The 57,671-nt window shown below is 73.2% G+C and carries 47 protein-coding genes, 1 tRNA gene and 1 pseudogene (1 of these 49 running past the window's edge); 28 read left to right on the top strand and 21 right to left on the bottom strand.

Annotated features, from left to right (window positions below):
- The 3 genes in view from GA0115242_RS14950 to GA0115242_RS14940 are tightly spaced (at most 14 nt apart) and all read right to left on the bottom strand, a layout consistent with a single transcriptional unit that may run on beyond the window.
- On the bottom strand, positions 1-306 hold the beginning of the coding sequence (locus GA0115242_RS14950) for a CoA-transferase subunit beta (RefSeq protein WP_256089438.1). The gene continues 429 nt to the left of window position 1, outside the view; only the first 306 of its 735 coding nucleotides appear in the window; it begins with the start codon at positions 304-306; its stop codon lies off the left edge, out of view.
- 14 nt (positions 307-320) lie between these two features.
- A complete protein-coding gene (locus tag GA0115242_RS14945; RefSeq protein WP_093828534.1) occupies positions 321-1,166 on the bottom strand; it encodes a CoA transferase subunit A in 846 nt (281 codons plus the stop codon).
- On the bottom strand, positions 1,167-1,910 hold the full coding sequence (locus GA0115242_RS14940) for an enoyl-CoA hydratase family protein (RefSeq protein ID WP_093828532.1): 744 nt from the start codon (positions 1,908-1,910) through the stop codon (positions 1,167-1,169).
- A gap of 100 nt (positions 1,911-2,010) precedes the next feature.
- Here GA0115242_RS14940 and GA0115242_RS14935 point away from each other — a divergent pair, with 100 nt between their 5' ends.
- Positions 2,011-2,784, top strand: coding sequence for an SDR family oxidoreductase (locus tag GA0115242_RS14935; RefSeq protein WP_256089437.1), 774 nt, complete (start codon positions 2,011-2,013; stop codon positions 2,782-2,784).
- Positions 2,781-3,689, top strand: coding sequence for an SDR family oxidoreductase (locus GA0115242_RS14930; protein WP_093828530.1), 909 nt, complete (start codon positions 2,781-2,783; stop codon positions 3,687-3,689). Before GA0115242_RS14935 ends, GA0115242_RS14930 begins: the two co-directional genes overlap by 4 nt.
- Before the next feature lie 26 nt (positions 3,690-3,715).
- Here the strand turns inward: GA0115242_RS14930 and GA0115242_RS14925 are convergent, their stop codons facing one another.
- Positions 3,716-4,609, bottom strand: a complete 894-nt coding sequence (locus GA0115242_RS14925; protein WP_093828528.1) for a hypothetical protein — start codon at positions 4,607-4,609, stop codon at positions 3,716-3,718.
- Between the two features lie 36 nt (positions 4,610-4,645).
- Positions 4,646-6,451 (bottom strand): glycoside hydrolase family 35 protein, encoded by a 1,806-nt coding sequence (locus tag GA0115242_RS14920; protein ID WP_093828526.1) that lies wholly within the window; start codon positions 6,449-6,451, stop codon positions 4,646-4,648.
- 92 nt (positions 6,452-6,543) lie between these two features.
- On the opposite strand from GA0115242_RS14920, the gene GA0115242_RS14915 reads away from it, so the two are divergent.
- From GA0115242_RS14915 to GA0115242_RS14895, 5 genes are all read left to right on the top strand, one after another.
- Positions 6,544-7,440 (top strand): helix-turn-helix domain-containing protein, encoded by an 897-nt coding sequence (locus tag GA0115242_RS14915; protein ID WP_093828524.1) that lies wholly within the window; start codon positions 6,544-6,546, stop codon positions 7,438-7,440.
- A 43-nt stretch (positions 7,441-7,483) separates the two neighbouring features.
- Positions 7,484-7,852 (top strand): chorismate mutase, encoded by a 369-nt coding sequence (locus GA0115242_RS14910; protein ID WP_093828522.1) that lies wholly within the window; start codon positions 7,484-7,486, stop codon positions 7,850-7,852.
- Positions 7,853-7,992: 140 nt separating this feature from the next.
- Entirely contained in the window at positions 7,993-8,562 is a 570-nt protein-coding gene (locus GA0115242_RS14905; protein WP_093828520.1) for a response regulator, read from the top strand.
- A gap of 56 nt (positions 8,563-8,618) precedes the next feature.
- Positions 8,619-11,117, top strand: a complete 2,499-nt coding sequence (pepN, locus tag GA0115242_RS14900) for an aminopeptidase N (protein WP_093828518.1) — start codon at positions 8,619-8,621, stop codon at positions 11,115-11,117.
- Between the two features lie 424 nt (positions 11,118-11,541).
- Complete coding sequence (locus tag GA0115242_RS14895) at positions 11,542-12,960, top strand: lysine N(6)-hydroxylase/L-ornithine N(5)-oxygenase family protein (RefSeq protein ID WP_093828516.1); 1,419 nt, start codon at positions 11,542-11,544, stop codon at positions 12,958-12,960.
- Between the two features lie 70 nt (positions 12,961-13,030).
- On the opposite strand, the gene GA0115242_RS14890 is transcribed toward GA0115242_RS14895, so the two are convergent.
- Entirely contained in the window at positions 13,031-14,848 is a 1,818-nt protein-coding gene (locus GA0115242_RS14890) for a bifunctional metallophosphatase/5'-nucleotidase (RefSeq protein WP_093828514.1), read from the bottom strand.
- Between the two features lie 151 nt (positions 14,849-14,999).
- On the opposite strand from GA0115242_RS14890, the gene GA0115242_RS14885 reads away from it, so the two are divergent.
- Positions 15,000-15,698 carry an SIMPL domain-containing protein gene (locus GA0115242_RS14885; RefSeq protein WP_093828512.1) on the top strand — a complete coding sequence of 233 codons (699 nt, stop codon included), beginning with the start codon at positions 15,000-15,002 and terminating at the stop codon, positions 15,696-15,698.
- 133 nt (positions 15,699-15,831) lie between these two features.
- Positions 15,832-17,268: a pyruvate kinase gene (gene pyk, locus GA0115242_RS14880; protein ID WP_093828510.1), complete on the top strand. Its 1,437-nt coding sequence runs from the start codon at positions 15,832-15,834 to the stop codon at positions 17,266-17,268.
- A gap of 152 nt (positions 17,269-17,420) precedes the next feature.
- Here the strand turns inward: pyk and GA0115242_RS14875 are convergent.
- Positions 17,421-17,493 (bottom strand) — tRNA-Leu (locus GA0115242_RS14875).
- A gap of 99 nt (positions 17,494-17,592) precedes the next feature.
- On the opposite strand from GA0115242_RS14875, the gene GA0115242_RS14870 reads away from it, so the two are divergent.
- Positions 17,593-18,249 (top strand): ANTAR domain-containing response regulator, encoded by a 657-nt coding sequence (locus GA0115242_RS14870; protein WP_093828508.1) that lies wholly within the window; start codon positions 17,593-17,595, stop codon positions 18,247-18,249.
- Between the two features lie 69 nt (positions 18,250-18,318).
- Here the strand turns inward: GA0115242_RS14870 and GA0115242_RS14865 are convergent, their stop codons facing one another.
- The 7 genes from GA0115242_RS14865 to GA0115242_RS14835 all read right to left on the bottom strand — a co-directional run bounded on the left by GA0115242_RS14865 (position 18,319) and on the right by GA0115242_RS14835 (position 27,774).
- On the bottom strand, positions 18,319-19,035 hold the full coding sequence (locus GA0115242_RS14865; protein WP_093828506.1) for an ABC transporter ATP-binding protein: 717 nt from the start codon (positions 19,033-19,035) through the stop codon (positions 18,319-18,321).
- The gene (locus tag GA0115242_RS14860; RefSeq protein WP_093828504.1) at positions 19,032-19,832 is read right to left on the bottom strand and encodes an ABC transporter ATP-binding protein; all 801 of its coding nucleotides are present in this window, start codon (positions 19,830-19,832) and stop codon (positions 19,032-19,034) included. Before GA0115242_RS14860 ends, GA0115242_RS14865 begins: the two co-directional genes overlap by 4 nt.
- A 5-nt stretch (positions 19,833-19,837) precedes the next feature.
- Complete coding sequence (locus tag GA0115242_RS14855) at positions 19,838-21,643, bottom strand: branched-chain amino acid ABC transporter permease (protein ID WP_093828502.1); 1,806 nt, start codon at positions 21,641-21,643, stop codon at positions 19,838-19,840.
- A gap of 4 nt (positions 21,644-21,647) precedes the next feature.
- Complete coding sequence (locus tag GA0115242_RS14850) at positions 21,648-22,577, bottom strand: branched-chain amino acid ABC transporter permease (RefSeq protein ID WP_093828500.1); 930 nt, start codon at positions 22,575-22,577, stop codon at positions 21,648-21,650.
- Between the two features lie 125 nt (positions 22,578-22,702).
- A complete protein-coding gene (locus tag GA0115242_RS14845; RefSeq protein ID WP_093828498.1) occupies positions 22,703-23,926 on the bottom strand; it encodes a branched-chain amino acid ABC transporter substrate-binding protein in 1,224 nt (407 codons plus the stop codon).
- Between the two features lie 1,023 nt (positions 23,927-24,949).
- Positions 24,950-25,432, bottom strand: a complete 483-nt coding sequence (locus GA0115242_RS14840) for a PaaI family thioesterase (RefSeq protein ID WP_093828496.1) — start codon at positions 25,430-25,432, stop codon at positions 24,950-24,952.
- A gap of 62 nt (positions 25,433-25,494) precedes the next feature.
- Entirely contained in the window at positions 25,495-27,774 is a 2,280-nt protein-coding gene (locus tag GA0115242_RS14835; RefSeq protein ID WP_093828494.1) for an FdhF/YdeP family oxidoreductase, read from the bottom strand.
- A 186-nt stretch (positions 27,775-27,960) separates the two neighbouring features.
- Here GA0115242_RS14835 and polA point away from each other — a divergent pair, with 186 nt between their 5' ends.
- Positions 27,961-30,696, top strand: coding sequence for a DNA polymerase I (gene polA, locus GA0115242_RS14830; RefSeq protein WP_093828492.1), 2,736 nt, complete (start codon positions 27,961-27,963; stop codon positions 30,694-30,696).
- A gap of 413 nt (positions 30,697-31,109) precedes the next feature.
- Positions 31,110-31,475 (top strand): hypothetical protein, encoded by a 366-nt coding sequence (locus GA0115242_RS14825; protein ID WP_093828490.1) that lies wholly within the window; start codon positions 31,110-31,112, stop codon positions 31,473-31,475.
- A gap of 16 nt (positions 31,476-31,491) precedes the next feature.
- Here the strand turns inward: GA0115242_RS14825 and GA0115242_RS14820 are convergent, their stop codons facing one another.
- Entirely contained in the window at positions 31,492-32,310 is an 819-nt protein-coding gene (locus GA0115242_RS14820) for a DUF4184 family protein (RefSeq protein WP_093828488.1), read from the bottom strand.
- A 331-nt stretch (positions 32,311-32,641) separates the two neighbouring features.
- Here GA0115242_RS14820 and GA0115242_RS14815 point away from each other — a divergent pair, with 331 nt between their 5' ends.
- From GA0115242_RS14815 to GA0115242_RS14810, 3 genes are all read left to right on the top strand, one after another.
- Entirely contained in the window at positions 32,642-34,387 is a 1,746-nt protein-coding gene (locus tag GA0115242_RS14815) for a lytic transglycosylase domain-containing protein (RefSeq protein WP_093828486.1), read from the top strand.
- A gap of 137 nt (positions 34,388-34,524) precedes the next feature.
- Positions 34,525-34,659 carry an SPW_0924 family protein gene (locus GA0115242_RS39880; RefSeq protein WP_107461415.1) on the top strand — a complete coding sequence of 45 codons (135 nt, stop codon included), beginning with the start codon at positions 34,525-34,527 and terminating at the stop codon, positions 34,657-34,659.
- A gap of 18 nt (positions 34,660-34,677) precedes the next feature.
- Positions 34,678-35,670, top strand: coding sequence for a DUF3068 domain-containing protein (locus GA0115242_RS14810; protein WP_093828484.1), 993 nt, complete (start codon positions 34,678-34,680; stop codon positions 35,668-35,670).
- 5 nt (positions 35,671-35,675) lie between these two features.
- On the opposite strand, the pseudogene hrpB reads toward GA0115242_RS14810, so the two are convergent.
- Positions 35,676-38,232: pseudogene (hrpB, locus tag GA0115242_RS14805) on the bottom strand (ATP-dependent helicase HrpB).
- 4 nt (positions 38,233-38,236) lie between these two features.
- A complete protein-coding gene (locus GA0115242_RS14800) occupies positions 38,237-39,046 on the bottom strand; it encodes a class I SAM-dependent methyltransferase (protein ID WP_370672284.1) in 810 nt (269 codons plus the stop codon).
- A gap of 370 nt (positions 39,047-39,416) precedes the next feature.
- Between GA0115242_RS14800 and rpsA the strand changes: the two genes are divergently transcribed.
- The 4 genes from rpsA (at position 39,417) to GA0115242_RS14780 (ending at position 43,222) form a co-directional block, all read left to right on the top strand.
- Positions 39,417-40,922 carry a 30S ribosomal protein S1 gene (rpsA, locus tag GA0115242_RS14795; protein ID WP_093828480.1) on the top strand — a complete coding sequence of 502 codons (1,506 nt, stop codon included), beginning with the start codon at positions 39,417-39,419 and terminating at the stop codon, positions 40,920-40,922.
- 268 nt (positions 40,923-41,190) lie between these two features.
- Positions 41,191-42,129 (top strand): PAC2 family protein, encoded by a 939-nt coding sequence (locus GA0115242_RS14790; protein ID WP_093828478.1) that lies wholly within the window; start codon positions 41,191-41,193, stop codon positions 42,127-42,129.
- Positions 42,130-42,161: 32 nt separating this feature from the next.
- Entirely contained in the window at positions 42,162-42,791 is a 630-nt protein-coding gene (gene coaE / locus GA0115242_RS14785) for a dephospho-CoA kinase (protein WP_093828476.1), read from the top strand.
- 50 nt (positions 42,792-42,841) lie between these two features.
- Positions 42,842-43,222, top strand: a complete 381-nt coding sequence (locus tag GA0115242_RS14780; protein WP_093828474.1) for a tetratricopeptide repeat protein — start codon at positions 42,842-42,844, stop codon at positions 43,220-43,222.
- A gap of 78 nt (positions 43,223-43,300) precedes the next feature.
- On the opposite strand, the gene GA0115242_RS14775 is transcribed toward GA0115242_RS14780, so the two are convergent.
- On the bottom strand, positions 43,301-43,570 hold the full coding sequence (locus GA0115242_RS14775; protein WP_256089435.1) for a DUF6343 family protein: 270 nt from the start codon (positions 43,568-43,570) through the stop codon (positions 43,301-43,303).
- Positions 43,571-43,635: 65 nt separating this feature from the next.
- Here GA0115242_RS14775 and GA0115242_RS14770 point away from each other — a divergent pair, with 65 nt between their 5' ends.
- Positions 43,636-44,535 carry an acyltransferase domain-containing protein gene (locus GA0115242_RS14770; protein ID WP_093828472.1) on the top strand — a complete coding sequence of 300 codons (900 nt, stop codon included), beginning with the start codon at positions 43,636-43,638 and terminating at the stop codon, positions 44,533-44,535.
- 52 nt (positions 44,536-44,587) lie between these two features.
- Here GA0115242_RS14770 and GA0115242_RS14765 read toward each other — a convergent pair whose 3' ends face one another.
- The gene (locus GA0115242_RS14765) at positions 44,588-45,127 is read right to left on the bottom strand and encodes an RNA-binding S4 domain-containing protein (protein WP_093828470.1); all 540 of its coding nucleotides are present in this window, start codon (positions 45,125-45,127) and stop codon (positions 44,588-44,590) included.
- 187 nt (positions 45,128-45,314) lie between these two features.
- Between GA0115242_RS14765 and GA0115242_RS14760 the strand changes: the two genes are divergently transcribed.
- Complete coding sequence (locus GA0115242_RS14760) at positions 45,315-46,073, top strand: uracil-DNA glycosylase (RefSeq protein WP_093828468.1); 759 nt, start codon at positions 45,315-45,317, stop codon at positions 46,071-46,073.
- Positions 46,074-46,325: 252 nt separating this feature from the next.
- Here GA0115242_RS14760 and GA0115242_RS14755 read toward each other — a convergent pair whose 3' ends face one another.
- Positions 46,326-47,000 (bottom strand): GntR family transcriptional regulator, encoded by a 675-nt coding sequence (locus tag GA0115242_RS14755; protein ID WP_093828466.1) that lies wholly within the window; start codon positions 46,998-47,000, stop codon positions 46,326-46,328.
- 311 nt (positions 47,001-47,311) lie between these two features.
- Here GA0115242_RS14755 and GA0115242_RS14750 point away from each other — a divergent pair, with 311 nt between their 5' ends.
- The 7 genes from GA0115242_RS14750 to GA0115242_RS14720 all read left to right on the top strand — a co-directional run bounded on the left by GA0115242_RS14750 (position 47,312) and on the right by GA0115242_RS14720 (position 55,429).
- Entirely contained in the window at positions 47,312-48,760 is a 1,449-nt protein-coding gene (locus GA0115242_RS14750; protein WP_093828464.1) for an NCS1 family nucleobase:cation symporter-1, read from the top strand.
- A 5-nt stretch (positions 48,761-48,765) separates the two neighbouring features.
- Positions 48,766-49,524, top strand: coding sequence for an aspartate/glutamate racemase family protein (locus GA0115242_RS14745; protein WP_093828462.1), 759 nt, complete (start codon positions 48,766-48,768; stop codon positions 49,522-49,524).
- A 263-nt stretch (positions 49,525-49,787) separates the two neighbouring features.
- A complete protein-coding gene (locus tag GA0115242_RS14740; protein ID WP_161353151.1) occupies positions 49,788-50,753 on the top strand; it encodes an MBL fold metallo-hydrolase in 966 nt (321 codons plus the stop codon).
- Between the two features lie 153 nt (positions 50,754-50,906).
- Positions 50,907-52,067, top strand: a complete 1,161-nt coding sequence (locus GA0115242_RS14735) for a glycoside hydrolase family 6 protein (protein ID WP_256089434.1) — start codon at positions 50,907-50,909, stop codon at positions 52,065-52,067.
- Positions 52,068-52,373: 306 nt separating this feature from the next.
- Entirely contained in the window at positions 52,374-54,326 is a 1,953-nt protein-coding gene (locus GA0115242_RS14730; RefSeq protein WP_093828458.1) for an FUSC family protein, read from the top strand.
- A gap of 66 nt (positions 54,327-54,392) precedes the next feature.
- Positions 54,393-55,082, top strand: coding sequence for a DUF899 domain-containing protein (locus tag GA0115242_RS14725; RefSeq protein ID WP_093828456.1), 690 nt, complete (start codon positions 54,393-54,395; stop codon positions 55,080-55,082).
- A 155-nt stretch (positions 55,083-55,237) separates the two neighbouring features.
- Positions 55,238-55,429: a hypothetical protein gene (locus tag GA0115242_RS14720; protein WP_093828454.1), complete on the top strand. Its 192-nt coding sequence runs from the start codon at positions 55,238-55,240 to the stop codon at positions 55,427-55,429.
- Positions 55,430-55,518: 89 nt separating this feature from the next.
- On the opposite strand, the gene GA0115242_RS14715 is transcribed toward GA0115242_RS14720, so the two are convergent.
- Positions 55,519-57,393 carry an ABC transporter ATP-binding protein gene (locus GA0115242_RS14715; RefSeq protein ID WP_237549058.1) on the bottom strand — a complete coding sequence of 625 codons (1,875 nt, stop codon included), beginning with the start codon at positions 57,391-57,393 and terminating at the stop codon, positions 55,519-55,521.
- Between the last annotated feature and the right edge of the window lie 278 nt (positions 57,394-57,671).

Below are 57,671 nucleotides of genomic sequence, written 5' to 3'. Positions count from 1 at the left end.
CTGGTTGCCGAACCGGTCGATCTGGCTCGCCCCCATCATCACGTGCCGCCGTCCGCCCGCGACCAGCTCCAGATGCTGCCGGTAGGGCAGCCATCCCTCCACCGTGCCGTCGGCACCGACCAGCGTGGCCTCCCCGTCGGTCAGCAGCAGGTCGGGCGCGAAGGTCCGCCTGGCGAGCCGCGCCCCGATCGACGGGATCACCCCCATCGGGCTCGCCAGGATCTCCCCGGCGCCGCGCCACGCCTCCGCGCACGCGACCACGCAGTACTCGGCGCGGGTCACCCCGCCCAGGTCCGTCCCGTTCACCCGCTCCCCGCCCGTCACCGCTCCTCCGCCCAGGCGTCGACCGCCGCCCGGTACGCCGCCTCGTCCCCGGCGAGGAACCGGGCCGAGAACTCCGGCCACGGCGTCGTCGCGTACAGCGTCTGGAACGCCTCGTCCCGTCCGTGGTCCGGCGCGCACGAGGTGAAGTGCGCGCCGTTCGGGGCCTCCACCACCCCCGTCACCCGGTGCCGTTTGACCAGCAGGGACTGGGGCGGGCCCGCCTTCGCCAGCTCCGCCGTGTCCACCAGCCGCTCGCACGACAGGTACGCGGTCTCCGCCGCCGCGCAGAACAGGTCGTCGAAGTACGGATCGGGCCCCAGGTACTGCCCGTTGCCCAGCCGGTCGGCGCGGTTGACGTGGACCAGCGCCGCGTCCAGCCGCAGGGCGGGCATCGCCACGAACGTCTCGCCGTCCGGGTACGGGGACGTGACCGTCCGCAGCTCGGGGTTGACTCGCATCACGTCCGAACCGAGCCCCGCGCGCACCGGCAGGAACGGCAGCCGGTTCGCCGCCGCCCGCAGCCCCCACATGAACATCGCCTCGTCGACCTCGGTCAGTTCGAACGCGCCGCGCTCCCGGGCCGCCCGGTAGTGCGGCTCCAGCGGGATCGAGTCCAGGGTGACGAACGCCGTCACCAGCCGCCGCAGCCGGCCGGCCGCCGCCAGCATGCCCACGTCGGGGCCGCCGTACGAGACGACCGTGAGGTCGCGGACGTCCGACCGCAGCAGCGCCCGGACCAGGGCCATCGGCTTGCGCCGCGAGCCCCAGCCGCCGATGCCGAGGGTCATCCCGCTCTCCAGCCGGGAGACGGCCTCCTCGGCCGTCATCGTCTTGTCGCCCACCTACCCGCCCTCCGTCCCGAACGTGTCCCGGACCCGGTCGCCGACCCCGAGCGCGCTCGCCTCGAACGTGAAGCCCTGCTCGAAGCGGTATCCGCGCCGGACGTCGACCGGGTCGATGCCGTTGATCGCCGCCTTCGCCAGCCGCAGCAGCTCGCCGTCCTTCGCGGCGATCTCCCGCGCCAGCTCCAGCGCCCCCGCGCGCAGCTCCGCGCGGGCCGTCACCCGCCACACCGCGCCGTGCGCCCGCAGCTCGGCCGCCGTCACCGTGCGCGAGGTGTAGTAGAGGGTCCGCATCAGGTGCTGCGGGACCAGCCGGGCCAGGTGCGTCGCCGCGCCCAGCGCGCCGCGGTCCAGCTCCGGCAGGCCGAAGACGGCGTCCTCGCTCGCCACGATCGCGTCCGCGTTCCCCACCAGGCCGACGCCGCCGCCCAGGCAGAAGCCGTGCACCTCGGCCACCACCGGCACCTCGCAGTCGTACACCGCGGCGAACGCCTCGGAGCAGCCCCGGTTGGCGCCCACCAGCGTGCGCGCGCCGCCCGCCCGTATCTCCTTGATGTCCACGCCCGCGTTGAACCCCCGCCCCCCGGCCGCCAGCACCACGCACCGGGTCCTCGGGTCGCGGCCGGCCGCGCGCACGGCGTCGGCCAGCGCGAACCAGCCCGCCACCGGCAGCGCGTTCACCGGCGGGAAGTCGACCGTGACGACGGAAATCCCCTTTTCCGGGGACGAGGTGGAGACACCCATCAGCGCATCAGCTACCTTTCCGACCAAGACCTTTCCACCAAACATTTGTTAGGTGTCGAGGCTTCGAAGCTAGCAGCCACCGGATCGGAGCGGGAGCCCTGTGGATAACTCTCGTCACGCACCGCTGGACGGCCGGAGCGCCGTCGTCACCGGCGGCACCCGGGGCGTCGGCGCCGGGATCGCCCGCGCCCTCGCCGACGCCGGTGCCCGGGTCCTCGTCTGCGCCCGCAGACCTCCCGAAGCGCCGCTGCCCGGCACCGAGTTCGCCGCGCTCGACGTACGCGACCCGGACGCCGTGCGGGACTTCTTCGCCGCCCTGCCCCGCCTCGACGTCCTCGTCAACAACGCGGGCGGCGCGCCCCACCGGCGTCTCGACGAGGCGGACGCCGCCCGTCACGCCCGCGTCGTCGAACTGAACCTGCTCGCCCCGCTGACCGTCACCCTCGCCGCCCGCGCCCACCTGCGACGCGCCCGGGGCAGCGTCGTGATGATCGGCAGCGTCAGCGGCAGCCGCCCCTCGCCCGGCACCGCCGCGTACGGGGCGGCCAAGGCGGGCCTCGAACACCTCGCCCGCTCCATGGCCGTCGAGTGGGCGCCCGAGGTCCGGGTCAACACCCTGGTCGTCGGCATGGTCCGCACCGAGTCCGCCGCACCGCACTACGGCGGCGAGGAAGGCATCGCGGCGGTCTCCCGCACGGTGCCGCTCGGCCGCCTCGCCACCCCCGCCGACGTCGGCGCCGCCGCCGTCTTCCTCGCCTCCGACGCCGCCGCCTACATCAGCGGCGCCGCCCTCCTCGTCCACGGCGGCGGCGAACGGCCCGCCTTCCTGGCCGCCGTGCCCCCCGACCGCACCCCGCAAGGAGACGCCCGATGAGCGGAATCTGCCACGGCCGGGTCGTCGCCGTCACCGGCGCCGGACGCGGCCTCGGCCGCGCGCACGCCCTCGCCTTCGCCGCCGAGGGCGCCCGGGTCGTCGTCAACGACCTCGGCGTCGGACTCGACGGCACCCCCGACCCCGCGAGCCCGGCGGCCCAGGTCGCCGCCGAGATCCGCGCCGCGGGCGGCGACGCCGTCGCCCACGGCGCCGACATCGCCACCGGCGACGGCGCCGCCTCCCTCGTCACCACCGCGCTGGAGACCTACGGACGCCTGGACACCCTGGTCAACAACGCCGGATTCCTGCGCGACCGGATGCTCGTCAACCTCGACCAGGACGACTGGGACGCCGTCCTGCGCGTCCACCTCACCGGCCACTTCCTGCCCCTGCGGCACGCCGCCGCGCACTGGCGCGCGGAGACCCGCGCCGGACGCACCCCGCACGCCCGCGTGGTCAACACCAGCAGCGGCGCGGGCCTCCTCGGCTCGGTCGGACAGGGCAACTACAGCGCGGCCAAGGCCGGGATCGTCGCCCTCACCCTCGTCGCCGCCGCCGAACTCGCCCGCTACGGCGTCCAGGTCAACGCCGTCGCCCCGGCCGCCCGCACCCGGATGACCGAACGCGTCTTCGCCCGCGCCATGGCCGCGCCCGGCACCGGTTTCGACGCGATGGCGCCCGGGAACGTCTCCCCGCTCGTCGTCTGGCTCGGCTCCGCCGACAGCGCCGGGGTCACCGGCCGGGTCTTCGAGACGGAGGCCGGCCGGATCACCGTCATGGAGGGCTGGCGGCCCGGCCCGACCGAGGACAGCGGCGCCCGCCGCACCCCCGCCGAGGCCGGAGCCACGGTCCGCGCCCTCCTCACGGAGGCGCTCACCCCGGGAGCGGTCTACGGCGCCCGCTGACCGGCCCCGGCGGTGCCCCGCCCGTCCTACGTGTCGCACTCCAGGACCGTTCGGCACAGACCGCACCGGGCCCGCACCCGCCCCCGCACCGGCACCCTGATCCGCTGCCCGCACGTCGGACACGGGAACGACACCCGCAGCGGGCCCGCGCCCTCCCGGCTGAAGTCGTACCCGGCGCCCGGCGCGACCGGCGTCCCGCGCTCCAGGGCGTGCCGCCGGTCCCGCGCGTACCGGCGCCGCCCCGCCCACCCCGCGGCCGTCAGCGGCGGCCGCCGCTCGTCCTGCCTGGCCCGCTCCATCCCCACGCCGTACGCCGTGTACGCCTGCGGACTGGTGAACCACACCGACGGGTCCTCGCCGAAGACCAGCGCCCGCTTGGCGAGCACGTACCCGAACTCCTCCGGCGTCAGGTAGCCCAGCTTCTGCGACGACGCCGCGTCCTGCCGGAACGCGTCGAGCAGCAGCCACCCCGCGCCCAGGTACGCCGCCACCGTGTCCGTGAGGATCTCGTTGTCCCGGGTGCCGGGGAACGACAGGCCGAGCCGGTGCAGATAGACGTGCGCCACCTCGTGCGCCAGCGCCGCCCCGATGTCCCGCCGGTGCGTGCGGAACCGGTCGTTCAGCTCGACGAAGTACTCCGGCCCCGCCGCCAGCTCCACGTCCGCCGCGTGCGTCATCGCGCGGAACCCGACGACCATGCGCGCGTCCGGCAGCCGGTAGTGCCGCACCAGCTCACCGGCCACCCGCTGCGCCCCCAGGTGCAGATCGTCGGCGTCGGAGAACGCCACGTCCGCCGGGGCCACGCTCACCCCGAACGTCCGCACGGTGTCCCAGGACACCCTCCGGTACAGCGCCGTCACCGACGCGCGCACCGTCTCCAGATGCGGGAAGCCGTGCTCCACCGGTCCGTCGTCCGCCACGCCCTACCCCCAAGACGCCCCGAAGCCGCTTCCACTCTACGGCCGCGCGCCCGTCCGGGCGCGGTCCCCGGCCTCCGCGACCGGCCGCAGCACCCACGAACCCCGGACGTCCCGCGGCGCCTCCTCCAGCTCCAGCAGCCACACCTCGTTGCCGCCCTCCCGCAGCACGGGACCCGGCACGAACAGCGACCGCTGCGGGCCCACCGACCAGTACCGGCCCAGCGCGAAACCGTTCACCCACACGAACCCCCGCGTCCAGCCCGGCAGTTCCAGCCACGCGTCCCCCGCGCCCCGCACCCGCGCCGACCCCCGGTACAGCCCCCGCGCGCCGTCCCCCGGCAGCGCCCGCACCGCCACCGCGCGGACGTCCGCCGCCGACTCCAGCGCGTCCAGCCGCAGCCCGCGCGCGCTGACCCCGTGCAGGAACTGCCGCTCGTGCAGCAGCCCCCCGGTGATCCCCTTCGGCTCACCGGCGCGCGGACCGTAGTTGACCCGCCCCAGCGACTCCACCCACAGCTCCACGCGCGCGTCCCCCGCGACCGGCCGCTCAAGCGTCTCCGCGTCCTCCCGCAGGACACCCGCCCGCACCCCGTCCACGGACACCACGGCCAGGTCCCGCAGCCCCCTCGCCGTCAGCGGGTACGCCCCCCGCGGCCCCGGCACCCGCACCGCGTACCGCACCAGGCCGCGGTCGACGTCCAGCTCCTCGAACGTCGGCGGGACCGGCCGCGCGACCTCCGCGCCCCCGAACGCCTCCAGGACGGCGTCCGGCGGCGCCCAGCCCGCCACCACCGCCGCCACCCGCGCGGACAGCACCGGCGGCGCGGGCGGCACCTCGGGCGGCGGACCGTCCGCGAACCCGGCCAGCACCTCGCGGAACCGCCAGAACTTCTCCGTCGGCCGCCCGCACTCGTCGATCGGCGCGTCGTAGTCGTACGACGTCACGTCCGGCTCCAGCACCCCCTCGTGCCGCGCCCCGCCGCCCCGGTTGGCCCCCGCCCAGCCCCCGAAACTCGTCCCCCCGTGCGCCATGTACAGATTCACCGACGCCCCGCACTCCAGGATCTCCCGCAGCGCCTCCGCCGCGTCCCCCGCCTCCCGCACCGCGTGCGCCCCGCCCCAGTGGTCGAACCAGCCGCACCAGAACTCCATGCACATCAGCGGACCCGACGGACGGAACCGGCGCAGCGCATCGAACGCCTCCCGCGCCCCCGAACCGAAGTTCACCGTGGCGAGCACCCCCGGCACCGCGCCACCGCTCAGCATCTGGTCCTCCGGGCCGTCCGACGTGCACAGCGGCACCGTCACCCCGGCCTCCCGCAGCACACCCGCCAGCCGCTCCAGATAGACCCCGTCCGAGCCGTAACTGCCGTACTCGTTCTCCACCTGCACCAGGACCACCGGACCGCCCCGGTCGGCCTGCCGGGAGACCACCTCGGGCAGCAGCAGCCCGAACCACCGCTCCACCGCCGCGAGGAAGCCCGCGTCACGGGTACGCGCGCGTGCCCCCAGCTCCCCGGTCAGCCAGTGCGGCAGCCCGCCGTTCTCCCACTCGGCGCAGATGTACGGCCCGGGGCGCACGATCGCCCACAGCCCCGCCTCGCGCGCCGCGTCCAGGAACCGGCCCAGCGCCCCCACGTCCCGCAGCTCGCCAGGACGCGGCTCGTGCAGGTTCCACGGCACGTACGTCTCCACGCAGTTGAGGCCCATCGCCCGCAGCATCCGCAGCCGGTGCCCCCACTGCGCCTCGTGCACCCGGAAGTAGTGCAGCGCGCCCGACAGCAGCCGCACCGGGCGCCCGTCCAGCAGGAAATCCGCGTCCCCCACCCTGAACTCACTCATCCGCCCACCCTCACCCCCTGGCGGCGACCCCGTCCATGGACAAAGATCACGGCTACTTGGACCGAAGGACGGCCCGACCGAGGGACAGGCGGATGTACCACACCTGGATGCGGTTCTTCACCCCCGGACCGGCGCACCACCGGCTCGGTCTGGTCTGCCTCGGCGTCGGCCTCCAGCACGGCGCCCTGCCCCCGGTCGGCCCCCGCGTCCTCGACCACCACACCGCCGTCGTCATCAGCGCGGGCACCGGCCGCTACCTGCACCCCGACGGCCGCCCCACCCCCGTCACCGCGCCCGCCCTGCTCTGGCTCACCCCCGGCACCCCCCACCACTACGCGCCCGACCCCGCCACCGGCTGGGACGAGGGCTTCGTCGACTTCGCCGGACCCGCCACCGCCTCCTACACCGAACTCGGCTACATCGAGCCCGACCGGCCCGTGGTGCCCCTCTCCGACGCCACCGCGCCGCGCGCCGTCATCGCCCGCATGGCCCGCGCCGCCCGGCTCGGCAACCCCCTCCTCGAAGTGGAGACCGGCGCCGCCGTCCACGAACTCCTGGTCGCCCTGCGCCGCGCCCGCGCCGACCTCGCCCCCGACGGCGACCCCGTCCTGCGCTCCCTCGCCCGCGACGCGTTCAAGCCGATGTCCGTCGCCGACCACGCGGCCCGGCACGGGATGACCCCCGCCGAACTGCGCGCCGCCGTCCGCCGCGGCGCCGGATGCAGCCCCAAGGACTTCCTCCTCGGCATCCGCCTCGGCCGCGCCAAGGAACTCCTCGCCGCCACCGAACTCCCCGTCGCCGCCGTCGCCCGCCGGGTCGGCTACGACGACCCCGCCTACTTCTCCCGCCTCTTCACCCGCCGCGTCGGCACACCCCCCGTCCGCTTCCGCGCCCTCCAGGGCCGCGCCGTCCCCGGCGGCTGGAGCGACCGGGTGCCCGACCCCGCCGACCGGCCGGTCCTGCGCTCACCCGGCCGCCGGACCGGCTGACCCGGCCCGTGCCCCCGCGCCGGGACCCGTAGGGTGGTCGCCCATGACCACCAGCAACACCGGTACCGGTGACGTCGATCCCGCCGTCCGCGAGGAGCTCGGGCGGCTGCGCGACAGCATCGACAACATCGACGCGGCCGTCGTCCACATGCTCGCCGAACGCTTCAAGTGCACCCAGCAGGTCGGCCACCTCAAGGCCAGGCACCAGCTCCCGCCCGCCGACCCGGCCCGCGAGTCCCGCCAGATCGAACGGCTGCGCGCCCTCGCGGAGAGCGCCAAACTCGACCCCGCCTTCGCGGAGAAGTTCCTGACCTTCATCATCGCCGAGGTCATCAGGCACCACGAGTCCATCGCGTCCCACGCCGACGACGCCGAGGACACCGCGGACGGCCCCGCCCCGACGGCGCATTGACCTCGGAGGAAGCCACAGGGGCGTGACAGACGGCCCGGCGCGGGGCATGCTGCGCTGAGCACTCCTCGTCACCCGACGAGCACGCCCCGTCAGCGGACGTGGATCCACACCCGTGGACCACGCGGGAGGGACACCGGGACATGCCGCCGGACGCCGCCATCCTCATCGTCGACGACCACGAGGACACCCTCTACGCCCTGGAGAGCGCCCTCGCGCCGCTCGGCTACCGCCTGCTGCGCGCCACCAGCGGCGACGAGGCCCTCAAGCACGTCCTGCGCGGGCAGATCGGCCTGCTCCTGCTCGACGTCCGGATGCCCGGCGTCAGCGGCCTCGACGTGGTCCGCTACCTGCGCCGCCTGGAGCAGACCCAGCACATCCCGGTGATCCTGCTGACCGGCTTCGGCACCGACCAGGAACTCACCTCGGCCGCCTTCGGCCTCGGCGTCGCCGACCTCGTCATGAAACCCGTCGACCCCTGGACGCTGCGCACCAAGGTCCGCTACCTCTACGACGCCCACCAGCGCTCCGTCGCCCTCGAACGCGAGGTGCGCGCCCTGCGCGCCCGCACCGGCGGACACCATCCGCGCACCCCCGCGCCCACCGCCCCCGACCGGCGCCAGGCCCGCCCCCGCGCCGACACCGCCATCCCCGTCCAGCGCGACGGCGAGAACCGGACACCCGCCCAGGAGCCCGCTCCCGACCGGACATAACGCCTGTACCGGGCCGCCCCTGTGCCTCCTCCACGGCATCAGGCAGCATGTCCTGCATGTCCGTACTGACGCGCGACGAAGCGCAGACCCGTGCCAAGCTCCTCGACGTCCGCCGCTACACCATCGACCTGGACCTGACCAGCGGCGACGAGACCTTCGACGCCCTCACCGTCATCCAGTTCACCGCCCGCGCGGACGCGGACACCTTCGTCGAGCTGAAGCCCGCCGAACTGCGCTCCGCCACCCTCGACGGACACCCCCTCGACCCCGGCACCCTCACCGGCAACCGGCTGCCCCTCACCGGCCTCACCGCCGGCGACCACGAGCTGCGCGTCGACGCCGTCATGAGCTACTCCCGCACCGGCGAGGGCATGCACCGCTTCACCGACCCGACCGACGGCGAGACCTACCTCTACACCCAGCTCTTCCTGGACGACGTCCAGCGCGTCTTCGCCGCCTTCGACCAGCCCGACCTCAAGGCCGTCTTCGACCTCACCGTCACCGCCCCCGACGGCTGGACCGTCCTCGCCAACAGCGTCACCGAGCACCTCGGCGACGGCCGCTGGAAGGCCGCGCCCACCCCGCTCATCTCCACCTACCTCGTCGCCGTCGCCGCCGGACCCTGGCACTCCGTCCGCACCGAGCACCGCGGCCTGCCCTTCGGCCTCCACTGCCGCCGTTCCCTCGCCGCCCACCTCGACGCCGACGCCGACGAACTCCTCGACATCACCCGGCAGTGCTACGACCGCTACCACGAGAAGTTCGACGAGCCCTACCCCTTCGACTCCTACGACCAGGCGTTCGTCCCCGAGTTCAACGCCGGCGCCATGGAGAACCCCGGCCTCGTCACCTTCCGCGACGAGTTCGTCTACCGCTCCGCCGTCACCGACACCGAGCGCCAGACCCGCGCCATGGTCATCGCCCACGAGATGGCCCACATGTGGTTCGGCGACCTCGTCACCCTCCGCTGGTGGGACGACATCTGGCTGAACGAGTCCTTCGCCGAGTACATGGGCTACCAGACCCTCACCGAGGCCACCCGCTTCACCGACACCTGGACCGACTTCGGCGTCGTCCGCAAGCCCTGGGGCTACGACGCCGACCAGCGCCCCTCCACCCACCCCGTCGCCCCCGACGCCGTCGACGACACCGCCGCCGCGCTCCTCAACTTCGACGGCATCTCCTACGCCAAGGGCGCCTCCGCGCTGCGCCAACTCGTCACCTGGCTCGGCGAGAAGGACTTCCTCGCGGGCATCAACACCCACTTCGCCCGCCACCGCTTCGGCAACGCCGCCCTCGCCGACTTCCTCGACTCCCTCGCCTCGGCCACCGAACGGGACGTCCACGCCTGGGCCGACGCCTGGCTGCGCACCACCGGCGTCGACACCCTCACCCCCACCGTCGCCTCCGCGCCCGACGGCACCCGCACCCTCACCGTCACCCGCGCCGGACAGCGCCCCCACCGCGTCGCGGTCGGCGTCTACGACCAGGACCTCACCGACGACGACCGGCTCGTCCTGCGCGAACGCCTCCACCTCGACATCCCCCAGGACGACCCCCAGCCCCTCGGCAAGGCCCCCGCGCTCCTCGTCCTCAACGACGGCGACCTCACCTACGCCAAGGTCCGCTTCGACCCGCGCTCCGCCGACACCGTCCTCACCCGCCTGCGCGCCCTGCCCGAGCCCCTCACCCGGGCCGTCGCCTGGAACGCCCTGCGCGACGCCGTCCGCGACGGCGAACTCCCCGCCGCCCGCTACCTGGACACCGCCCGCGACCACCTCCCGCACGAGACGGACCTCGCCCTCGTCCAGGGCGTCCTCGCCTTCGCCATCGGCCAGATCACCGACCGCTACCTCGCCCCCGACCGGCGCCCCGCGGCCCTCGCCACCCTCACCGGGCTCTGCCGCGACCTCATCCGCCGCACCGAGGACGGCGACAACCCCGGCCTGCGCCTCATCGCCGTGCGCCACCTCGTCGACGTCTCCGCGCACCCCGACGCCATCGCCGCCTGGCTCGCCGACGGCACCGTGCCCGGCGGGCCCGAACTCGACCCCGAGCTGCGCTGGCGCGTCCTCGGCCGCCTCGCCGTCCTCGGCGCGACCGACGAGGACACCATCGCCGCCGAACTGCGCCGCGACCCCTCCGCCACCGGCCAGGAGGGCGCCGCCCGCTGCCGCGCCGCGCTTCCGGACCCGGACGCCAAACGGCGCGCCTGGGACGCCATGTTCAGCACCGACGACCTGTCGAACTACCTCTTCACCGCCACCGCCCGCGGCTTCTGGCAGCCCGAACAGGCCGACCTGGTCCGGGAGTACGTGCCCCGCTACTTCAAGGAGGCGCCCGCGCTGGCCGCCCGCCGCGGCCCCGCCATCGCCGCCGCCGCCGGGCGGTTCGCCTTCCCCGCCCACGCCGTCGACGGGGAGACCCTGCGCCTCGGCGAGAAGTGCCTGCGCAAGGCCGACCCCACCCCGGCCCTGCGCCGCAAACTCATCGACGAACTCGACGACCTCGCACGGGCCCTGAAGGTCCGCGGCCACGGCAGCGAGGGCGAGTGAAGCGGGGACCCGGCCGTATCACGCGGGGCGGGTGACCGGCGGGCCTGTACCTGTGTCGGCCGGGGGCGTGTGATCCCGGTCGGCGCCCGCTTCGGCCTGGGCCGTGTGTTCGTCGGCCCGCGCCCGCGCCCATGCCCGTGGCGTGCCTGTGCCCCTGCCCGCGCCCGCCCCCCCGGCAGCCGGAGTCGCGTGACGTGAGAAGTCACGCGGCTCCGCAGTCCCCCCACCGCTCCCGGGGCCGCGCCAGACGTACCCCTTTCGGGTCCACATCTCCGAACAGCCGGAGCGCCTCCCACCGGTGCGGCCAAGCTGGGACGGCGCCCGGGAGAACCGATCCACACCCACCCCGCGACAGGACCGACAGCCAGCCCCACGGCGCCCCGCACCCCCGCACCGCAGGCACCCGTGGAAGGACCACCCCCGCATGACCACCCCCCACCCCGAGCCCGACGCCTCCCGCGATCTCGTCGGCATCGGCATCGGCCCGAGCAACCTCTCCCTCGCCGCTCTCGCCGCCCCCCTCACCCGGCTCGACGCCGCCTTCTACGAGCAGCGCCCCCACTTCAGCTGGCACCCGGGCCTCCTCCTCGACGGCGCCCGCATCCAGGTCCCCTTCCTCGCCGACCTCGTCACCCTCGCCGACCCCGCGAGCCAGTGGACCTTCCTCAACTACCTGAAGACCCGCGACCGCCTCTTCCCGTTCTACTTCGCCGAGCACTTCCACATCGCGCGCGCCGAGTACGACGCCTACTGCCGCTGGGTCGCCGGCGAACTCCCCGCCCTGCACTTCGGCCACCAGGTCGACGCCGTGCGCTGGAACCCCGAACGCTCCCTGTTCGAGGTCGACTACACCCAGCTCGACGCCGACGGCGAGGCCGAGGCGCTCGGCCGCACCTTCACCCGCAACGTCGCCCTCGGCATCGGCACCGAGCCGTACGTCCCCGAGCCCCTCAAACCCCTCGTGGAGACCCCCGCCGTCCCCGTCGTCCACGCCGCCGACTACCTCACCCACCGCGACACCCTGCGCGCCGCGGGCCACGTCACCGTCATCGGCTCGGGGCAGTCGGGCGCCGAGATCTTCCTCGACCTCCTGCGCGACCGTCCCCCGGGCCGCGAACGGCTCCACTGGCTCGGCCGTACCGAGTCCTTCGCGCCCATGGAGTACTCCAAGCTCGGCCTGGAACACTTCACCCCCGACTACACGCGTTACTTCCACGCGCTCGGCGAGAGCACCCGCGACCGCCTCAACACCACCCAGTGGCAACTCCACAAGGGCATCGACGCCGACACCATCGCCGCCATCCACGCCGAGCTGTACCGGCGCACCCTGCACGGCGGCTGGCCCGACGCCGTCCTCACCCCCGGGGTCCGGGTCCGCACCGCGGGCCGCATCGCCACCACCCGGGTCGAACTCCACCTCGAACATGTGCAGCAGGCCACCCGCACCCGCCTCACCACCGACGCCGTCGTTCTCGCCACCGGCTACCGGGAACGGCCTCTCGACGGCGTCCTCGCCGGACTCGACCCCTACCTCCGCCGCGACAGCCGCGAACGCCCCCGCGTCGACGAGCGGTTCCGCCTGGTCCTCGACCCCTCCGTGACCACCACCGGCTGCCACGCCTACGTCCTGAACGCCGAACGCCACACCCACGGCGTCGGCGCCCCCGACCTCGGCCTCGCCGCCTGGCGCAGCGCCACCATCCTCAACTCCCTGACCGGCGAGGAGACTTACCGCCTCCCGGCCCGCACCGCCTTCACCACCTTCGGGCTCGACCAGCGCACCCCCCACATCCCCGCCGCCCGCCAGGCCACCGTCCTCACCCCCCTCGTCGAGGGCAGATGACGCCCGGCGCCCGACACGACGGCGCCCCGGCCGGCGACCTGCCGACCGGGGCGCACCGCGCGGGAAGCGGCTAGAACACGGGGGTCCCGTTCCGCGTCAGCCGCCAGTCCACCGACGCGAAGTCCTTCGGGTCCAGCACGCCCTTCGCCGTCACCCACTCGGCGATCCGGGTGCGGATCTCCGTCGACTCCGACCACACCTCCGTCGCCGACGCCACGTGCGGGAACGCGCCGCCGCCGTTGGCCCGGTAGTTGTTCACCGCCAGCACGAACTGCCGCGTGTCCGACAGCGCCGCGCCCTCGTACGTCAGGTTCTTGATCCGCGACCCGGCGGGCTGCGCGACGTCGATGTCGTAGGAGAGCCCCGACACGTAGTCGTAGTTGTAGTCGGGACGGTTGTTCGCGTTGGTCAGCTTCTCCACGTCGACCGGCGCACCGGCGGCCGTCTGCACGAAGTACTCCGCCGAGAACTCCAGGTACGCCCGCAGCTGCGCACCCGTCATCACCTTCGCGACCAGGGTGTTGTCGTACACGTACAGACCCGACAGGTCCCGGATCGTCACGCTCCCCGCCGGGATCTCCGAGGTCCGGGAGAAGGGCGACGCCTGCGCGAGCACCGGCAGCGACGCGTACTCCGTCCCCACCAGGGCCGCCTTGACGACGTCCTCCTGGACCTTGGTGATCAGGTCGATGATCGGCGCGTCCTTGTACCGGGCGTCGACCGTGGTCAGCGTCTCCGTCGCCGTACCGACGACCTGGTTCACGTACCGGACGACCTTGGCGTGCTGGTCCTTGATCAGCCGGGTGATCTTCGGGTCGTCCGCCACGGTGTTGGAGTTCAGCACCTTCGAGGCGACCGTCTCGACCGACCAGCGGCCCTTGGTGAACACCAGGCCGATGTCGAACACCGACAGCCGCTCCGCGAACGCCAGCGGCTCCGACAGCACGACCGTGCGGCCCGTCGCGGTGTTGGTGACCTTCAACTCCGGGATCTCCAGGTGCGCGTGGCCCACCAGGATCGCGTCGATCCCCGGCACCTGCTGCGCCACCAGGGCCGCGGAGTTCTCCACGTACGGGAGCTGGTCACCGTAGGACGACGTGCCCGAGGAGCCCGAGTGCGCCGAGACGATCACCACGTCCGCGCCCATCGAGCGCAGCTTCGGCACCCACTTCGCCGCCTGCTCCTCAAGGCCGGGGAACGTCAACTTGCCCTGCACGTACGCCTTGTCCCAGATCGCGATGCCCGGGTTCGTCAGGCCGAGCACCGCCACCTTCACCGGCGGGGCGCCCTTCACGTGGAACGTCTTCATGACGTAGGGCTGGAAGGCGGGCTTCAGCGTCTTCGCGTCGACCGCGTTCGCGCCCAGCAGCGGGAACCGGAGCTGGCTCTCGAACTTCCGCAGCGTCTCGATGCCGTAGTTGAACTCGTGGTTGCCCAGCGCGGCCGCGTCGTACCCGATCGCGTTCATCGCCTGCGCCATCGGGTGCACCGGGCCGCGCTTGGCGGTGATCGGGTCGACCTTCGCGTAGTAGTACGTCAGCGGCGTGCCCTGGATCGTGTCGCCCGCGTCGATGAGCAGCGTGTTCTCGCGGCCCTTCTCCTTGCGGATCGCGTTCACCAGCGTCGAGATCCGGGCCAGGCCCTGCGCGTTGCCCGCGCTGTCCGTGTACTCCGCGTCCTTGAAGTAGTCCCAGTTGAAGACATGCCCGTGAAGGTCGGTGGTGCCCAGCACGGTCAGCGCGTACCGCTTCGCGGGCTTCGGGTGCGGGTGTCCGTGTCCGTGGCCGGGTGCCGCCTCCGCCGCGGGAGCCGTCACGGCACCGGTCAGGGCCACCCCGGCCCCGGTCACGGCGGACTTCGTCAGAAACTTCCGGCGGTTCAACGGCATGTCTGGATCTCCTGGAGGAAAAGGTCGATGACGCGCGTAGATTCTGACCCGCTCCCGGTGCCCGGCAATAGGTCTGCGAGGTTTCGATCTGGTGACCGAACACCGGTGCGGACACTCTCCCGATCGACCGAGACATGACAGAGTGGGGCGTATGACCACCCCCACGCCCGGCCACCCCCACCCCACCCCCGACGCGCCGCACATCGCCGTCCGCGGCGAGGCCCACCTGGAGGCCGACCCCGAGATCGCCCGCGTCGGCATCACCCTCACCGCCCGCGGCAAGGACCGCCGCGCCACCCTCGACGACCTCACCCGGCGCAACGCGACCACCCTCGACCTGCTCAAGAGCTACGGCGACGCCGTCGAGCACCTGGAGACCGGCCACTTCTCCCTCGCCCCCGAACTCGCCCCGCGCGGCCGGGGCGAACGCGTCCGCACCTACCACGGCAGCGTCCATCTCACCGTCGAGTTCGGCGACTTCACCGCCCTCGGTGAACTCACCACCAAGCTCGCCGACCACGACCTCACCCGCCTCGACGGGCCCTCGTGGAGCCTGCGCCCCGACTCGCCCGTCCACGCCCGCGCCCGGCGGCAGGCCGTCAAGGAGGCCGTCCAGCGCGCCCGCGAGTACGCCGAGGCCCTCGGCACCACCCTCGCCGCGCTCCTGGAGATTGCCGACATCGGCGCCGACATCCCGCAGCCCTACCCGGCGGGTCCCGGCCGCGCCCGCTCCATGGCCTTCGCGGGTCCCGCCGACGACACCCCCGCACCGCTCGATCTCGAACCCCAGCGGCAGGAAATCCACGCCGCCGTCAATGCCCGTTTCACGCTGGTGCCCCCGCGCCTCTGAAAAGCAATGAATATGCTCATCGGAGCGGATCTCCTTATCATTCGAGATCTGTTCACGACGTTTCATCCACCGGTCGTCGAACGGACACGCACGCCCAATTCCCTACCCATCGGTAAGCCCTAGGCTTCACGGTATGCGCCGCGCAAAGATCGTCTGTACCCTGGGCCCCGCCACCGACTCGTACGACCAGATCAAAGCACTGGTCGAGGCCGGAATGGACGTCGCCCGACTCAACCTCAGCCACGGCTCCCACGCCGAACACGAGGAGCGATACCGACGCGTCCGAAAGGCCGCCGAGGAGATCGGCCACAATGTCGGAATGCTCGCCGATCTTCAGGGTCCGAAGATCCGCCTGGGCCGATTCACCGAAGGCCCCGTACTTCTCGAACGCGGCGACACCTTCACCATCACCGTTGAAGAGGACGCGCCCGGCGACCGCCACTCCTGCGGCACCACCCACGCCGGTCTCGCCGCCGACGTCGCCCCCGGTGAACGCGTCCTCGTCGACGACGGCAGGGTCTGCCTCGAAGTCACCGCCGTCGACGGACCCCGCGTCCGCACCCGGGTCGTCGAGGGCGGCGTCGTCTCCGACCACAAGGGCCTCAACCTGCCCGGCGTCGCCGTCTCCGTGCCCGCCCTCTCCGGCAAGGACGAGGACGACCTGCGCTGGGCCCTGCGCACCGGCTTCGACGTCGTCGCGCTCTCCTTCGTCCGCAGCGGCCGCGACATCCTCGACGTCCACCGCATCATGGACGAGGAGGGCCGCCGCGTCCCGGTCATCGCCAAGGTCGAGAAGCCCCAGGCCGTCGACGCGCTCGACGACATCGTCGCCGCCTTCGACGGCATCATGGTCGCCCGCGGCGACCTCGGCGTCGAGATGCCCCTCGAACAGGTGCCCATCGTCCAGAAGCGCGCCGTCGCCCTCGCCCGGCGCAACGCCAAACCGGTCATCGTCGCCACCCAGATGCTCGACTCCATGATCGACAACTCCCGGCCGACCCGCGCCGAGGCGTCCGACGTCGCCAACGCGGTCCTCGACGGCACCGACGCCGTGATGCTCTCCGGCGAGACCAGCGTCGGCAAGCACCCGGTGGAGACCGTCCGCACCATGGCGAGGATCGTCGAGGCCGCCGAGGAGGACCTCCTCGCCGACGGGCTGCCCCCGCTCACCGAGCAGAACAAACCGCGCACCCAGGGCGGTGCCGTCGCCCGCGCCGCCGCCGAGATCGGCGACTTCGTCGGGGCCAAGTTCCTGGTCGCCTTCACCCAGTCGGGCGACACCGTCCGCCGTCTCTCCCGCTACCGCTCGCCGATCCCGCTCCTCGCCTTCACGCCCGACCCGGCCACCCGCGCCCAGCTCAATCTGACCTGGGGCGTCGACACCTTCCTCGGCCCGCGCGTCGACTCCACCGACGCCATGGTCGACCAGGTCGACGAACTCCTGCTGGCCCACGGACGCTGCGAGACGGGGGACGTCGTCGTCATCACGGCGGGCTCACCGCCCGGGGTGTCGGGGTCCACCAACCTGGTCCGCATCCACCACATCGGCGAGGACGACAGCCCGAAGTAGCGGGCGGGTCCGGTCCCCCGACGGCCGGCGGGGCGGGCTCCCGCCGGCCGCCGGGCGCACGCCGGGAGTGATCCCGGCTACACACAGCAGAAAGCGGATGTCCACACCAGTGGACATCCGCTCCGTTGGGCATCCTTCGATACGAAGGCGAGTGCCCCGAGTCGGATTCGAACCGACGCTGTCGGTGGTTTGAGCACCGTGTCTCTACCGCTGGACTACCGGGGCTTCCTCTCACACACAGGTCAGAGTCACCTGCTGCGCGTTACCTTACCCCAGCTAGGTAGGCTCTTGGGAGCAGCACCCAGCCCCGGACAAGGAGCCCCCGTGACCGCCCCCGAGTCGCCCCAGCCCGCAGACGCGCCCGACGACGACAAGTCGCACGTGCCTCCGCTGACGACCCGTGTCGTCATCGCCGAGGACGAGGCCCTGATCCGGCTCGATCTGAAAGAGATGCTGGAGGAGGAGGGGTACAGCGTCGTCGGCGAGGCGGGAGACGGTGAGCAGGCCGTCGAGCTGGCCCGCGAGCACCGCCCCGACCTGGTGATCCTGGACGTCAAGATGCCGAAGCTCGACGGCATCTCCGCGGCCGAGAAGATCGCCGGGGACCGCATCGCGCCGGTCCTGATGCTGACCGCGTTCTCCCAGCGCGACCTGGTGGAGCGGGCCAGGGACGCCGGTGCGATGGCGTACCTGGTGAAGCCGTTCAGCAAGAGCGACGTCGTCCCGGCGATCGAGATGGCCGTCTCGCGGTTCACCGAGCTGAAGGAGCTGGAGAAGGAGGTCGCGGACCTCTCCCAGCGCCTGGAGACGCGCAAGCTGGTGGACCGGGCCAAGTCGGTGCTCCAGACCGAGTACGGCCTGACCGAGCCCGCCGCGTTCCGGTGGATCCAGAAGACGTCGATGGACCGCCGCATGTCGATGCAGCAGGTGGCGGAGGCGGTCATCCAGGACGCGCAGGAGAAGAAGGCCGCCAAGGGCTGAGCCGCCCGCAACGGTCGGAGGCCCGCGTCCCCGAGGGGGCGCGGGCCTCGTCGTGTGCCGGGGGAGGGGTCAGTCCTCGCCCAGGTACGCCTTGCGGACGGACTCGTCGTGCAGGAGGTCGCCGCCGGTGCCGGAGAGCACGATGCTGCCGACCTCCATGACGTGGCCGTGGTCGGCGAGGGAGAGCGCGGCCTGGGCGTTCTGCTCGACGAGCAGGATCGTGGTGCCCTGGGACTTCAGCTCGGCGATCGTCGACATGATCTTCTGCATCATGATCGGCGAGAGGCCCATGGAGGGTTCGTCGAGCATGAGCAGCTTGGGCTGCGACATCAGGGCGCGGCCCATGGCGAGCATCTGCTGCTCACCGCCGGAGAGGGTGCCCGCGGCCTGCTTGCGGCGCTCCCCGAGGATGGGGAAGAGGTCGTAGGCGCGCTGGATGTCCTTCTCGATCCCCTCCTTGTCCTTGCGCAGGAACGCTCCGAGCTGGAGGTTCTCGGCGATGGAGAGCCGCGGGAAGATGTGCCGGCCCTCGGGGGAGTGGGCGAGGCCGAGAGCGACGATCTTGTGCGCGGGGACGCCGACGAGCGGCCTGCCCTCGAAGGTGATCCTCCCGGAGCTGGGCTTGAGCAGCCCGGAGAGGGTGCGCAGGGTGGTGGTCTTCCCGGCGCCGTTGGTGCCGATCAGGGTGACGACCTGGCCAGCCTCGACCGTGAAGGAGATGCCCTTGACGGCTTCGATCTTGCCGTAGGAGACCCTGAGATCCTCGACCTCCAGCAGTGCGGTCACTGGACTTCTCCCTTGGTGGTGCTGGGGTCGCCTTCGAAGGGCTCGCCGAGGTAGGCCGCGACGACGCGCTCGTCGGCCTGGACCACGTCGGAGGTGCCCTCGACGAGCTTCTCGCCCTGGACGAGGACCGCGACGCGGTCGCAGAGGTTGAAGATGAAGCGCATGTCGTGCTCGATGACGAGGACGGCGACGCCCCGGTCCCGGATGGCGAAGACGAGTTCCTCGGTGGTCCTGGTCTCCTGCGGGTTCATGCCCGCGGTGGGCTCGTCGAGCAGGAGGAGGCCGGGTTCGGAGGCGAGGGCGCGGGCGATCTCCAGCTTGCGCTGCTCGCCGTAGGGGAGGTTGCGGGCCAGGTGGTCGCGCTTGTGGGCGAGACCGATGAACTCCAGGAGTTCCATGGCGCGTTCTTCGCTGTCGCGCTCCGCCTTCTTGAAGCCGGGGCCGCGCAGGAGCGCGGACCAGAGCCCTTCCTTGGTCCGGGTGTGCCGGCCGACGAGGACGTTCTCCAGGACGGTCATGTTGGCGAAGAGCCGGATGTTCTGGAAGGTGCGGGCGATGCCCGCCTTGGTGACGAGGTGGGGCTTGGGCGGCAGGACGGTGCCCTGGTAGGAGACGGTGCCCTCGGTGGGCACGTAGAGGCCGGTGAGGCAGTTGAAGAAGGTGGTCTTCCCGGCGCCGTTGGGGCCGATGAGACCGACGATCTCCCCGGAGTTGACGGTGAAGTCGACGGACCGGACGGCGGTCAGGCCGCCGAACCGCATGGTGACGTCGCGGGCTTCGAGTACAGGTGTCGTCATGGGTCTCACGTCCCTGCCTTGGTGACGGCCGGTTCGTCGGTCAGCGTCGTGGTGTCCGGTACGTCGAGTTGGCCGGTCTCGTGGAATTCGAGCTGGCGCCTGCGGTTGGCGATGATGCCCTCGGGCCGGAAGCGCATCAGGAGGATGAGGGCGACGCCGAAGGCCAGCAGCGACTTGTCCTGGAGGAAGACCAGCTTCTCCGGGAGCAGGTAGAGCAGGGCGGCGCCGAGCAGGGGTCCCGCCACCGTGCCCATGCCGCCGAGGACGACGGCGGCCAGCAGGAACGCCGAGTTGGGCGGCGTCGAACCGGCGAACTGGTAGGGGTTGGGCACCACGCTGTAGGTGACGTGGGCGCTGACCGTTCCGGCCAGACCGGCGAGGGAGGCGCCGAGGGCGAACGCGACGAGCTTCACGCGGAAGCCGTTGATGCCCATGGCGGTGGCCGCCGTCTCGTCCTCGCGGATGGCGATCCAGGAGCGGCCGATGCGGGAGTCCGCGGCGCGGGTGTAGACCAGGACGACCAGCGCCATGATCAGGACCATCAGCAGGTAGTAGTTGGCGAAGCGGCCGAGGGTGAAGCCGCCGACGTCGTGCGCCTCGCCGAAGTTGAACCCGAGGAAGGACAGGTCGGGGATGGAGGGGATGCCGTTGGGGCCGTTGGTGATGTCGGGCCCGGAGTCGCCGTCCATGTTGTTGACGGCGATGCGGAAGATCTCACCGAAGCCGAGCGTGACGATGGCGAGGTAGTCGCCGCGCAGCCGCAGGGTCGGCGCGCCGATGAGGACGCCGAAGATGAGGCTGGCCGCCGCGCCGGAGAGGGCCGCGGCCCAGAACGGGAACTGGACGCCGGAGAACTTGGAGAACTCGGAGCCGGAGACGAGCGCGGCGGTGTAGGCGCCGACGCCGAGGAAGGCGACGTAGCCGAGGTCGAGGAGTCCGGCGAGGCCGACGACGATGTTCAGGCCGAGGGCGACGGTCCCGAAGATGAGGATGTTGACGCCGATGTTGGCGTAGTGGTCGTCGGTCTGGGTGAACGGGAACGCGATCGCCGCGAGGAAGCCCATGGCGAGGGCGAAGCTGCGGTTGCCCGCGAGCAGTTGGGAGAAGCGGTCGAGGAGTCCCGCGGTGTGCAGGGCCCAGATGGTGAAGACGACGACGATCAGGTAGCCGATGAACAGCTCGCCGTACTCGGTGTCGATGCCGTAGGTGAAGACGATCAGTCCGACGACGGCGACGGCCGTGATGGCGGCGCGCTGCACCCACGGGGTGGTGGCCTCGGCCGCCGGGATCCGGTCGGGCTTGGCGATCCGCTTCCCGAGGGCGGTCGCGAGGTCCTCGCCCCGGTGCTCGGCGGGCAGTGCGAGCGCGCCGACGAGGGGGACGAGGGAGGCGACGGCGGCGATGAACCCGCCGGGTTCGAGGTTGGCGAGCCCGCCGAGTTTGATGGTGATCGCGAGGACCGTGTACCAGGTGGTGCCGAAGCCGCCGACCGCGACGAGCAGGAGGGGCGCGTGGTTCCCGGCGGGCGTGAGCCAGCGCAGGCCGCGGACCCGGTAGGCGGACAGGGCGAAGAGGGCGGTGAGGAGTCCGGCGGTGAAGGTGAGCCACTGGAGGCCGCCGGGGTAGCCGCTGACGGTCAGGTCGCCGGGGAACTCCGCGGTCCACGTCCAGGCGAGGAAGGTGGAGGCGGCGGTGGCGATCCCGCCCGCGAGCAGCAGGGGCAGCGCGGTGGCGGGAGGCAGGGGGACGAGGCCGCGGGCGGCGGGCGCGGGGGCCCGGTCGGCGGGCGGGGTCGTGGTCGTCTCGGTCATGTGGTCACGCCCTGTCCGCTACGCGTTCGCCGAGCAGGCCCTGTGGCCGGAACAGCAGCACGAGGATGAGGAGACAGAAGGCCCAGACGTTGGCCCAGCTCTGGCCGCCGAGCTGCTGCATGCCGGGTATCTCGTCGATGTAGGCGGAGGCGAGGGTCTCGGCGATGCCGAGGACGATGCCGCCGAGCATGGCGCCGTAGATGTTGCCGATGCCGCCGAGGACGGCCGCGGTGAACGCCTTGAGGCCCATGAGGAAGCCCATGCGGTAGTCGACGTTGCCGTACTTGAGGCCGTAGGCGACGGCGGCGACGGCCGCGAAGAACCCGCCGATGGCGAAGGCGACGACGATGATGCGGTTGGTGTCGATGCCCATCAGCTGCGCGGTGTCCGGGTCCTGCGCGGTGGCCTGCATGGCGCGGCCGGTGCGGCTCTTGCGGACGAACCAGGCCAGGCCCGACATGCAGACGATCGCGGCGAGGATGAGGAAGATGTCGGCGTCCTTGATGGTGACGGAGCCGATGTCATGGGTGGCGTCGAGGCCGGGGAACGCGCGGGCGCGGTCGGCGCCGGGGTAGAAGTTGCGCACGACCTCCTGGAGCGCCAGGGAGAGGCCGATGGCGGTGATGAGGGGTGCCAGACGGGGTGCTCCGCGCAGGGGCCGGTAGGCGAACCGTTCCGCTCCGACGGCGATGAGGACGGCGACGATGGCGCCGCCGATCAGCATCAGGGGGACGGCGACCAGCATGTTGGTGCCGTCGGGCAGGATGTAGAGGTAGACCGTGAGAGCGCCGAAGGCGCCGGTCATGAAGATCTCGCCGTGCGCGAAGTTGATGAGCTGGACGATGCCGTACACCATCGTGTAGCCGATGGCGATAAGCCCGTACATCGAGCCTAGGAGCAGCCCGTTGGCCAGCTGCTGCGGCAGGGTGTTCACCGCGTGGCCTCCATGTCGCTGGTGGTCGTGTGCACTGATCGTGCGCGGGGGTGGGGGTGTGGGAAGGGCCGCGCGGTCGGGATCTTCCTCCCGCGCGGCCCGGTGGTGCTGATGCGGTGGGGCGGTCAGCCGGTGGCGGTACCGGTCTTGACGGCCTTCCAGGCGCCGTCCTTGACCTGGTAGACGGTGAGCTGCTTGTTGCCGGTGTCGCCGTACTCGTCGAAGGAGACCTTGCCGGTGATGCCCTGGAAGTCGGACTTCTGGACCTCGTCGACGATCTTGGAGCGCAGGTCGTTGATGTCGCTGGGCAGCTTGTCGCCGTTGGCGTCCTTGACGGCCTTCACGGCCTTGATGATGGCGGAGGCGGCGTCGTAGGAGTAACCGCCGTAGGCGCCGTAGTCACCCTTGTAGCCCTTGGCCTTGTAGGTCTCGACGAACTGCTTGGCGGCGGGCAGGGTGTCGACGGGGACGCCGACGGAGGTGGCGAGGTCGCCCTCGCTCGCCTTGCCCGCGGTCTCGATGTACGTGGTGGCGAACATGCCGTCGCCGCCGAAGAGGGGGATCTTCACCCCGGCGTCCTTGAGCTGCTTGGTGATCAGCGAGGACTCGTCGTACTGGCCGCCGTAGTAGAGCAGGTCGGCGCCCGAGTTCTTGATCTTGGTGACGAGCGAGCCGAAGTCCTTGTCACCGGTGTTGACGTGGTCGGTACCGGCTATCTTGCCGCCCAGCTCGGCGAACTTCTTGTTGAAGATCTTGGCGAGACCGGCGCCGTAGGTCTGCTTGTCGTCGACGACGAAGGCCTTCTTCTTCTTGAGGCCGTTGTACGCGTAGTCGGCGGCGAAGCTGCCCTGGAGGGCGTCGGTGGTGGCGGTGCGGAAGTAGCTCTTGTACGGGCGCTTCTTGTCCGTCTGCCAGTTCTTGCCCATGGTCAGCTCGGGGTTGGTGTTCGAGGGAGAGATCTCGGCCATGTTGGCCGAGTTGAACACCTGCTGCATGGACTGGGCGACGCCGGAGTTCAGGGGGCCGACCGCGCCGAGGACGGTCTTGTCGCCCACGAGGGCGGTGGCGTTCTGCTGGCCGGTGGCGGGCTGCGCCTTGTCGTCCAGGGCCTTGACCTTGAACTTGACGCCCGGGACCCAGTTGTTCTTGTTGGCGTCGTCGACGGCGACCTGAACGCCGTACTGGATGCCGAGACCGGTGGTCGAGTTCTCGCCGGACAGGGGCGCGTCGACGCCGATCGTGAAGGTCGTGCCCGAGTCGCTGTCGCTCTTGCTGCCGCTGTCGTCACGGGAGCCGCAGGCGGTGAGCGTCAGGGCTCCGGTCGTGAGAACGGAGGTGAGTATCACCAAGGAACGCTGTCGCACAATCAGTCCTCTCCGCAGGCACGTCCCGGTCTGGTGAGAACGGTGGGGTGCCGCGCTGGTACCTAACTCCCGATGGAGCGGTGACTGGCCGTGACTCTAAGCCCGGTGTGTACGTAGCGGCATCGCCGTGGGCTGGCTTGTGACTTTCTTGTTATGACGTCCTGGAGAGCGGACCTTGTCCCCGGGGATTCTTTGCCGTTTTGGCGGAATTTCCGCCCGGTCCGCATTCTGAGAACCCGCACTTCCGCTTGGCCGTGGGCCCGGGGCGCGGGGTGGCGGGCATACGGGCCCTGTTCGGGCAGGCGGAAAGGGCTTTCGGGCAGTCGCCCGGCAGCGGCAATCGACGGTGCTGTATTGCGCGCGCGTTACTTAGTGTTACGACCAGAATGGGTGGGTCCGCATTAGGGGGCAGTCCCGAACTGTCGGAAACCGATATCCGGACCGTGATCATCCGGGACGTAGTGACACGGGTGAGGAAGGGGAAATCCGGCCACCGGCACGGGCACCGCGGGCGGGACGGACGGCGGTCGGCGGCGAGGTGCGGGCCGTCCGGTTCCCGCGGTACGGACAGGCCGGAAACGGCCGCCGGTGACGGGGAGTTGGGACACGGACGTGGTGAAGGCGGCCTGCGGGGTGCCGTCGGCGGGACGGGACCGGGGCGACCGCGCCCGCGCGCTGCGGTGCTGACGGTGCGTTGCCTCGGCGGGGGCGCGTGCGCCGGGGGCCGGGAGCGGGGAAGGGCGGCTCGGGGAGCGGGTGTCGGAGAGCCGGGGAGGGGCCGCGTCCGCTGAGCGGAGGGCGGGGTTCGGTCAACGACGGTCACCGGTACGGGCGTTGACGCCCTCCGGGCGGGCAGTGGGGTGCCGGGCGGGTCCCGGGGGGTGGGGCGCGCCCGGGTCCCGCGGGGGAGCGGCCGTGGGTTCCCGCGTGCCCGAGGGGGCGGTGGCCCGTGCCGGGAAGGGAGGGGGCGGCGGGTGTCCGGGGTCCCGCCGCCGGGGTGGGGCCGGGTCAGCCCGCGGCGGGTGCCGCCTCGCCGGGACGGGCGTCGCGCAGCAGGCAGGTGAGGCGGGCCGTGCAGACGCGGCGGCCCTCCTCGTCACTGATCACGATCTCGTAGGTGGCGGTGGACCGCCCGCGGTGGACGGGCGTGGCGACACCGGTGACCAGGCCCGAGCGGGCGCCGCGGTGGTGGGTGCAGTTCAGGTCGACACCGACGGCGATCTTCGTGCTGCCGCCGTGCAGCATCGAGCCGACCGAGCCCAGGGTCTCGGCGAGCACGGCGGAGGCCCCGCCGTGCAGCAGGCCGTACGGCTGCGTGTTGCCCTCGACCGGCATGGTGCCGACCACGCGGTCGGCGGACGCCTCGACGATCTCGACGCCCATGCGGTTGCCGAGGTGCCCGGCGGAGAACAGCGCGGGCAGGTCGACGCCCAGCTCGGCGTACTCGGCGATGACCTCCCGCGGGAACTGCGTCGGCTGCTGCTCGCCCATCGTGTCCGGCTCCGTTCGTCGTGGTCGCCGCGGCCTCCCGGGCCGCCTCGCTGAGCAAACGCTCAGTCGGTCGCCGATTGTTCCAGACGCACCACCACGGACTTGCTGGCCGGGGTGTTGCTGGTGTCGGCCGTGGCGTCCAGCGGGACCAGCACGTTGGTCTCCGGGTAGTAGGCGGCGGCGCAGCCCCGCGCGGTCGGGTAGTGCACCACCCGGAAGCCGGGCGCCCGGCGCTCCACCCCGTCCCGCCACTCGCTCACCAGGTCGACGTAGGAGCCGTCGGCCACCTCCAGCGCGGCCGCGTCCTCGGGGTTGACGAGCACCACGCGGCGCCCGTTCTTGATGCCCCGGTAGCGGTCGTCCAGGCCGTAGATCGTGGTGTTGTACTGGTCGTGCGAGCGCAGGGTCTGCAGCAGCAGGCGGCCGGGCGGCAGCTCCGGGTACTCGACGGGCGCGGCGGTGAAGTTGGCCTTGCCGGTGGCGGTCGGGAAGCGGCGCTCGTCCCGGGGGCCGTGCGGGAGGGCGAAGCCGCCGGGGTGGGCCACGCGCGCGTTGAAGTCCTCGAAACCGGGGACCACGCGGGAGATCCGGTCGCGGACGGCCGAGTAGTCCTTCTCGAACTCCTCCCAGGGGACGACGCTGGCGTCGCCGAGCACCCGGCGGGCGAGGCGGCAGACGATGGCGGGCTCGGAGAGCAGTCCGGGGTGCGCGGGCGCCAGCCGTCCGCGGGAGGCGTGCACCATGCCCATGGAGTCCTCGACGGTCACGAACTGCTCGCCGCTCGCCTGGAGGTCGCGTTCGGTGCGGCCGAGGGTGGGCAGGATGAGCGCCCGCGCGCCGGTGACCACGTGCGAGCGGTTGAGCTTCGTGGAGACGTGCACGGTCAGCCGGGCGCGCCGCATGGCGGCCTCGGTGACCTCGGTGTCGGGGGAGGCGGAGACGAAGTTGCCGCCCATGGCGAAGAACATCTTGGCGTCGCCGTCGCGCAGGGCGCGGATGGCGCGGACGACGTCGTAGCCGTGCTCGCGCGGGGGAGCGAAGCCGAACTCCTTCTCCAGGGCGTCGAGGAAGGCGGGCGCGGGGCGCTCGAAGATGCCCATGGTGCGGTCGCCCTGCACGTTCGAGTGGCCGCGGACGGGGCAGACGCCCGCGCCGGGACGGCCGATGTTGCCGCGCAGCAGGAGGAAGTTGACGACCTCGCGGATGGTGGGCACGGAGTGCTTGTGCTGGGTGAGCCCCATCGCCCAGCAGACGATGGTCCGCTCCGAGGCGAGGACCATCCGCAGGGCCTCCTCGATCTCCGCGCGGTCGAGGCCGGTCGCGGCGAGCGTCTCGTCCCAGTCGGCGGCTTCGGCGGCCCGCGCGAACTCCTCGAACCCGTGGGTGTGTTCGTCGACGAACGCGGTGTCGACGGCGCCCTCGGTCTCCAGGACGAGCCGGTTCAGGAGCCGGAAGAGGGCCTGGTCGCCGCCGAGCCGGATCTGCAGGAACAGGTCGGTGAGGGCGGCGCCCTTGACCATGCCCTGCGGGGTCTGCGGGTTCTTGAACCGCTCCAGCCCGGCCTCGGGGAGCGGGTTGACGCTGATGATGCGGGCGCCGGCCGCCTTGGCCTTCTCCAGCGCGGAGAGCATGCGGGGGTGGTTGGTGCCCGGGTTCTGACCGGCCACGATGATCAGGTCGGCCTGGTACAGATCCTCCAGCAGGACGCTGCCCTTGCCGACGCCGATCGTCTCGGACAGGGCGGAGCCGGACGACTCGTGGCACATGTTCGAGCAGTCCGGGAGGTTGTTCGTGCCCAGCTCCCGGGCGAACAGCTGGTACAGGAACGCGGCCTCGTTGCTGGTGCGGCCCGAGGTGTAGAAGAGGGCCTCGTCCGGCGAGGCGAGGGCGGCGATCTCCTCGGCGACGATGTCGAAGGCGCGCTCCCAGGAGACCGGCTCGTAGCGGTCGGCGCCGTCCGGCAGGTACATGGGGTGGGTGAGCCTGCCCTGCTGCCCCAGCCAGTAGCCGCTGCGGTCGGCGAGGTCGGCCACCGGGTGGGCGGCGAAGAACTCCGGGGTGACCCGGCGCAGCGTGGCCTCCTCGGCGACCGCCTTGGCGCCGTTCTCGCAGAACTCGGCGGCGTGCCGGTGGTCGGGCTCGGGCCAGGCGCACCCCGGGCAGTCGAAGCCGTCCTTCTGGTTGACCCGCAGCAGGGTCAGCGCGGTGCGCTTGACGCCCATCTGCTGCTGGGCGATGCGCAGGGTGTGTCCGATGGCCGGGAGTCCCGCCGCCGCGTGTTTCGGCTCGGCGACCTTCGGCGCGTCCTGGACCGGATCGCCCTTGGGCGGCTTGGTGGCCATCACACACACTCCTTCGCGCGCACGTGTACAGGTACGTACTCGATCCTCGCACGTGACACCGCGGGAGGGGATGCCCCGGTGCGGGCGGGGACGGTGGGGGACCTGTGACGGCCGCGGAGCGTCCGGGCGGCCCCCGGGCGGCCGGGGCGGGACGGACTGTCAGTGCGGCGTGGCAGGATCGGGGGCGTGGCAGAGAAAGCAGCGAAGAAGACCGACAAGACCCCCGGCGGCAAGCGGCCCCGCCTGATGCTCATGGACGGGCACTCGCTGGCGTACCGCGCGTTCTTCGCGCTGCCCGCGGAGAACTTCACGACCGCGACGGGCCAGCCGACGAACGCGATCTACGGTTTCGCCTCGATGCTGGCCAACACCCTCCGTGACGAGGAGCCCACGCACTTCGCGGTGGCGTTCGACGTCTCCCGCAAGACCTGGCGCTCCGAGGAGTTCACCGAGTACAAGGCGAACCGCTCGAAGACGCCGGACGAGTTCAAGGGCCAGGTCGAGCTGATCGGCGAGGTGCTGGACGCGATGCGCGTCTCGCGGTTCGCGGTCGACGGCTTCGAGGCCGACGACGTCATCGCGACCCTCGCCACGCGCGCCGAGGCCGAGGGCTTCGAGGTGCTCATCGTCACCGGCGACCGGGACTCCTTCCAGCTCGTCAGCGAGCACACGACGGTCCTGTACCCGACGAAGGGCGTCTCCGAGCTGACCCGGTTCACTCCGGAGAAGGTCGTCGAGAAGTACGGGTTGACGCCCGCGCAGTACCCCGACTTCGCCGCCCTGCGCGGCGACCCGTCCGACAACCTGCCCGGCATCCCCGGCGTCGGCGAGAAGACGGCCGCGAAGTGGATCAACCAGTTCGGGTCGTTCGCCGAGCTGGTGGAGCGCGTCGACGAGGTGAAGGGCAAGGCCGGGCAGAACCTGCGCGACCACCTGGAGGCCGTCAAGCTGAACCGGCGGCTGACGGAGATGGTGCGCACCGTCGAGCTGCCCAAGGGCGTCACCGACCTGGAGCGGGAGCCGTACGACCGCACGGCGCTCGCGCTCGTCCTCGACACCCTGGAGATCAGGAACCCGTCGCTGCGGGAGCGGCTCCTCGCCGTGGACCCGGGCGCGGAGGAGGCCGAGGGCACCCCGCCCGCCGCGCCGGGCGTGGAGGTCGACGGCACGGTGCTCGGCACCGGGGAGCTGGCGGGCTGGCTCGACGCGCACACCGGTGAGGAGAACGGGCCGCTCGGGGTCGCGACCGTCGACACCTGGGCGCTGGGCGCCGGGTCGGTCACCGAGGTCGCGCTCGCCGCCGCCGACGGCCCGGCCGCCTGGTTCGACCCCACCGAGCTGGACGAGGCCGACGAGCGCGCCTTCGCCGGGTGGCTGGCCGACGCCGGGCGGCCCAAGGTCCTGCACAACGCCAAGGGCGTGATGCGGGTCTTCGCCGAGCACGGCTGGAGCGTCGAGGGCGTCTCCATGGACACCGCGCTCGCCGCCTACCTGGTCAAGCCCGGCCGCCGCTCCTTCGACCTGGACGCGCTCTCCCTGGAGTACCTGGGGCGTGAGCTGGCGCCCGCCGCCGCGGCCGACGGGCAGCTCGCCTTCGGCGCGGACGACGGCGCCGAGGCCGAGGCGCTGATGGTCCAGGCGCGCGCCGTCCTGGACCTGGGGGAGGCCTTCGGGGTCCGCCTCCAGGAGGTCGGCTCGGCGGACCTGCTGCGGGACATGGAGCTGCCGACGTCGGTGCTGCTGGCCCGTCTGGAGCGGCACGGCATCGCCGCCGACCGCGAGCACCTCCAGGCCATGGAGCAGATGTTCGCCGGGGCCGTCCAGCAGGCCGTGGACGAGGCGCACGCGGCCGCCGGGCACGAGTTCAACCTGGGCTCGCCCAAGCAGCTCCAGGAGGTCCTCTTCGGCGAGCTGGGCCTGCCCAAAACGAAGAAGACCAAGACCGGGTACACCACCGACGCGGACGCGCTGGCCTGGCTCGCGGGCCAGACCGAGAACGAACTCCCGGTGATCATGCTCCGCCACCGGGAGCAGGCCAAGCTGCGGGTCACCGTCGAGGGCCTGATCAAGACGATCGCCGCCGACGGCCGCATCCACACCACGTTCAACCAGACGGTCGCCGCGACCGGTCGGCTCTCCTCCACCGACCCGAACCTCCAGAACATCCCGGTCCGCACCGACGAGGGCCGCGCCATCCGCCGGGGCTTCGTGGTGGGCGAGGGCTACGAGTCCCTGATGACCGCCGACTACAGCCAGATCGAGCTGCGGGTGATGGCCCACCTCTCCGAGGACGAGGGCCTGATCGAGGCGTTCACCTCCGGCGAGGACCTCCACAACACGGTCGCCGCGCAGGTCTTCGGGGTGGACACGTCCGCGGTCGACGCGGAGATGCGCCGCAAGATCAAGGCCATGTCCTACGGGCTCGCCTACGGTCTGTCGGCGTTCGGCCTCTCCCAGCAGCTGAACATCGAGGCCGGTGAGGCGCGGGCCCTGATGGACACGTACTTCGAGCGGTTCGGCGGGGTGCGGGACTATCTGCGGCGGGCCGTGGACGAGGCGCGGGCGACGGGGTACACGGCGACCCTCTTCGGCCGCCGCCGCTATCTGCCCGACCTCAACAGCGACAACCGCCAGCGCCGCGAGGCGGCCGAGCGCATGGCCCTGAACGCGCCGATCCAGGGCACGGCGGCGGACATCGTCAAGATCGCCATGCTGAACGTGGACAAGGCGCTCCGCGCGGCCGGGCTGACCTCGCGGATGCTGCTCCAGGTGCACGACGAGATCGTGCTGGAGATCGCCCCGGGCGAACGCGAGGCGACGGAGAAGCTGGTCCGCCACGAGATGGCCGACGCGGTCCACCTGCGGGCCCCGCTGGACGTCTCGGTGGGCGTGGGCCAGAACTGGGAGTCGGCAGCGCACTGACGCGCAGCGGTCGGCCGAGGGCGCCGGCCTCGGACCCCGGGTTCGTTCTGGACCCCGGGTCCGCTTGCCGGGGCCCTGGGGAGCGGGGCCGGGGAGCGGAGAGCGGGCGGGTTTCCCTGTGCGGGACGGTGTCCGGCGGTCCGATGGTCCGGCGGGGTTCCGGTGCCCGGTGCCCGGTGCCCGGTGCCCGGTTCGCCGTCGCGGTGGCCCGGGTGTGCCGTTCCGGTCGGGCGGCGGGGTCGGCCGCGTCTGCTGGCCGGTGGCCGGTGGCCGGTGGGTGTGCCGGTGGGCTGGCGGTCCCGTGCCCGGTTCGTTGTGTGGGGGACCGTGGGCCGCTTCCGGTCGTGGCTGCCGTCACCCGCGTGGCGGTCGTGGAGGCGACCTCGGGCGGCCCGCGCCGTCAGGATGCGGGCATGGGTATACGCATGCTCAACCGCCGGCCGGTGCCCTCGCGGGGGCGGGGCGGCGCGGGGCCCGTGCCGTCACGCGGGTCCGCCCCGGTCTTCGCGAGCGCCGCGGGCACCGCACGCGTCCCGACCGGCCCCGTCGACGGACTGCGCCGCTCGGCGACCGAGCTGCGCGGACGTCTCGCCCGGGTCCGCGGCGACCTCGTCGAACCGGAGTCCTGGTACCTGTGGGCGGGGCTGCTGCGCGGGCACCTGACCACGGCCCTCGCCCGTCTCCCGAGGCCGGACCGGCGCCGTGCGCGCGGGCTCACCGTCTTCGTGGCGGCACCCGTCTCCCCGGCGCGGCCCCGGGACCGGTCCACCGGGGACTGACCGTGCGGTGACTGCGTCACCTCGTCCCCGCGCCCGCCCCCTCCCGGCGGCGGTGCAGGACGGCCGCGTGGAGGACGGCCCCCGCCAGGAGGCCCGCACCCGCCCCGAAGCACAGGGTCGGGATCAGCTCCCAGGGCCGCGCCGCCTCGCCCCGGCGTGACCACCACGCCGTCGCCCGGAACAGCGCCGCCACCGTGGCGCAGCCCGCGATCAGGGCCGTCGCCGCCGCGCGCTCCCGCGCTGAGAGCGCCGGGACGCCGGTCGGCCCGCCGGGGAGCGGGACGCGGCGCAGGGCCCGCAGGACGAAGACCCCGATGACCACCGCGGCGAGCGCCGAGCCGACGTACTGGACGTACCAGTACACCGGCGCCCCGGCGACCGTCTCGCCGAGGAACGGGACCAGCCGGGTCCCCCAGCGGCCGTGGTGGGTGAAGGCGTCCCAGCCGATGTGGGTGAGGGCGCCGAGGACCGCCGACGCGTACCAGCGGGCGGCCAGCGGCAGGCTCGGCCTGGCCGGTGCCGTGCCGCACCGCAGCAGGGCCGCCGAACGCGCCTGCCGGGCCCCGGGCAGCAGCGCCACCAGGGGTGCGCGCAGCAGCAGCCAGAGGCCGACCAGGGCCCAGCAGAACAGGACGTCGACGGTGAACACCCCGGGGACGGAGTGGGTGACCCTCCCGAACTCCATCGCCCCGGGCACCACGCCGTCCGCGTAGTAGGTGAGGTCGGGCGCGAAGGACCCGGCCACGAGGACGGCCGGGACCAGTCGGCCCCGGCCGGATCCGTCGCCGCGCACGGCGGGCAGGACGGCGGCCGCGTGGCTGAGGGTGAACGGCAACTGCGCTCCTCGGAGGGGACGTTGCCCGGCGTCCCCGGCCGGACGGTGCGTGCCGTCCAGTATGCGGGCCGCCCCGCGTCCCGGCGGTGGATGGCCGGACGGTGAATTTCGGGCGTCAACGGGTGCACGTGCAAAGCAAGTTGTCGTAGGGTCGCCTGGGCCCGCACCGTGCCGGGGAGTGCGGCTCCAGCGACGGACAAAAGCATCGATAACCTCGGCGAGGGCAACCACCGCACCACGTCGATCGTCACAGGAGTGGCGGGCCCCGCGGGCCCGCGACGGATCAGGGACGGGCACGCGGACGTGTCCACGGGAGGGGTTGGTTCACGCTATGGCGGCGCACATCGGCAGGAGGCTGCGCAAGGGGGCGGCGACAACCGCCGTGGCCGCGGCGGCGGTCGCGGCCCTGTCCGCGTCCCAGGCACCGGGAGCCGCGGTCGGTGACCACGGCAGGACCAGCGCCGCCGACGCCCAGCCCGCTCCGGACGCGGGCGGCTCCGACCAGGGCGGCGCGACCGGCAACTCGCCGTACTACACCGACCTTCCGCCGCTGAACAGCCCCAACCCCGCGCCCAGCGCCAGTGCGGGCGCCGGTACGCCGGTCGCGCAGGGCGCGGCCGAGGCGGGCATCCCCGCGACGGTCCTCGACGCCTACAAGAAGGCCGAGGCCGAACTCGCCGCGTCCAAGCCCGGCTGCAACCTGCCCTGGCAGCTCCTCGCCGCGATCGGCAAGGTGGAGTCGGGCCACGCGCGCGGCGGCCGGGTCGGCGCCGACGGCACGACGACCTCCCGGATCCTCGGCCCGCAGCTCGACGGCGACGGATTCGCGCTGATCAAGGACACCGACAACGGCCGGTACGACGGCAACAGCAGCTACGACCAGGCCGTCGGGCCGATGCAGTTCATCCCGTCCACCTGGGCGTGGGCGGGCCGCGACGGCAACGGCGACGGTCTGAAGGACCCGAACAACGTCTACGACGCGGCGCTCGCCGCCGGTCACTACCTGTGCCGCTACGACTGGGACCTCTCCGCCCAGGGCGACCTCGACCGCGCGATCCTCAGCTACAACAACTCCAGCGAATACCTGGCCACCGTCCTGTCCTGGCTGGAGTACTACCGCAAGGGCACCCACGAGATCCCGGACGGCACCGGCGGCGTCCCGTCGGGCCGCAGCGACGACGGCCGGACCGGGTCGGTGGTCCCGCGCACCCCGGTCCTGCCGACGACGCCGAGCACGCCCACGACGCCCAGCAGGCCGAGCACCCCAAGCACGCCCAGCACCCCGAGCAAGCCCTCCACGCCGCCGACGACCACCCCGCCGACGACACCGCCCACCACGCCGCCGCCCACGCCCACCGACACCGTGGACCACCTGGCCGACGCCGGGACGGCGAAGCTCACCGCGCGGGCGGGCGACGCGTTCACCAAGCGGATCAGCACCCGGGCGGAGACGGAGGCCGGGAAGGCCGTCGGCAAGGTCCGGATCCGCTACACGATCACCGGCGACACCGACACCGTCTTCACCGGCGGCGAGTCCGTCGCCACGGTGACCACCGACGCCTCGGGCGTGGCCGTCGCACCGGCCCTGAAGGCCGGGGAGAAGACCGGCGAGGTTGTCGTCAGGGCCACCGTGGTCGGCCGCACGGTCACCGGGCTCGACTACCACGCGACCGTCACCGAGCGCACCGCCGACGCCCTGGTGCGCACCGGCGACACCGCGCTCACCTGCGTCCCGGGCGGCGGGTTCGCGGACCGCGTCGAGCTGCGCGCCACCTACAAGGGGGCCGTCGCGGACCGGGTCGGGGCCACGGCGACCCTCGTCACGTCGGCCGACGACGCCACCGAGACCACCGCGGGCCCCTACTTCAAGGACGCCGACGGCAAGCCGGTGCGCACCCTGACCGGTCTGGCGACCGACGCCAAGGGCGTGCTCCTGCTGCCCGAGCTGTTCGCCGACGACACCGAGGGCACCTTCCTGCTGCGGGTCACCACCGCGGGCGGCGCCACCGTCACCGTCGAACTGAAGGTCGCGGCCGCCGACGCCTCCCCGAGCCCCTCGGCGAGCCCGTCCGCCTGACCCACCGACGAGGGCGCCCCCTCCGCCGACGCGGACGGGGCGCCCTCGCGCGTGTCCGACGTGTTCTCATCTCGCGCGCCCGTTGCTACCGTGCCGGATCTGACGCTGTATCAGTTCCCGTCCGCCGGGAGGCAGGCATGCGCGCCCTGATCGCCGCCGCGACCGGTCTCGTCCTCGCCTGCGCCCTGGTCCTTACCGTCACCGCGCTGGGCACGCCGACCGGCAGCACGTCCCCGAAGCCCCTGCTCACGACGGTCCCCGCACACCCCTGACCGCCCGAGGAGGCCGAGATGCGCCGCAAGGCCGGCCTGGTCCTGCTCGCCCTCGCGGTGTTCTGCACCGCGCTCTCCCCGCTGCTGCGCTACTACGCCTTCCCGCGCCTCGCGAAGATCCCGGCCGACCAGTACCAGGACATGGTCCTGGAGGCGAAGGACGCCACCCTCCTCGACTACGGCACCATGCGCGCGAAGCGGGTCCCCCAGGTCACCGTCGTGCAGACCCTCAAGGGCGACGTGGCGGCCGCGGAGGCGATCGAGCGCACGGCCGGCCGCGACGTCGTCGTCTGGGACTCGCTCTCCTACGTCCAGGGCCCCGACGGCGCGATGGTCTCCCGCATCCCCGAGCGGTACATCTTCGACGCCCACTCCCAGGAGCCCGTCCACGCCACCGGCGAGTCCGTCGACGGCGACCCCGTCACCCGGCGGGGCATCGAGTTCAAGTGGCCCTTCCTGACCGAGCGGCGCGACTACGAGTACTTCGACGCCCAGACCCGCACCAGCGCCCCCATCCACTACCGGGGCACCCGGGACTTCCGCGGCCTGGAGGTCTACTACTTCGAACAGACCGTCCCCTGGACCCGGGTGGCGTTCCCCAAGGTCATGCCGGTCAAGGGCATCACGCCCGCGTCGGTCGCCGCGACCGGCACCACCCGCTGGTACACCACCGTCCGCAGGTTCTGGGTCGAACCCGTCACCGGCGCCCCCGTCTACGGCGAGGAGATCCACCGGGAGGAGCTGCGCGGCGGCACCCTGCTCGGCGGCCGGGACAAGGTGACGGCGTTCGCCGGGCACGTGAAGATGCGCGAGGACTACATCGAGCACACCGTCGACCTGGTCAGGTCCAACCGCACCCTGGTGCTGCTGCTCACCTCGTACCTGCCCCGGGGCTTCCTCGCCCTCGGCGCGCTGCTGTTCGCGCTCTCCCTCGCGCTGGAGGCACGCGGCCGCCGCCCCGCGGGCCCGGCGCCCGCCGCGGAGTCCGAACCGGAGCCGGTCAGCGCCTGAGCCGGTCAGCGCCTGAGCCGGGCGTTGGTGTGCCGGGTCGGCTCGGCCGCCGCCGGGTCCTCGGGCCACGGATGCTTCGGGTACCGGCCGCGCAGCTCGGCCCGCACGGCCCGGTAGCCGTCCCGCCAGAAGGACGCCAGGTCGGCGGTGACCGCGACGGGCCGCCCGGCGGGGGAGAGGAGATGCACGAGCAGCGGCACCCCGGCGACCGCGGGCGACGCGTGCAGCCCGAACATCTCCTGCACCTTCACCGCGAGCACCGGCCGCTCCGGGTCCGTGTAGTCGACCCGGACCGCGGACCCGCTGGGCACCGTGATCCGCTCCGGCGCCAGCTCGTCGAGCCGCCCGGCCCGGCCGGACGCCCAGGGCAGCAGCCGGGTCAGCGCCCGGCCCGCGTCGATCGCGCCGAGGTCGCCGCGCCGCCGGGCCCGCCCCAGCTCGGGCTCCAGCCAGTCGTCCACGCGCGCGAGGAGGGCGTCGTCCGACACGTCGGGCCACGGGTCGCCCAGGTGCAGCCGCAGGAACGCCAGCCTCCGGCGCAGCCCCCGGGCCTCCTGCGACCAGCGCAGCAGCCCGAGCCCCTCGGCGCGCAGCCCGTCCAGCAGGGCCGCGCGGACCAGTGCGGGAGCGGGGTCGGACAGGGGCCGCGACGACAGCTCGATCGCCCCGAGCCGCCGCACCCGCCGCGCCACGACGTCGCCGTCCCGCCACCGCACCTCCCGCTCCTCCGTACGGAGGAAGGCCGCGGCCCGCAGCGCCACCTCCTCGTCGAGCGCCGCCGCGAGGCGCACGCGCGCGTGCCCGGACCCGGCCGGACGGTCGGCGACCGCCACGGCGATCCACGGCGCCCCGCGCAGCGCCGACCCCTCCGCGAGCGCGGCCCGGGTGCCGGAGGCCATCAGACAGGACCCGCCGTCCGCCCTGGCGACCCGCTCGGGGAAGGCGAGGGCGCAGACCACCCCGGCCATCCGGTCGTCGGAGAGGTTCGCGGTGTCCCAGGCCCCCGTCTCTTCCGCGCCGTCCCCCGCCCCCGGGCCGGGCGCGGACGGCGCGCGGTCGGCGGCCAGGGAGCGCAGACGGCGCGTCTCGGCGCGCCAGCGGGCCGCGTACGCGTCGCCGCCCCCGGCGCGCGGCACGCAGCGCGGCGGCCAGGTCGTCGCCGTACTCCCGGGGCGCCTCCTCGCTCAGCAGGGCCACCACCTCGGCCCCGGCGCCGTCCGTGTCCAGCAGCGCCCGGCCCAGCCGCGGGTGGACGCCGAGGCGCGCCAGCCGGATCCCGCGCCCGGTGGCCCGGCCGTCGGGGCTGACCGCGCCGACCGCCGTCAGGACCGATCTGGCCGCCGCCATCGCACCGGCGGGCGGCGGGTCGAGCAGCGCGAGCCCGGACGCGTCCGGATCGCCCCAGCAGGCCGTCTGGAGCGCGAACGCGGTCAGGTCGGCCACCTTGATCTCCGGCGCGGGGAACCGCGGCAGACGCGTGTCCTCGGCCGCCGTCCAGCACCGGTACACCGCCCCCGGGGCCTCCCGCCCGGCCCGGCCCGCCCGCTGCCGCCCCGCCGCCAGGGAGGCCCGGACGGTGGTCAGCGAGCTCAGCCCGCGCGCGTGGTCGACGCGTGGCTCCCGCGCCAGCCCCGAGTCGACGACGACCCGTACCCCCGGGACCGTCAGCGACGACTCCGCCACCGACGTCGCGAGGACCACCCGGCGCCGCGAGCCCGGCGCCAGGACGGCGTCCTGCACGGCCGCGGGCGCCCGCCCGTGCACCTGGAGCACCTCGACGCCGTCGCCGCCGCCGAACGGGGAGAGGTCGCCCAACTGCCCCGCCACGCGCGCGATCTCGCCCACGCCGGGCAGGAAGCACAGCACGTCGCCGTCCCGCTCGGCCAGCGCCCGGCGCACCACCGACGCCACGTGTGCCAGCAGCGCCGGGTCGACCCGCGCCCCGTGCGGCGGGCGGACCGGGCGGGCCGGGGGCGCCCAGACCGTCTCCACCGGATGCGCGACCCCGGCCGCCTCGACCACCGGGGCCCCGCCGAGGACCCGGGCCCAGCCCGCCGCGTCCGTGGTCGCCGACGCGGCCACCAGCCGCAGCTCGGGCCGGAGCGTCTCGCGTACGTCCCAGAGGAAGGCGGCCGCGGTGTCCGCGTCCAGATGCCGCTCGTGGCACTCGTCGAGGACCACCGCGTCGACGCCGGTCAGCTCCTGGTCCCGCTGGAGACGCTGGAGGAGCACCCCGGTCGTGACGACCTCCACGCGCGTGTGCCGCCCGACCACCCGCTCGCCGCGCACCGTGTACCCGACGCTCCCGCCGGGCTCCTCGCCCAGCAGCCACGCCATCCGCCGGGCCGCCGCGCGGGCCGCGATCCGGCGCGGCTCGGCGACCACGACCCGGCGGGCCCGGCCCCCGCCGTGCAGTCCGGCGAGGACCAGCGGCACCAGCGTCGTCTTGCCGGTGCCGGGCGGCGCGCACAGCACCGCCGCGCCGTGGCCCTCCAGGGCGTCGCGCAGCGCGGGCAGCGCGGAGCGGACCGGGAGCCGGTCGAGGTCGTCGGAGCGCCGCACGCCGTCAGTCCCGTGCGCAGACGAAGATCGCCGTCCCGGGCAGCAGGCTGCCGCGCAGCGGGGACCAGCCGCCCCACTCCGAGGTGTTCCAGGACGGCCACTCCGGCTCGACCAGGTCGACCAGCCGGAACCCGGCCGCCACCACGTCCCGCACCCGGTCGCCGAGGGTGCGGTGGTGCTCGACGTAGACCGCGTGGCCGGTGTCGTCCTGCTCGACGTAGGGCGTGCGGTCGAAGTAGGACCCGGACACCGAGAGCCCCTCGGGCCCCGGCTCGTCGGGGAACGCCCAGCGGATCGGGTGGGTCACCGAGAAGACCAGCCTGCCGCCGGGACGCAGCACCCGGCGCACCTCCCGCAGCACCACCACCGGTTCGGCGACGAACGGCAGCGCCCCGTACGCGGAGCACGCCAGGTCGAACGAGGCGTCCGCGAACGGCAGCGCGCAGGCGTCCGCGCAGACCAGCGGGAACGAGCCGCCGATCCGCAGCGCGTGCTGGAGCTGGCGGTGCGAGATGTCCAGGGCGACCGGGCGGGCCCCCTGCGCGGTCAGCCAGCGCGAGCACTGGGCGGCGCCCGCGCCCAGCTCCAGGACGTCCCGGCCGGCCAGCTCCTCGGGCGGGCCGAGCAGCTCCGCCTCCACCTCGTCCAGACCCTCGGGACCCCACACGAAGCGGTCGTCGCCGAGGAACGTGCCGTGCTCGACCTGGTACTCGTCCGCGTTCCGGTCCCACCAGCCCCGGTTGGCACGGGAGCTCTCGGCTCCGTCCGCGCCTCGTCGGACGGCCTCGGGCTCGAACGCTTCGGGCTCTTGGATGATCGGCTCCCTCGTCGTACTCTTCCCTCCACCCCGTCCCCCGACGGGTGTCACAGGAGGGGTGTCTCTGGCCGTCGTGGCCTCAGAGGACAGTTCTTGTGCCGGGTATGCGGCGATCCGCCCCGGGTGTGCGCCTTCGCGCATTGACCCTGCCCGGCTGCCCCCGTATGCTACAAGTTGCGCTGCGGGCCTGCGCACCTCAGACGTAGCAGGCTGCGCTCGCATCTGTCGTATGTCCCCTCGGTTGTCGAGGCGTCACGGTTTCCATCGTGTGTGGCGCTTCCTTGGCTGTCCGGCTTCTTCAGAGCGATACGGGCTCCCGGCGTAGCAGTACCTACGACTCAATGTCCGTACCGGAGCCCTTTCCCACATGACGAGCAGCACCGAGACCACCGCCACCACCCCGCAGGTTGCGGTCAACGACATCGGTAACGAGGAAGCCTTCCTCGCCGCGATCGACGAGACGATCAAGTACTTCAACGACGGCGACATCGTCGACGGCGTCATCGTGAAGGTCGACCGGGACGAGGTCCTGCTCGACATCGGTTACAAGACCGAAGGTGTCATCCCGAGCCGCGAGCTCTCGATCAAGCACGACGTCGACCCCAACGAGGTCGTCGCCGTCGGTGACGAGATCGAAGCCCTTGTTCTCCAGAAGGAGGACAAGGAAGGCCGCCTGATCCTCTCGAAGAAGCGCGCCCAGTACGAGCGCGCCTGGGGCACCATCGAGAAGATCAAGGAAGAGGACGGCATCGTCACCGGTACCGTCATCGAGGTCGTCAAGGGTGGTCTCATCCTCGACATCGGCCTCCGTGGCTTCCTGCCGGCCTCCCTCGTCGAGATGCGCCGTGTCCGCGACCTCCAGCCCTACGTGGGCAAGGAGCTCGAGGCCAAGATCATCGAGCTGGACAAGAACCGCAACAACGTGGTCCTGTCCCGCCGTGCCTGGCTGGAGCAGACCCAGAGCGAGGTCCGCCAGACCTTCCTCACGACCCTGCAGAAGGGCCAGGTCCGCTCCGGCGTCGTCTCCTCGATCGTCAACTTCGGTGCGTTCGTGGACCTCGGTGGCGTCGACGGTCTCGTCCACGTCTCCGAGCTCTCCTGGAAGCACATCGACCACCCGTCCGAGGTTGTCGAGGTCGGCCAGGAAGTCACCGTCGAGGTCCTCGACGTCGACATGGACCGCGAGCGTGTCTCCCTGTCGCTGAAGGCGACGCAGGAAGACCCGTGGCAGCAGTTCGCCCGCACGCACCAGATCGGGCAGGTCGTTCCCGGTAAGGTCACGAAGCTCGTTCCGTTCGGCGCGTTCGTCCGCGTCGACGAGGGCATCGAGGGTCTGGTCCACATCTCCGAGCTGGCCGAGCGCCACGTGGAGATCCCGGAGCAGGTCGTCCAGGTCAACGACGAGATCTTCGTCAAGGTCATCGACATCGACCTCGAGCGCCGCCGCATCAGCCTCTCGCTGAAGCAGGCCAACGAGTCCTTCGGTGCCGACCCGGCCTCGGTCGAGTTCGACCCGACCCTGTACGGCATGGCCGCGTCCTACGACGACCAGGGCAACTACATCTACCCCGAGGGCTTCGACCCCGAGACCAACGACTGGCTCGAGGGCTACGAGACCCAGCGCGAGGCGTGGGAGGGCCAGTACGCCGAGGCGCAGACGCGCTTCGAGCAGCACCAGGCCCAGGTCATCAAGTCCCGCGAGGCCGACGCCGCGGCCGCGGCCGAGGGCGGCGAGGCTGCCGCTCCGTCCGCCTCCGGTGGCAGCGGCGGTGGCGGCTCGTACTCCTCCGAGGGTGCGGACACGTCCGGCGCGCTCGCTTCGGACGAGGCGCTCGCCGCGCTCCGCGAGAAGCTGGCCGGCGGCCAGAGCTGACCTGCTTCCCGGGCCGCCGAGGCCCGGTTGCTCGACCGAGGGGCCGTACCCGAGAGGGTGCGGCCCCTCGGCCGTGTCCGGAAGCGGGCGGAGCTTCGGCCGGTTCCTGGGGGTGCCCTGCCGGTTCGGGGCAAGGGTGCGGGTGCGGGTTCCGGGTCGGGTGCGGCGATGAGAAGCCGGTAAGAGGCGGGCTGATCAGTGGCGGGGCGGGGAATGGACCCGGCGGACGGGGCGTTGGAGAGTACGAACACGAGGAGGGGCGGTCACAGTGCTTGATCCGCAGGGTTTGTACGCATGGGAGCCGAAGGGCCTCGCCGTGGTCGACATGGCGCTCGCCCAGGAGTCGGCCGGTCTGGTCATGCTCTACCACTTCGACGGATACATCGACGCGGGCGAGACCGGCGACCAGATCGCCGAGAGCATCCTCGACTCGCTGCCCCACCAGGTCGTCGCCCGTTTCGACCACGACCGGCTCGTCGACTACCGGGCCAGGCGCCCGCTGCTGACGTTCACCCGCGACCGCTGGACCGACTACGAGGTCCCCTCGCTCGAGGTGCGGCTCGTCCAGGACGCCACCGGCGCGCCCTTCCTGCTGCTCGCCGGGCCCGAGCCCGACGTCGAGTGGGAGCGCTTCGCGGTCGCCGTGCGGCAGATCGTCGAGCGCCTCGGCGTCCGGCTCACCGTGAACTTCCACGGCATCCCGATGGGCGTCCCGCACACCCGTCCGGTCGGCCTCACCCCGCACGGCAACCGGACCGACCTCGTCCCGGGCCACCGCAGCCCCTTCGACGAGGCGCAGGTCCCCGGCAGCGCCGAGTCGCTCGTCGAGTACCGGCTGATGGAGGCCGGGCACGACGTCCTCGGGGTCGCCGCGCACGTGCCGCACTACATCGCGCGCTCCGCCTACCCGGACGCGGCGCTGACCGTCCTGGAGGCCATCACCGCCGCCACCGGCCTGGTGCTGCCGGGCATCGCGCACACCCTGCGCACCGACGCCCACCGCACCCAGACCGAGATCGACCGCCAGATCCAGGAGGGCGACGAGGAACTGGTCGCGCTGGTCCAGGGCCTGGAGAACCAGTACGACGCGGTCGCGGGCGCCGAGTCCCGGGGCAACATGCTCGCCGAACCGGTCGAGATCCCCTCCGCCGACGAGATCGGCCTGGAGTTCGAGCGTTTCCTCGCCGAGCGCGAGGGCGACGGCTGACGCCACCCGGGGCAGGCCCTAAGCTGGCGCTCATGCTGACGGTGGGCCTGACCGGCGGAATCGGAGCCGGCAAGAGCGAGGTGTCGCGGCGGCTCGTGGAGCACGGCGCCGTGCTGATCGACGCGGACCGGATCGCGCGGGAGGTCGTCGCGCCCGGCACCCCCGGCCTCGCCGCCGTGGTCGACGCCTTCGGCCCCGAGGTGCTCACCGCCGACGGCGCCCTGGACCGGCCGCGGCTCGGCGCGATCGTCTTCGCCGACCCCGAGAAGCTCGCCCTCCTCAACTCCCTGGTGCACCCCCTGGTCGGCGCCCGCTCCCACGCCCTGGAGACGGCGGAGGCCGAGGACGCCGTCGTCGTCCACGACGTGCCGCTGCTCACCGAGAACGGCCTCGCCCCGCGCTACGACCTGGTGATCGTCGTGGACGTCAGCCCGGAGACCCAGCTCGACCGGCTGGTGCGGCTGCGCGGCATGACCGAGCAGGACGCGAAGGCCCGGATGGCCGCGCAGGCGACCCGGGACGCGCGTCTGGAGATCGCCGACATCGTCATCGACAACGACGTCCCGCTCCCGCGGCTGGAGCGGCGGGTGCGGGAGGTGTGGGCCGATCTGGTGCGGCGGGCCGAGGCGGCGCGCGGGGGACCGGAGGCGTCCCAGGAATAGCGTCGGACGGGAAGGGCGTTGAACCCTTCCAGTGAGGGAAGGACTCATCCGTGCCCGAGAGCAGCGGATCGACCGGACGTACTCCGGAGACGCATGTCATCGACTTCCGCGCGGCCGAGCGGCTGCTCGACGCGCGTGACCCGAGAGGCGCGGTGAAGCTGCTCGACAGCGTCATCGCCGCCCACCCGGAGAACACGGCCGCCCGGCTGCTGCGCGCCCGCGCCTTCTTCGCCGCCGCGCAACTGCGGCCCGCCGAGCTGGAGTTCACGATCGTCCTGGAGCGTGAGCCGGACAACGCGTTCGCGCACTTCGCCCTCGCCCGCACCTACGAACGGCAGGGCAGACCCGATCAGGCGACCCGGCACTTCCGGCTGGCCGCCGCGCTCGACCCCAACCCGCAGTACCTGAAGGCCGCCCGTTTCGACGACTGAGCGGGCGCGGTCCGGCGCGGCCACAGCGGCGGGGGCGACTCGGGGCGCGGGGCGGCGGGCCGGGGTGACACGGACGGCTCAGCGCCGGGGGCGCCGTTCCGGCGGGAGATAGGGCGGGACGTCACGGCCCGGCTGGAAGTGCGGGCCCTGGTGGATGTGGCGCACGATCACGCCCAGGTCCACGGTCGCCACCAGCCACAGCACCCCGCAGGCCACCGCCCAGCCGACCTGCCCGGTGAACGCGAAGACCGCCGTGCCGAGGACCGCCCAGACCAGGCCCCACAGGCTCAGCCACAACCGCATCCGCAGCGCACTGCGCGCGGTCGTCGGTTCACTGCCCGTCCGCACAGCCGGTCACCCCTTCTCCTTGCAACGTACTCTTCGGATGGAACGGACACCAAAGGGGGGAACGCGTGCTTCCGCGCGCCGACGCACTGGCCGAGACGCTGGTCGATCTGGGGGTGCCCCACGAGGACATCAACGAGCTGGTCAGGATGGGCCGCCGGGTCACCGACGACCCCGAGCTGCGGCAGTTCCTCGAAGCCTGCGTCGGGCAGCTGACCCACGGCCTCGGCGAGATCCGCGGCGGGGTGGACCTGCCCGACCTCGACTGGCCGACCGGGGCGCTCCAGCGCTGCTTCCCGCTCTACGTCTTCGTCGCCGCGCTGCCCCACACCCGCGCCCACCACCGCGCCCTCGGCGTCCCCGACGACGTCTCCCGGCGCACCCTCGCCGACCTCGGCAGACACGTCGCCGTCCACCGCAGGCGCTACGGCGTTCCCGGTCTGGTGTCACGGCGGTGGCTCACCCTGCACTTCGGCGGGGAGCTGTACCAGCTCGGTCGGTTGCAGTTCCAGCGCGCCCGGCACGGTGAGCGCACCGGGCACGCCCTGGCCGCCGCGGGACTCGACACGGCGCCCGGCACGCCCTGCCTGAACCTGCACATCCCCGACTACCTCGGCCCGCTCTCGCCGGAGGCCTGCGACCGTTCGCTGGCCCTGGCCGCTGACTTCTTCGCCCGTCACCACCCGGAGGAGAAGTACCGGGCCGCGCTCTGCCACTCCTGGCTGCTCGATCCGCAGCTGGCCGAGGACCTGCCCGCCGACTCCAACATCGTCCGCTTCCAGCGGCGCTTCCGGGTGGCCCGCGAGGACACCGAACCGGCCGACACCGAGCCCGTGCAGTTCGTGTTCGGGGACCCCGGTCTCGCGGTCGAGTCGCTGCCCCGGCGCACGGCCCTGGAACGCGCGGTCGGCGACCGGCTGCGGGCGGGCGGCCACTGGTACATCGGGCACGGGTGGTTCCCGCTGTAGCGGCGCCGACGGCCGGTCCGGTCGGGCCCGCCTGCGGGGATGCGGGTTCGGCTCACCCGCCGGGCCGCTCCTCGTCGTGCCGCCTGCTGTTGCGGGCCGCCGTCGCCGAGTCCTGGAGGCCGCGCAGCCGTTCCATGTCGCGCCGGTCGCGCTTGGTGGGGCGGCCGGTGCCGCGGTCGCGGACTCCCGCCGGGGCCACGGCCTGGCGCGGCGGCGGGGGCGGCGAGTTGTCGACGTAGCACTGCGCCGCGACCGGGGCGCCGACCCGCTTGCGGATCAGGCGCTTGACGACGACGATCCGCTCCCGCCCCTCCTGTCGCACCCGCACCTCGTCGCCGACGCGCACCGCGTAGGCGGGCTTCACCCGCTCGCCGTTGACGTGCACGTGGCCGCCCCGGCACGCGGTGGCGCCGACCGAACGCGTCTTGACCAGCCGGACCGCCCAGATCCAGCTGTCGAGCCGGACCGTCCCGCCCTCCCCGGGCCCCGCGGCCTCGGCCGCGGCGACGGCCGCCTCGACCTTCGGGTCCGGCCCCGCGGGCTCGGGCGCCGGTGCCTGGTCGTCGTTCGCTGCGGACTCTTCGGAAGCCATGCCGTCGACCTTAGTCCGCGGGCGGCCCGGGACCGGACGGAATTTCCGCCGCTCCCGTCGTCTTGACCGCCCCATCGTCTTCGACCGCCCCACCGCCCCACCGCCCCGCTGCCTCGACGGCCTTCCGCCCAGGGGGCTCTCCCGTCCCGGTCCTCCGTTCCCGGTCCGCCGGTCGTACGGTGGTCGGGTGAGTGCTCTCGGCGATCTGGACCAGCGCGTCGCGGACTGCCGTGCCTGTCCGCGGCTGGTGCGGTGGCGGGAGGAGGTCGCCCGCACCAAGCGGGCCGCGTTCGCCGACTGGACGTACTGGGGGCGCGCGGTGCCGGGGTTCGGGCCGTCCGACGCCCGGCTGCTGATCCTCGGGCTGGCCCCGGCGGCCCACGGCGCCAACCGCACCGGCCGGATGTTCACGGGTGACCGCTCGGGCGACGTCCTCTACCGCGCGCTGTACGACGTGGGGCTCGCGTCCCGGCCGACGGCGGTGTCCGCCGACGACGGTCTGACCCTGCGCGGGGTCCGCATCACGTCCCCGGTGCACTGCGCGCCGCCCGAGAACAAGCCGACGCCCGCCGAACGGGACTCCTGCCGTCCCTGGCTGGTGGAGGAACTGCGGCTGCTGCGGCCGACGGTGCGTGCCGTGGTCGTCCTCGGCGCCTTCGGCTGGCAGGCGGCGCTCCCGGCGTTCGCGGCGGCGGGCTGGGAGGTGCCGCGCCCCCGCCCGGCCTTCGGCCACGGCACCCGGGTCGCGCTGGACGGGCCCGGCGGGCCCGGCGGGCCCGATGGGCTCGGTGGGCTCGATCTGTTCGGCTGTTACCACGTCAGCCAACGCAACACGTTCACCGGGAAGTTGACCCCGGAGATGCTCAGGTCGGTGCTGCGCGAGGCGGCGGACGCGGCGGGGTTGCCGACGGTGGACGAGGGGCGCGGCGGCGGGGTCGTGGGGTGACGGGCTCGGGGTCCCGGGGTGACGAAGCGGGCGGGCCCGGCGGTGGGGGAGTCGGCGTGCCCCGGGGTGACGACGTGGGCTGACCCCCGGGTGACGGAGTGGGCGGGTCTCGGAGTGTCCGGTGGGTGCAGGCCGACCCGGGGTCGGGGTGCCCCAAGCAACCGCGGGCTCACCCGGGGACGCCCCAAGTGGCATGCGGCCAGGCCCTGTTGACCCCCGACGCTTTCGCCTCTCCCCGACGACCGATCCAGCTCAGTCCACGGCAGGCCGGGCCGGGGACTGCTCCTCGCCGAACAGATGGCGGACCGTGGAGCGGTAGTTGGCCTGGACGTGGGTCAGGGCGTGGGCGCGGGCCCGGTCCGGGTCGCCGGAGGCGATGGCGTCGTACAGGTCCCGGTGCTCCGTGAGGAGTTGGGGCCACTCCTCGTTCTGCCGGGTCAGCCAGCGCAGCCGTCCGTCGACCGGTTCCAGCACGGAGATCAGCAGGCTGTTGCCCGCCAGGGCGAGGATGCGGTCGTGGAAGAGGGTGTTGATGTCCGTGATGGCCTCGGCGTCGTCCGCCTCGGTCGCCGCCGCCGACCTGGCCAGCAGCGCGCGCAGTTCCGTCAGCGCCTCGGGCGTCGCCCGCTCGGCCGCGAGGCCCGCCGCGTAGACCTCCAACGCCTCGCGCAGTTCGAAGAGTTCCTTGACGTCGGTGGGGGTCAACCGCCTGACGACGGTGCGGCGGGCGGACTCGAAGTGGACGAAGCCCTCCGCGACCAGCGCCCTGATCGCCTCCCTGACCGGCACCCGCGAGACCCCGAGCCGCTCCGCCAGCTCCCTTTCGACCAGCCGGTCACCCGGGCACAGCCGCCCCGCGATGATGTCCTGCCGCAGGGTCGCCAGGACCCGCTCGCGCACCGCGCCGAGAGGTTCGATCTTCGCCATGGGACCATCTTCGCCGACGGCGCGGCCCCGGTCGGCCGGTTCGCCCGCCCGGTGCGGGAGGAGCCGGGGGCGCGGGCGCGGCCGCCGTCCGGTCTCCGCGCAGCCTCCAGGACCCCCGATCCTGGGGGCTTTCGTGCTGTTGTGGTGGTTTCTGAGCCTATCTGGGGCTCCCTGGCGAATTTACTGAGCCTTAACGGCGGCGATATCGGTCCGAACGCTTGACGGCGGGACCATGTCCGCAGTTTGGTATACCAAACGCGTTCGGCTCGTCCTCCGTCATCCCCAAGCCCCGCCCGCTCTGGAGGTCCCCCGTGTCCCTCGCAGACCGCGCCGAAGCCGGCGCCCCCGCGTTCACCCCCGATCCCCGGCTCACCAACGAGGACCTCGCCCCCGCCGCGCAGCGGAACTGGAAGGTCTTCGACCTCTTCGCCATGTGGATGTCGGACGTCCACAACCTCGGCAACTACACCTTCGCCGCCGGTCTGCTGGTCCTCGGCATGAACGTCTGGCAGGTCTTCACCGCGCTCCTCGTCGGCTTCGTGCTCATCTACGTCGGCATGAACCGGATGGGCACGATAGGCCAGCGCCACGGCGTGCCCTTCCCCGTCGTCAGCCGGATCAGCTTCGGTGTCTGGGGCGCCAACATCCCCGCCCTCATCCGGGCCGTGATCGCCATCATGTGGTACGGCATCCAGACCTACCTGGCCTCCGTCGCCGTCAACGTGATGCTGCTGGCGGCCTGGCCCGGCCTGGAGTCCTGGACGCACAGCTCGTTCCTCGGCCTCGACGCCCTCGGCTGGGTCTCGTTCGTCTCGCTCTGGTTCCTCCAGGCGCTGATCATCAGTCAGGGCATGGAGTCGGTACGGAAGTTCCAGGACTTCTGCGGCCCCGCCATCTGGATCGTGATGATCGCCCTCGCGGTGTGGGTGCTGGCCAAGGCCGGGTGGACGATCTCCCTCACCGACACCCCGCACCCGGTCCCGGTCGGTGAGCAGTGGCGCCAGTGGTTCGGCGCGATCGGCCTGATCCTCGCCACCTACGGCACGCTGATGCTCAACTTCTGCGACTTCTCCCGCTTCGCGCCCGACCAACGCACCGTCCGCCGCGGCAACTTCTGGGGCCTGCCCATCAACTCCACGGCGTTCGTGGTCGTCTCGGTGATCGTCACCGCCGGTTCGCTCAAGGTCTTCGGCGAGGCCATCACCGACCCGGCCGAACTGGTCGCCAGGGTCGGCAACACCTGGGTGCTCGTCCTCGGCGCCCTGACCTTCGCCATCGCCACCATGGGCGTCAACATCGTCGCGAACTTCGTCTCGCCCGCCTACGACCTCGCCAACGTCTGGCCGCAGAAGATCACCTTCAAGGTCGGCGGCTGGATCAGCACGGTCGCCGCGCTGGTCGTCACGCCCTGGAACCTCTTCTCCAACCCGACCGTCGTCAACTACTTCCTCGGCGGCCTCGGCGCCTTCCTGGGACCGCTGTTCGGCGTCATCATGGTCGACTACTACTGGGTCAAGCGCGGCCGGATCGACGTCGACGGCCTCTTCGACGCCACCCCCGGCAGCCGCTACTACTACCGCAAGGGCGTCAACCCCCGTGCCCTGTGGGCGTTCCTGCCCTCGGCCGGTGTCGCCGCGGTGCTCGCGCTGGTGACCGTCTTCAGCGACGTGGCGCCGTACTCCTGGTTCATCGGTACCGCGCTCGCGGCCGGACTGTACGCGGTCCTGTGCCGGAGCGAGCGCACGGCGGAAGAGGGCTGACGCAGGTGCGGATCGTCGTCACCAACTGCAACACCACGCGGGAGATGACCGAGGAGATCGTCCACGGCGCCCGGACCGCCGCGGGTCCCGGCACCACCGTGACCGGGCTGACCCCGGCGTGGGGCCCCGAGTCGGCCGAGGGCTGGCTCGACAGCTACCTGTCGGCCGCCGCCGTCATGGACCTGCTGCGCACCTACCGGGGACCGGCCTACGACGCCGTCGTGCTCGCCGGGTTCGGGGAGCACGGGCGGGAAGGAGTACGGGAGTTGGTCGACGTCCCGGTCGTCGACATCACCGAGGCCGCCGCCCACCTGGCGTGCCTGCTGGGACGGCGGTACGGCGTCGTCACCACGCTGGAACGCTCCCGGGGGCAGATCGAGGACAGCCTGGAGACGGCAGGTGTCGCCCGCAACTGCGCCGCCGTCGTCGGCACCGGCCTCGGCGTCCTCGACCTCGGCGACGCGGCCCGCACCGAGGCCGCGTTCCTCGCCGCGGCCGAGCAGGCGCGCGCGGCGGGGGCCGAGGTCCTGGTGCTCGGCTGCGCCGGAATGACGGGACTCCAGCGCACGGTGGGCGAGAAGCTGAACATGCCCGTCGTGGACGGCGTCGCGGCGGCCGTCAAACTCGCCGAGTCCCTGGTGGAGTTGGGGCTGACGACCAGCCGCGTCGGCAGCTACCAGCGCCCGCTGCCGAAGCGGCGGGTGTGGGGGGCGGACGGAGCCGGGGAGGGCGGACAGGAGCGCGGGCCCGCTCGTCTGGGCTGACGGGGCTGACGGGGCTGGTGGGGTCGGCGTGGCTGACAGGTCGCGTGGGCCTGGCGGGGCCGACGGGGCTGACAGGTCTCGTGGGACCGGTGGGGCCCACAGGTGTGGTGGGGCCGACGGGCTGGCAGGTCTCGTGGGTCCGGTAGGTCCGGTGGGTCCGGTGGGGCCGACGTGGCTGACAGGTCTCGTGGGTTCGGTGGGGCTGGCGGCTCGGGTGGGGGTGGTGGGTTCCGTGGTGGGCGGGGGTGGCGAGAATGATCGTCATGAACCTGCCTGACGGACTCCACCAGGTCGCCGACGGACTGCACCTCTGGTCCCCGGGACACCCGGGCACCTGGGGTTTCGCGAACTGCCTGCTCATCGTCTCCGGTACGGAGGCGGCCCTCGTCGACACGCCCTACGACCGCCCGATGACCGAGGCGCTGATCGACCTGGCCCGGCCGTTGCTGCCCGTCGGCGCCACCGTGGGCACGATCGTCAACACCCATGTCAACGGCGACCACACCTTCGGCAACGGCCTCTTCCCCGGCGCCGACATCATCGCCACCAAGGCCGGGGCCGAGCATCTGTGCCGGGAACCGTCGCCCCAGCAGATGCACTTCCTCACCCACGCCACCCCGGCCGACGAACCCCTCGGCCGCTACGCCCGGGAACACTTCGGGCGGTACCGGTACGACGACGTCGAGGCCGTCCCGCCGACCGTCACCTTCGCCGGGCGGTACGACCTGCGGATCGGCGGGACCGACGTCGAGCTGATCGAGGTCGGCCCCGCGCACTCCGCCGGTGACCTGATCGTGCACCTGCCCGCCCAGCGGGTGGTCTGCGCCGGTGACGTCCTCTTCGCCGACGACCACCCCGTGCACTGGAACGGGCCGCTCTCCCAGGTCGCCGCCGCGTGCGAGACGATCCTCGCCCTCGGACCCGAGGTGATCGTCCCCGGCCACGGCCCGCTGATGACCCCGGCGGACGTCCGCCGACACCTCTCCTATCTGCGGGAGTTGGCGGAGCGGATCGAGGCCGGGCACACGGCGGGCCGCACCGCCTCGGAGACCGCCGCCGCCATCCTCGCCGACGGCTTCCACGACCACCTCGGCCTGCCCGAGCGGATCGTGATCCTCACCGCCGTCGAGTACCGCCACCTCGACGGCGACCTGAGCGAACCCGATCTCATCCAACTCGCCGGGCGTGCGGCGCAGTGGGCGTACGGGGCTCGGGCGCCGCGCGCCTGAACCGCCCCGCCGACGGGGTGATCTTCCGGCGAACCGCAGGCCGGTGCGCGGGACCCGGACGGCGGCGCCCGCAGACTCCCGGGAAGAGTTCGCCGCCCGATCGCCGCCGGCCGTCCCGGAGCCGGGTGCCAGGCGGCGGGAACGGAGTCGCCCGTGGACAGCTTCTCGCCCCCGCCGTGGCCGTCCCGCCCCCGCCGTCCGCTCCCCGTAACGCCGGGGACCGCCGTCCGCGCCCTGCTGGCCGCGCTGCTCACCGGCGCGTGCTGCGCCGCCGTCGCCCCAGGACCCGCGACGGCGACCACCGGGACGGCGGGCACGAGGCCGGCGACCACCGGGACGGCGGGGCGTGAGCCGGTGACCGGCAGGACGGCGGGCATGAGGCCGGTGGCCGGCGGGACGGTGGGGCGTGAGCCGGTGGCCGACGACGGTGGCCCGCTGTGGACCGACCCCGACTCGGACGCCGCGCGGCAGGCCGCCGGGTGGCGCGCGGCGGGACGCACGGCGGACGCCGCGCTGCTCGACCGGATCGCCGACCGCCCGCAGGCCGAGTGGATCCACGGCCCCGACCCCGCCCCGACCGTCCGCGCCCGCACCACCGCGGCGGCCCGCGCCGGACGCCTGGCCGTGCTGGTCGCCTACTACGTCCCCGACCGGGACTGCGGGCAGTACTCCGAGGGCGGTGCCCCGAACGCCGCCGCCTACCGCGCCTGGGTCGACGCGTTCGCGGCGGCGCTCGGCGACCGCGGCGCCTACGTCGTCGTCGAACCGGACGCCGTGGCCCAGGTGGTGGCGGGCTGCACCCGGGTGACGGCGGCCGAGCGCTACGCCCTCCTGGCGTACGCCGTGGACCGTCTCAAGAGCCGCGCCCACACCCGCGTCTACCTCGACGCCGGCAACTCCGCCTGGATCCCGGAGGCCTGGCGACTGGTCGACGGGCTGAAGGCGTCCGGTGCCGGGCGGGCCGACGGGGTCGCCCTGAACGTCTCCAACTTCCAGACTGACGCGGCGAGTTCGGCGTACGGGGAGTGGCTGTCGAAGGACCTGGGCGGCATCCACTACGTCATCGACAGCAGCCGCAACGGCAACGGGCCCGCCGCCGGGGCGAGCGGCACGGACGCCTGGTGCAACCCGGCCGGCCGCGCCCTCGGCACCCCGCCGACGACCCGCACGGGCAGCGCCCGCCTCGACGCCTACCTGTGGATCAAGCGGCCGGGCGAGTCCGACGGCACCTGCCGCGGCGGCCCGGCGGCGGGCCGGTGGTGGCCGGAGTACGCCCTCGAACTGGCCCGCAACGCCCACGAGTCGGCGCACTGACCCCGGACCCTCCCGCGCCGCTGCGGCCGCGCGGCGTACCGCAGGTCCGGTTCACGCTCCGGCGGCCTGGCGGGCGCGGGGGAGGCGGCCGTAAGGGGCTGGTGCCTTCGATTCCAAGGTCGGTTGCGGCTGATTCTGTTCATAAAGAAACCCCGGCTTCCCGCCAACCGTCACATCCTCGCAATACAACCGTCCCGTCTTCTCCCTCCGCGCCGACTACCGTGGACCCTCCGCAGCACCGAAACGCCATCGCCCCGGCCACCGTCGCCCGCAGGCACCCGCCCCCGTCGAGACGACAGGAGCCACGTGACCCGGTCCCGGCCCGCCCTGCCCCCCTGGCTCGCCCACGCCCTCCGCGCCCAGCGCGGTCCCGTCCCCTGGAGCGCCGTCGTCCGAGGCGCCCTCGCCGCCGGGCCCGTGCTGCTCGGCGCCGTGCTCCTGGACCGGACCTCGCTCGGGGTCGTCGCCGCGATCGGCGCCATGTTCGCCGGGATCAACGACCGCCCCGGCAGCCGACGCGCCTCCGTGCGCCGCCTGGGCGTGCCCGCGCTCGCCGGAGCCGCCGGGCTGCTCGCCGGGACATCGACGGGGGACCACCTCGGGCCGGTCGCGCTCACCCTGCTGCTCACCGCCGTCGGACTGCTGGCGGGCGCGGTCAGCGCCGTCGGGCCGATCGCCTCCGGTGCCGGGACGCAACTGCTGGTCGCCTCCGCGATCGGCGCCGGGATGCCGCTGCCCGACGCGGGCTGGCAGCGGGCGCTCGCCTTCCTGACCGGCGCGGGGTGGCTCCTCGCGCTGCGCCTGGTGCTGCCCACCCCGCGCGCGACGGCCGGTGACTTCCGGTTCGACGGCGAGCGGGACGCCGTCGCCGCCGTCTACGACGCCGTCGCCGCACTCCTCGACGCGGCGGGCACCGACGCCGCCACCGGGCGCAGGGCCGCCCTCACCGGCGCCCTCGACCAGGCGCAGGACGCCCTCGCCGGACCCCGGCTGCGGCGTTTCGCCAGCTCGGCGGCGGAGCGGCGGCTGCACGCCCAGTACGCCGCCGCGCTCCCGCTCGCCGAGGCGGCGACCGCGCTCGCCTGGGCCGGGGACCCCGTCTCGGCCCGCGCCTCCGAAGGACCCCGCAGGCTCGCGGACGCCGTCAGGGGCGGCACCCCGACCGGCCCGCTCCCCGCGCCGCACCGCTCCGCGCCCGCGCTCCGGGCCCTCGACGACGCGCTCCTGCACGCCGCCCACGCCTTCGACCAGGGCCGGGGCGGCGACCTGCACACCCGGCCGCGTCCGGCCGACGGGCGGTGGCGGACCGTCTTCGGGCCCGGCGGGCGCGAGTACGGGCTGCGGGTCGCCCTCTGCTTCGGCGCGGCGGTCGCCGTCGCCCAGTATCTGCACCACGCCCGCTGGTACGGGCAGCACCAGCACTGGTACTGGCTGCCCGCCACCGCCGTCTTCCTGGTCAAGCCCGACCTCGGGCCGCTGGTGTCCCGGGTGCTGTGCCGGGCCGCGGGGACGGTGCTCGGCGCGCTCCTGTTCGCCGGGTTCGCCACCGTGCTGCCCCGCCCCGAGGGGCTGATCGCGCTGGTCGCCCTCAGCGGCGCCCTCATACCGGTCGCCACCCGGCACTTCGCCGCGCAGACCGCCGTCGTCACCGTCCTCGTCCTGGCCCTGGTGATGGTCGGCGGCGAACCGCAGGCCTCCGCGGGACGGATCGGCGAGACCCTGCTCGCCTGCGCGATCGTCCTCGTCGTCGGACATCTGCCGATGCCCGGCCAGCGCGGCGGCGGCGTCCGGTCGCGGGTGGCCGCCGCGGGCGACGCCGCGCACACCTACCTCACCCATGTGCTGGGGGAGACGGCGGACGACGGAAGCGCCCCGGAGGCCCGCGCCGTCCGCTGGACCCTGCGCCGTGAGGCCTACCGCACCCTCGCCGAGGCACGTGCCGCCATCGCCCCGGCCGCCGCCGAACTCCCGCTCCTCGCACGGCACTCGGCGGGCGCCGAGACCGTCGTCCACACCCTGGAGCGGCTCGTCGACGCGGCCACCGCCTGCGCCGTCCAACTCGACGACTCCGGGCGGCTCTCACCCCGGCACACCGAACAACTCGTCGCGCTCCTGGACGAGTTGGCGAAGGAGAGGGAGCGGAGCGGGCTGCCCGTCGCCGCCCGCGCCCTGCCCCCGGCGGATTCCCCGGCCGGATCCCCGGCCGGATCCCCCGCCGGATCCCCGGCCGGTGGAGGCGCCGGAAAATTCTCTCCGTGACGGCGATGAGTTCCGCGTCCGCCCCCGGTCACCCCCTCCGTACGGACCATGGGTACAGGAGGAGCAATGTCGCTTCCGGAGATCGTCTCGCGCGAGCGGTGGCGCGCGGCGCGCGAAGAACTGCTGGTCAAGGAGAAGGAGGCGACCCGCGCGAGGGACGCGCTCAACGCGGAACGGCGTCGCCTGCCGATGGTGGCGATCGAGCGGGAGTACCTGTTCGAGGGCGGTGACGGCAAGGCCACGCTGGCCGACCTCTTCCAGGGCCGCGGCCAGCTCGTCGTCTACCACTTCATGTTCGCGCCCGAGTGGGACGCGGGGTGCCGCAGCTGCTCCGCTTTCCTCGACCAGATCGGCCACCTCGCGCACCTGAAGGCACGCGGCACCACCCTCGCGGCCGTCTCGCGGGCGCCGTACACGAAGATCCTGCCGTTCAAGGCCCGGATGGGCTGGACCCTGCCCTGGTACGGGGCGCACGGCGACGACTTCAACCTCGACTTCGAGGCGACCCTGTCGCAGGACGGCGAACTCTTCGACCGGCCCGGCGTCAGCTGCTTCCTGCGCGACGGCGACCAGGTCTTCCACACCTACTCGACCTTCGCGCGCGGGCTCGACGGACTCGGCTCGACCACCAGCTTCCTCGACCTGACCGCGCTCGGCCGGCAGGAGGAGTGGGAGGAGCCCGCGGGGCGCGCGTCGGCGCTCGGCGCGCCCGCCGGGAGCGAGGGCGTCCGCTATCACGACGAGTACGAGGACTGACGCGGAGCGTGCCGGTGATCATCGGTCGGTCACCGGACCCTCACCCTCCGCGCCGATCAGGTGTCGGCTACGTCTCAGTACCGCCACCGACCGCGACCGGGCACCACCGGAAGGCGTTAACTCCTACAACGCATGACGCTTTCTGGAGGTGCAGGGTGGTGAACGGGCGAACAGTGCTCGAACGCTTTCCCGCGGGCGGGCCGCGCGGGTCGTGGCCGGCCGAGGAGTTCGCACACGCGCGACGGCAGGAGGGGCTGGCGGCCGAGGTCGTCATGGACCTCGCGAGCGACACGTTCCTGGTGATCGTGCGGGGCGGCGAGGCCGCCGTGAACGTGGTGGTGGCCTGAGGGGCGCCCGGTACGGGGCCCTCCGGGCGGGTGCGCGGGTGGGGTGGACGGTTGACGGCGCCCGCGGTCAGCCCGCGGTGAGCCCGTGATCAGCCCGTTTTCGGGGCCGGGACCGGGACCGGGACCTCGGTCGTGAACTGCCGCGCCTGGAGCGAGTACAGCTCCGCGTAGACACCCCCGCAGGCCAGCAGCTCGTCAGGGGTGCCGGACTCCACCAGCCGCCCCTGGTCCAGCACATGCACCAGATCCGCGTGCCGCACCGACGCCAGCCGGTGGGTGATGAGGACGACGGTCTGCCCGGTGGCGGCCAGCGCCCTGATCTTCTCGAACACCTCCAGCTCGGCCCGCGCGTCCAGGGCCGCCGTCGGCTCGTCCACGATCAGGATCCGGCCCCGCCGGTAGGCGGCCCGCGCGATGCCCAGACGTTGCCACTGCCCGCCGGACAGCTCGTGGCCACCGCTGAAATTGCGGGCTAGGAGCGTGTCGAGCCCCCTCGGCAGCTCCCCGACGACCTCCTCGGCGCCCGCCTCGGTCACCGCTCGGGCCAGCCGCTCGTCGGTCAGCGGCGCGGAGGACCGGCCGACGGCGACGTTCACCCGCGCGGTGAACGGCCAGCGCTTGAAGTCCTGCGCGACCATCGCGATCCGCTCGGCGAGCGCGTGCCGGTCCGCGGTCGCGGTGTCCACGTCGTCCCACAGGATGCGGCCCCGGTCCGGGGTGTAGAGGCCCGCCAGCAGCTTGACCAGGGTCGACTTGCCCGAGCCGTTCTCGCCGACCAGCGCCACGATCCGGCCGAGCGGCAGGGTGAGGGTGACGTCGTCGAGGGCGGGGCGCACCGACTCGCCCGGGTAGTGGAAGGTGACATTCTCGAACCGGATCTCGCTCGGGTCCTCCGGCAGCGGATCACCGCCGATCGGGATCGCCCGCTCGGCCGCCTCCGCGTACATCCGGTGCAGGTCCCCGACGAACAGCGCCTCCTCGTGCAGCGAGTTGACCTCCAGGACCAGGCTGTCCAGGCTGCTGGAACCGGTGCGGATCGCGATCACCGCCGTCCCCGCGACCGACAGCGCCATCGCGCCGGTGAGCAGCAGCCCGCCGAGCGTCGTGTACGTCGCCACCGTGGCGAGGCCGGTCCAGACCGCCGCGATCAGACCGGTGCGGGCCGCGAGCCTGGCCAGCCGGGCCTGCTCCGCCTCCGCCGTCTCCGACATCGACCGGAAATGGCGCAGCAGGAAGGGGCCGACGCCGTGCACCCGGATCTCCGGTGCCGCCCCCGGCTCGGTCAGCAGCGAACTGATCAGTTGACCGGCGCGGGCGTGCTGCACCCAGGTGTGGAAGGACTCGTACCGGCGCCGGGCGTTGGTCAGGGCGCTCCAGGCGCTCGGCAGCGTCATGGTCATGAGGAGCGGGAGCAGCGCGGGGTGCAGCACGGTCAGCACGCCCGCCGCCGCGATCAGGGAGATCGCCGCGTTCACGACCCGGGTGGCGCACGAGATCATCCGGCGGGCCGAGGCGGCGCCGTACTGCGCGGTGTCCAGCAGCTTGTGGAAGGCGTGGTCCTCGATCGCGGACAGCTCCACGGCCGCCGCCCGCTCCAGGTACAGCTCCGTCGCCACCCGTTCGACCTTGGGTTCGAGCCGCCCGGTGGCATAGGTGGACGCGGCCCGCAGCAGCGTCCCGAGCAGGGTGACGGCGGCCATCACGGCCAGCGCGGGAGCGGCGCCGCGCAGCCGGTCCTCGATCGAGCCGCCGTCGATCAGCCGCCCCAGGACACTGTTGACGGCGAGGAGGCCCACCGCCTGCGTGAGGCCCCGGGCCACCTCGGCCGCGAGCACGGTCCGCGCGGCCCGCCGGTCCGCCTGCCAGGCCAGCCGGAAACTCGATCCGAGCAGCGACGGCAGCCGCGTCACCATGGCCCGGAAGCCCAGCTCAAGGAAGGCGTCCCGGTGCTGGCTCCACCCCATGTCGTATCGGAGCGGCCCGCCGAACAGCAGCCTTTCCGACTCGGAGACCTCGCCCTCCGCCAGTCCCCGCTTCTTCGGCACCGCCGACCTCCCCGTCTCCCGATGGACGAACGGCCACTATCGCGGGCCGCGCCGGAGGAGGGGAGAGCGCATGGGGGAGCGGGCGGGGGGAGCACGCGGCGCGTGGAAGTCTTCCCGGGCGCGGGGCCGGGTCGCGGAACGGGGGGTGGGGTCGTGTCGCGGGGATCGGGGCGCGGGGCGGGGGCGTGGGGTCGGGC

It is taken from the genome of Streptomyces sp. SolWspMP-5a-2, assembly GCF_900091845.1.
In the GTDB taxonomy this organism is placed as follows: Bacteria; Actinomycetota; Actinomycetes; order Streptomycetales; family Streptomycetaceae; genus Streptomyces; species Streptomyces doudnae.
This window is presented reverse-complemented; position numbering and strand designations above follow the sequence as displayed.

Coding starts and splice junctions, on each gene's coding strand:
- GA0115242_RS14940 (WP_093828532.1), bottom strand. CDS start 1,910: ATGGGTGTCTCCACCTCGTCCCCGGAAAAGGGGATTTCCGTCGTCACG.
- GA0115242_RS14930 (WP_093828530.1), top strand. CDS start 2,781: ATGAGCGGAATCTGCCACGGCCGGGTCGTCGCCGTCACCGGCGCCGGA.
- GA0115242_RS14920 (WP_093828526.1), bottom strand. CDS start 6,451: ATGAGTGAGTTCAGGGTGGGGGACGCGGATTTCCTGCTGGACGGGCGC.
- GA0115242_RS14915 (WP_093828524.1), top strand. CDS start 6,544: ATGTACCACACCTGGATGCGGTTCTTCACCCCCGGACCGGCGCACCAC.
- GA0115242_RS14910 (WP_093828522.1), top strand. CDS start 7,484: ATGACCACCAGCAACACCGGTACCGGTGACGTCGATCCCGCCGTCCGC.
- GA0115242_RS14905 (WP_093828520.1), top strand. CDS start 7,993: ATGCCGCCGGACGCCGCCATCCTCATCGTCGACGACCACGAGGACACC.
- pepN (WP_093828518.1), top strand. CDS start 8,619: ATGTCCGTACTGACGCGCGACGAAGCGCAGACCCGTGCCAAGCTCCTC.
- GA0115242_RS14895 (WP_093828516.1), top strand. CDS start 11,542: ATGACCACCCCCCACCCCGAGCCCGACGCCTCCCGCGATCTCGTCGGC.
- GA0115242_RS14890 (WP_093828514.1), bottom strand. CDS start 14,848: ATGCCGTTGAACCGCCGGAAGTTTCTGACGAAGTCCGCCGTGACCGGG.
- GA0115242_RS14885 (WP_093828512.1), top strand. CDS start 15,000: ATGACCACCCCCACGCCCGGCCACCCCCACCCCACCCCCGACGCGCCG.
- pyk (WP_093828510.1), top strand. CDS start 15,832: ATGCGCCGCGCAAAGATCGTCTGTACCCTGGGCCCCGCCACCGACTCG.
- GA0115242_RS14860 (WP_093828504.1), bottom strand. CDS start 19,832: ATGACGACACCTGTACTCGAAGCCCGCGACGTCACCATGCGGTTCGGC.
- GA0115242_RS14855 (WP_093828502.1), bottom strand. CDS start 21,643: ATGACCGAGACGACCACGACCCCGCCCGCCGACCGGGCCCCCGCGCCC.
- GA0115242_RS14840 (WP_093828496.1), bottom strand. CDS start 25,432: ATGGGCGAGCAGCAGCCGACGCAGTTCCCGCGGGAGGTCATCGCCGAG.
- GA0115242_RS14835 (WP_093828494.1), bottom strand. CDS start 27,774: ATGGCCACCAAGCCGCCCAAGGGCGATCCGGTCCAGGACGCGCCGAAG.
- GA0115242_RS14825 (WP_093828490.1), top strand. CDS start 31,110: ATGGGTATACGCATGCTCAACCGCCGGCCGGTGCCCTCGCGGGGGCGG.
- GA0115242_RS14815 (WP_093828486.1), top strand. CDS start 32,642: ATGGCGGCGCACATCGGCAGGAGGCTGCGCAAGGGGGCGGCGACAACC.
- GA0115242_RS39880 (WP_107461415.1), top strand. CDS start 34,525: ATGCGCGCCCTGATCGCCGCCGCGACCGGTCTCGTCCTCGCCTGCGCC.
- GA0115242_RS14810 (WP_093828484.1), top strand. CDS start 34,678: ATGCGCCGCAAGGCCGGCCTGGTCCTGCTCGCCCTCGCGGTGTTCTGC.
- rpsA (WP_093828480.1), top strand. CDS start 39,417: ATGACGAGCAGCACCGAGACCACCGCCACCACCCCGCAGGTTGCGGTC.
- coaE (WP_093828476.1), top strand. CDS start 42,162: ATGCTGACGGTGGGCCTGACCGGCGGAATCGGAGCCGGCAAGAGCGAG.
- GA0115242_RS14765 (WP_093828470.1), bottom strand. CDS start 45,127: ATGGCTTCCGAAGAGTCCGCAGCGAACGACGACCAGGCACCGGCGCCC.
- GA0115242_RS14755 (WP_093828466.1), bottom strand. CDS start 47,000: ATGGCGAAGATCGAACCTCTCGGCGCGGTGCGCGAGCGGGTCCTGGCG.
- GA0115242_RS14740 (WP_161353151.1), top strand. CDS start 49,788: ATGAACCTGCCTGACGGACTCCACCAGGTCGCCGACGGACTGCACCTC.
- GA0115242_RS14725 (WP_093828456.1), top strand. CDS start 54,393: ATGTCGCTTCCGGAGATCGTCTCGCGCGAGCGGTGGCGCGCGGCGCGC.
- GA0115242_RS14715 (WP_237549058.1), bottom strand. CDS start 57,393: ATGGGGTGGAGCCAGCACCGGGACGCCTTCCTTGAGCTGGGCTTCCGG.